The following is a 44032-nucleotide window of genomic DNA, read 5'->3' as shown; positions in this document are numbered from 1 at the left end:
GGCCACGTTGACCACGGTAAAACTACCCTGACTGCTGCAATCACCACTGTTCTGGCGAAAACTTACGGCGGTAGCGCTCGTGCATTCGATCAGATCGATAACGCACCAGAAGAAAAAGCACGTGGTATCACCATCTCTACTTCTCACGTAGAATACGATACCCCAACTCGCCACTACGCGCACGTTGACTGCCCAGGCCACGCCGATTACGTGAAAAACATGATCACCGGTGCTGCTCAGATGGACGGTGCGATCCTGGTTGTTGCTGCAACTGATGGCCCAATGCCACAGACTCGTGAGCACATCCTGCTGGGTCGTCAGGTAGGCGTTCCATACATCATCGTATTCCTGAACAAATGTGACATGGTTGATGATGAAGAGCTGCTGGAACTGGTAGAAATGGAAGTACGTGAGCTGCTGTCTCAGTACGATTTCCCAGGCGACGACACGCCAATCATCCGTGGTTCTGCTCTGAAAGCGCTGGAAGGCGAAGCAGAGTGGGAAGCGAAAATCATCGAACTGGCTGAAGCACTGGATAACTACATCCCAGAACCAGAGCGTGACATTGACAAGCCATTCCTGCTGCCAATCGAAGACGTATTCTCCATCTCCGGCCGTGGTACCGTAGTTACCGGTCGTGTAGAGCGTGGTATCGTTAAAGTGGGTGACGAAGTCGAAATCGTTGGTATCAAAGAAACCACTAAAACAACTTGTACTGGCGTTGAAATGTTCCGCAAACTGCTGGACGAAGGCCGTGCGGGTGAGAACGTGGGTGTTCTGCTGCGTGGTACTAAGCGTGATGACGTTGAGCGTGGTCAGGTTCTGGCGAAGCCAGGTTCTATCCACCCACACACTCAGTTCGAATCTGAAGTGTACATCCTGAGCAAAGATGAAGGTGGCCGTCATACTCCATTCTTCAAGGGTTACCGTCCACAGTTCTACTTCCGTACAACTGACGTAACCGGTACTATCGAACTGCCAGAAGGCGTAGAGATGGTAATGCCAGGTGACAACATCAACATGGTAGTTAACCTGATTGCTCCAATCGCAATGGACGAAGGTCTGCGTTTCGCAATCCGTGAAGGCGGCCGTACTGTAGGCGCTGGTGTTGTTGCTAAAGTGATCGCATAATTTTTTTAATGTGTTCATTTGGAAGGGCATCGACAGATGCCCTTTTTATACGTTGTCTTAGGACTAAGTTTTAGAACATTGTCTTAAGAAGAACCTATCTCATCAATAGTTGTTCATTAATAATTGTCTAATGGCAAGATAAATCGTCATTTGATTGCTATTCTTAACTATTGGTGAGATAGGCTCTGATACAACGGATGGGCTTAAAGATCATAATGATACGAAAGTCCTACTGAATTATGGCGCCGAGTCAGATACAATTACAATTATCTTTGGTTTCGGTCTGATTTGTTTTGCTCTTGCGAGGCAAGCTGGCTATCTATTTTCATCATAGTTACTTACATAGAGTTACAGGTTGGTTTATGAGTGCAAATAGCGATGCTCAAGAAAGCGGGCGTGGTCTTGATATAGCAAAATGGCTATTGGTAGCAGTGCTGCTGGTGGTTGCTATTGTGGGTAATTATTATTACCGAGAGTATAACCTGCCTCTGCGCGCGATAGCCGTCGTTGCTATTGTTGCCCTTGCAGGAGCAGCTGCATTGTGGACTGTGAAAGGTAAATCTGCGTTAGCATTTGCCCGTGAAGCCCGCATTGAAATGCGGAAAGTCATTTGGCCAACTCGCCAGGAAGCGCTGCATACAACTCTGATTGTTGCGGCTGTAACGGCTGTCATGTCCCTGATTTTGTGGGGATTGGATGGTATTCTGGTGCGTTTAGTTTCATTTATTACAGGCCTGAGGTTTTAAAAAATGTCTGAATCCCCAAAAAAGCGTTGGTATGTCATACAGGCATTTTCTGGGTTTGAAGGTCGTGTCGCTCAATCTCTGCGTGAGCATATCAAATTACAGGATATGGAAGATTCTTTCGGTGAAGTCATGGTGCCGACAGAAGAAGTTGTTGAGATCCGCAGTGGCCAACGCCGTAAAAGCGAACGTAAATTCTTCCCCGGTTATGTCTTGGTACAGATGGTAATGAACGATGCAACTTGGCATTTGGTTCGTAGTGTACCTCGCGTAATGGGTTTTATCGGCGGCACGTCTGACCGTCCGGCACCAATTAGCGATAAAGAAGTTGATGCGATTATGAATCGTCTTCAGCAAGTTGGTGATAAGCCACGGCCAAAAACGTTGTTCGAACCAGGCGAAATGGTTCGTGTCAGCGATGGCCCGTTTGCAGACTTCAATGGTGTAGTGGAAGAAGTCGATTACGAGAAGAGCCGCTTGAAAGTTTCGGTTTCTATCTTCGGTCGTGCTACACCAGTCGAGCTGGATTTCAGTCAGGTAGAGAAAGCCTGATTTGATGCTTAAATAAGCGGGCTCGCTTGCAAAGGGTGTGAAATTAGCATACAATTTCGCGCCTTTTGTTTTTTATCCAGGCATTATTTTTAGATGATGCTTTCTGGATAAACAAGGTAATGTTTTAAGTGGCCTGGTCTTTTGACGGGGCCTAAATCGTCAGGGGAGCCTCATTTTGAGGCGATAAGACCCACATAGAGGAAATATAGATGGCTAAGAAAGTACAAGCCTACGTTAAGCTGCAAGTTGCAGCGGGTATGGCTAACCCAAGCCCACCAGTTGGTCCAGCTCTGGGTCAACAGGGTGTTAACATCATGGAATTCTGTAAAGCGTTCAATGCTAAAACTGAAAGCATTGAAAAAGGCCTGCCAATTCCAGTTGTTATTACTGTTTACGCAGACCGTTCTTTCACTTTCGTTACCAAAACCCCACCGGCGGCTGTTCTGCTGAAAAAAGCAGCAGGCATCAAATCTGGTTCTGGTAAACCGAACAAAGAGAAAGTTGGTAAAGTAACCAGCGCTCAAATTCGTGAAATTGCTGAAACTAAAGCTGCGGACATGACTGGTGCTGACGTTGACGCGATGATGCGTTCAATCGAAGGTACTGCTCGTTCCATGGGCCTGGTAGTGGAGGGTTAATCAATGGCTAAACTGACCAAGCGCATGCGCACTATCCGTGAAAAAGTTGATGCAACTAAACAATACGAAATCAACGAAGCTGTTACTCTGCTGAAAGAACTGGCTACTGCTAAGTTCGTAGAAAGCGTTGACGTAGCTGTTAATCTTGGCATCGATGCTCGTAAATCTGACCAAAACGTTCGTGGCGCAACTGTACTGCCACACGGTACCGGTCGTTCAGTACGTGTTGCTGTATTTACCCAGGGTGCAAACGCTGAAGCGGCTAAAGCTGCTGGCGCTGAACTGGTAGGTATGGAAGATCTGGCTGAGATGATTAAGAAAGGCGAGATGGACTTCGACGTAGTTATCGCATCTCCAGATGCAATGCGCGTTGTTGGCCAACTGGGCCAAATCCTGGGCCCACGTGGTCTGATGCCAAACCCGAAAGTGGGTACTGTAACTCCTAACGTTGCTGAAGCTGTACAAAACGCTAAAGCAGGTCAGGTTCGTTACCGTAACGACAAGAACGGTATCATCCACACTACCATCGGTAAAGTTGACTTCGAAGCTGACAAACTGAGAGAAAACCTGGAAGCTCTGCTGGTTGCGCTGAAAAAAGCTAAGCCATCTTCTGCTAAAGGCGTTTACATCAAGAAAGTTAGCCTGTCCACTACCATGGGTGCAGGTGTTGCGATCGACCAGTCTGGTCTGAACGCTTCAGTTTAATTATTTAAGCTGAGAATAACGCTTTACCTTAGCGTCAGATTTGTCTAAAATCTGACGCTTAAAATTTGCCTGATAGGGTGTGTAACGACACACAGCTTTTGAAAAATAAGGTAATATCGGCAAATAACAAGTTTTCGGTTGGAGCTTGGCCCTAATCCAAGCCCCGTCCAAGACCGCAGGCGTAAGTACGTAGAAATAATTTACTTACTTAATATCCTGCGTAGACGGTGACAGAGCCAAATGAAATTTATTTTCTGGATTCTGCTCACCGTGTTTTAGCGCTCAGGCACATTTTGTGCCTTGAGTGAAGTGAGTTCCGGGTTTTCCCGGTTAATCCAGGAGCAAGAAGCTAATGGCACTAAATCTTCAAGACAAACAAGCGATTGTTGCTGAAGTCAGCGAAGTAGCCAAAGGCGCGCTGTCTGCGGTTGTTGCGGATTCTCGTGGCGTTACCGTAGATAAAATGACTGAACTGCGTAAAGCAGGTCGCGAAGCTGGCGTTTACATGCGTGTTGTTCGTAACACCCTGATGCGTCGCGCTGTTGAAGGTACTGAGTTCGAGTGCCTGAAAGAAGCGTTTGTTGGTCCAACCTTGATTGCTTTTTCTAACGAACATCCGGGCGCAGCAGCTCGTCTGTTCAAAGATTTCGCGAAAGCGAACCCAGCATTCGAGATTAAAGCAGCAGCCTTTGAAGGTGAGTTCATCCCAGGATCAAATATCGATCGTCTGGCAACACTCCCAACTTACGATGAAGCAATCGCACGCCTGATGGCAACCATGAAAGAAGCCTCTGCAGGCAAACTGGTTCGCACTCTGGCTGCACTACGCGATCAGAAAGAAGCTGCTTAATAGCCTATTTCCTTCGTTGCTTTTTAACGTATAAACTTTTTCTGAATTTTAGGAACACATTGTTATGTCTATCACTAAAGAACAAATTCTGGACGCAGTTGCAGAAATGTCTGTAATGGACGTTGTTGAACTGATCAGCATGATGGAAGAGAAATTCGGCGTTTCTGCTGCTGCAGCTGTTGCTGTAGTTGGTGGCGCTGCTGAAGCAGTTGAAGAAAAAACTGAATTCGACGTAATCCTGACTGGCGTTGGCGCAAACAAAGTTGCTGTAATCAAAGCAGTACGTGGCGCAACTGGCCTGGGTCTGAAAGAAGCTAAAGACCTGGTTGAAAGCGCACCAGCAGCACTGAAAGAAGCCATCAGCAAAGACGACGCTGAAGCTCTGAAAAAATCTCTGGAAGAAGCAGGTGCTTCTGTTGAGATCAAGTAAGATCAGTTTGAAGTTCGCAGCCTGATTTTTTAAGGCTGGCGGCTGGCGATTTTTTAATCGCCAGCCTTTTTGCGCTGTAGGGAGTTAGTAGCATTTCACACTGTTTGGCTACTAATTAACCCAAAATACTTCTTCCTATTGACGACTTAATATACTGCGTTCTCAGCTACGATCCACTCGGGTAGCTCGGTAGTAAGGTAACGCAATGAAATGATTTAAGAGTAATAGTAATGGGTATTACGGAAAATATTCTATTTTCTGTTCGAAAAAAATAGTGTTGCAGCGTGCTGTCCTTAAGGGCGGACAGAGTGGGTCACTTGTCAGCGAGCTGAGGAACCCTATGGTTTACTCCTATACCGAGAAAAAACGTATTCGTAAGGATTTTGGTAAACGTCCACAAGTTTTGGATGTGCCATACCTTCTTTCTATCCAACTTGACTCGTTCCAGAAGTTTATCGAGCAAGATCCTGAAGGCCAGAATGGACTGGAAGCGGCCTTCCGTTCTGTGTTCCCAATTCAGAGTTACAGCGGCAATTCTGAGCTGCAATATGTAAGCTACCGTCTTGGCGAACCTGTTTTTGATGTTAAAGAATGCCAGATCCGTGGTGTGACTTTCTCCGCACCGCTGCGCGTTAAACTGCGTCTGGTGATCTATGAGCGCGAAGCGCCAGAAGGCACAGTCAAAGACATCAAAGAACAAGAAGTCTACATGGGTGAAATTCCACTCATGACTGATAACGGTACTTTCGTTATCAACGGTACTGAGCGCGTTATCGTATCTCAGTTACACCGTAGCCCAGGCGTTTTCTTTGACAGCGATAAGGGTAAAACCCATTCATCCGGTAAGGTACTGTATAATGCACGTATCATCCCTTACCGTGGTTCATGGCTGGACTTCGAATTCGATCCAAAAGATAACCTGTTTGTGCGTATCGACCGCCGCCGTAAACTGCCGGCTTCGATTATTCTGCGCGCGATGGATTACTCTACTGAAGACATCCTGAATCTGTTCTTCAACAAAACTGTTTTCGAAATTCGCGACAACAAATTGCAGATGACGCTGGTTCCAGAACGTCTGCGTGGCGAGACCGCTTCATTTGATATTGAAGCGAACGGCAAGATCTATGTTGAAAAAGGCCGTCGTATTACTGCTCGTCATATCCGCCAGTTAGAAAAAGATCAGGTAGACCGCATTGAGGTGCCTGTCGAATATATCGCGGGTAAAGTTGTAGCAAAAGACTACATCGACCAGAACACAGGTGAAATCATCTGTGTGGCTAACATGGAACTCTCTTTGGATCTTCTGGCGCGTCTGAGTCAGTCTGGTCACAAATCTATCGAGACCCTGTTTACCAACGATCTGGATCACGGTGCATACATTTCCGAAACTCTGCGTGTTGACCCAACCAACGATCGCCTGAGCGCCCTGGTTGAAATCTATCGCATGATGCGTCCGGGTGAACCACCAACAAGAGAAGCCGCAGAAAATCTGTTTGAGAACCTGTTCTTCTCTGAAGATCGTTATGATCTGTCTGCGGTTGGTCGTATGAAGTTCAACCGTTCTTTGGATCGCGATCAGATTGAAGGTTCCGGTATCCTGAGCAAAGAAGACATCATTGACGTGATGAAGAAGCTCATTGATATCCGTAACGGTAAAGGTGAAGTCGATGATATCGACCACTTGGGCAACCGTCGTATCCGTTCTGTCGGTGAAATGGCTGAAAACCAGTTCCGCGTTGGCTTAGTTCGTGTAGAACGTGCTGTGAAAGAGCGTCTGTCTCTGGGCGATCTGGATACTTTAATGCCACAGGACATGATCAACGCCAAGCCAATTTCTGCGGCGGTGAAAGAGTTCTTTGGTTCCAGCCAGCTATCCCAGTTCATGGACCAGAACAACCCACTGTCGGAAATTACCCACAAACGCCGTATTTCTGCGTTGGGTCCAGGTGGTTTGACTCGTGAACGTGCAGGCTTTGAAGTTCGAGACGTACACCCAACTCACTACGGTCGTGTATGTCCAATCGAAACGCCTGAAGGTCCAAACATCGGTTTGATTAACTCATTGTCCGTTTATGCGCGTACCAATGAGTATGGTTTCCTTGAAACCCCTTACCGCTTGGTTCGTGATGGTGTAGTGACCGATGAAATTCACTACCTGTCTGCGATCGAAGAAGGTAACTACGTTATTGCACAGGCTAACACCGTATTAGATGAAGAAGGCCACTTCGTTGAAGAATTGGTAACTTGCCGTCATTACGATGAATCCAGCTTGTTCAACCGTGATCAGGTTCAATACATGGACGTTTCGACACAACAGATCGTGTCCGTCGGTGCATCCCTGATCCCATTCCTTGAACACGATGACGCCAACCGTGCATTGATGGGTGCGAACATGCAACGTCAGGCGGTTCCAACACTGCGCGCTGACAAGCCGCTGGTCGGAACAGGTATGGAGCGCGCGGTAGCAGTTGACTCTGGTGTAACCTCTGTTGCTAAACGCGGTGGTATGGTTCAGTACGTTGACGCATCTCGTATCGTTATCAAGGTTAACGAAGATGAAATGTACGCAGGTGAAGCGGGCATTGATATCTATAACCTGACCAAATATACCCGTTCTAACCAGAACACCTGTATCAATCAGATGCCATGTGTTTCTCTGGGCGAGCTGGTAGAGCGTGGTGACGTACTGGCTGATGGCCCATCCACCGACTTGGGTGAATTGGCGCTGGGTCAGAACATGCGCGTGGCGTTCATGCCATGGAATGGTTATAACTTCGAGGACTCCATCCTCGTATCTGAACGTGTTGTTCAGGAAGACCGTTTCACAACGATTCACATTCAAGAACTGGCTTGCGTGTCCCGTGACACCAAACTGGGGCCTGAAGAGATTACGGCTGACATCCCTAACGTGGGTGAAGCTGCGCTGTCTAAGCTGGACGAATCCGGTATCGTTTATATCGGTGCAGAAGTGAAAGGCGGTGACATTCTGGTTGGTAAAGTGACGCCGAAAGGTGAAACTCAGCTGACTCCAGAAGAAAAACTGCTGCGTGCGATCTTCGGTGAGAAAGCGTCTGATGTTAAAGACTCTTCTCTGCGCGTACCAAACGGCGTTTCCGGTACTGTTATCGACGTACAGGTCTTTACCCGTGATGGCGTAGAAAAAGACAAGCGTGCGTTAGAAATCGAAGAGATGCAGTTGCGTGAGGCGAAGAAAGACCTGACAGAAGAACTGCAAATTTTCGAAGCTGGCTTGTTTGCTCGTATTCACTCTGTACTGGTTGCAGGTGGTATTGAAGCAGAAAAACTCAGCAAACTGCCTCGTCAACGTTGGTTGGAACTGGGTCTGGCTGATGAAGAAAAACAAAATCAGCTGGAGCAGTTGGCAGAACAGTATGACGAACTGAAAGCAGAGTTCGAGAAAAAACTGGATGCTAAACGTCGTAAGATCACACAAGGTGACGATCTGGCACCGGGCGTACTGAAAATTGTCAAAGTGTATTTGGCGGTGAAACGTCAAATCCAGCCTGGTGACAAGATGGCAGGTCGTCACGGTAACAAGGGTGTTATCTCCAAGATCAACCCGATCGAAGACATGCCTTACGATGAAAATGGTACTCCTGTTGACATCGTACTGAACCCGCTGGGCGTACCATCACGTATGAACATCGGTCAGATTCTGGAAACTCACTTGGGTATGGCGGCGAAAGGCATTGGTGACAAGATCAATGCAATGCTGAAACAACAGCAAGAAGTTGCCAAGCTGCGTGAATTTATCCAGAAAGCTTATGATCTGGGTGACGATACTCGTCAGAAAGTTGACTTAAATACCTTCTCTGACGAAGAAGTGATGCGTCTGGCAGAAAACCTGAGAAAAGGTATGCCAATCGCAACACCAGTCTTTGACGGTGCTAAAGAAACCGAAATCAAAGAGCTGCTGAAATTGGGTGGCTTGCCGACTTCTGGTCAGATCACACTGTTCGACGGCCGTACTGGTGAACAATTCGAGCGTCAAGTAACCGTTGGTTACATGTACATGCTGAAATTGAACCACTTGGTTGATGACAAGATGCACGCCCGTTCCACCGGTTCTTATAGTCTGGTTACTCAGCAGCCGCTGGGTGGTAAGGCACAGTTCGGTGGTCAGCGCTTCGGTGAGATGGAAGTGTGGGCATTGGAAGCATACGGTGCTGCGTACACCCTGCAAGAAATGCTCACCGTTAAATCCGACGATGTTAATGGTCGTACCAAGATGTATAAAAACATCGTGGATGGTAACCACCAGATGGAACCAGGCATGCCGGAATCTTTCAACGTATTGCTGAAAGAGATCCGTTCGTTGGGTATCAACATCGAGCTGGAAGACGAATAAATTGTTTTCCCGCTGGTACTGTCCGGCCGTATGTAGAAACATACGGTCGGGCGGTTTACCAGCCAGTGGTTATACTGGTTATAGAGGGGAGTGGCATGGGCCACTCACCTAACAGGTCTAACTCCGACAGGAGCTATTTCGTGAAAGACTTATTGAAGTTTCTGAAAGCGCAAACCAAGACCGAAGAGTTTGATGCGATCAAAATTGCTCTGGCCTCTCCAGATATGATCCGTTCGTGGTCATTCGGGGAAGTAAAAAAGCCGGAAACTATTAACTACCGTACGTTCAAACCTGAACGTGACGGTCTTTTCTGTGCGCGTATTTTCGGACCAGTCAAAGATTACGAATGCTTGTGTGGTAAATACAAGCGTTTGAAACACCGTGGTGTGATTTGTGAGAAATGTGGCGTTGAAGTAACCCAGACTAAAGTTCGTCGTGATCGTATGGGTCACATCGAGCTGGCATCTCCAACCGCTCACATCTGGTTCCTGAAATCTCTGCCATCCCGTATCGGTTTGTTGCTGGATATGCCTCTGCGCGATATTGAACGCGTACTGTACTTCGAATCCTATGTGGTTGTTGAAGGCGGCATGACCAGCCTTGAGCGTAGCCAGATTCTGACTGAAGAACAGTATCTGGATGCCTTGGAAGAGTTCGGTGATGAATTCGACGCAAAAATGGGTGCAGAAGCTATCCAATCTTTGCTGAAAAGCATCGATCTGGAAAACGAATGTGAAACCTTGCGCGAAGAGCTGAACGAAACCAACTCTGAAACCAAGCGTAAGAAGCTGACCAAGCGTATTAAACTGCTGGAAGCGTTCATTCAGTCTGGCAACAAACCAGAGTGGATGGTTCTGACCGTTCTGCCAGTTCTGCCACCGGATCTGCGTCCACTGGTTCCACTGGATGGCGGTCGTTTCGCAACTTCAGACCTGAACGATCTGTATCGTCGCGTTATTAACCGTAACAACCGTCTGAAACGCCTGCTGGATCTGGCTGCGCCAGACATCATCGTACGTAACGAAAAACGTATGTTGCAGGAAGCGGTTGATGCCTTGCTGGACAACGGTCGTCGCGGTCGTGCGATTACGGGTTCCAATAAGCGTCCTCTGAAATCCTTGGCAGACATGATCAAGGGTAAACAGGGTCGTTTCCGTCAGAACCTGCTGGGTAAACGTGTTGACTACTCAGGCCGTTCCGTAATTACCGTAGGCCCATACCTGCGTTTGCATCAGTGTGGTCTTCCTAAGAAGATGGCACTGGAGCTGTTCAAGCCATTCATCTACGGCAAGCTGGAGCTGCGTGGCCTGGCGACGACTATCAAAGCCGCCAAGAAAATGGTTGAGCGTGAAGAAGCCGTCGTATGGGATATCCTGGATGAAGTGATCCGTGAGCACCCGGTTCTGCTGAACCGTGCACCGACCCTTCACCGTTTGGGTATTCAGGCATTTGAACCTGTTCTGATCGAAGGTAAAGCGATCCAGTTGCACCCACTCGTGTGTGCGGCTTATAACGCCGACTTCGATGGTGACCAGATGGCTGTTCACGTACCGTTGACACTGGAAGCCCAGTTGGAAGCGCGTGCGCTGATGATGTCTACCAACAACATCCTGTCTCCGGCGAGCGGTGAACCAATCATCGTTCCATCTCAGGACGTTGTATTGGGTCTGTACTATATGACTCGTGACTGTGTTAACGCGAAAGGCGAAGGCATGGTTCTGAGCGGCCCTAAAGAAGCAGAGCGTGTTTACCGCGCAGGTCTGGCTTCTTTGCACGCTCGCGTCAAAGTCCGTATCACTGAAGAAGTGAAAGATGGCGAAGGCAATATCACCGTTAATACAGGGCTGGTTGATACAACTGTCGGTCGTGCCATCCTGTGGATGATCGTACCGAGAGGTCTGCCATTCTCACTGATTAACCAGGCGCTGGGTAAAAAAGCAATCTCCAGAATGCTGAATACCTGTTACCGCGTACTGGGCCTGAAACCAACGGTTATTTTGGCTGACCAGACCATGTATACCGGTTTTGCTTACGCTGCTCGTTCAGGGGTATCCGTAGGTATCGACGACATGGTTATTCCTGAGAAGAAAGAAGGCATCATCGCGGAAGCAGAAGCGGAAGTGGCTGAAATTCAGGAACAGTTCCAATCAGGTCTGGTAACTGCTGGCGAACGCTATAACAAGGTTATCGATATCTGGGCTGCGGCGAACGAACGTGTTGCTAAGGCGATGATGGAAAACCTGTCTACTGAAACTGTTATTAACCGTAACGGTGAAGAAGAACAGCAAGTTTCTTTCAACAACATCTTTATGATGGCCGACTCTGGTGCGCGTGGTTCCGCTGCTCAGATCCGTCAGTTGGCGGGTATGCGTGGCTTGATGGCAACACCAGATGGCTCCATCATCGAAACCCCGATTACCGCGAACTTCCGTGAAGGTCTGAACGTACTCCAGTACTTCATCTCAACCCACGGTGCTCGTAAAGGTCTTGCGGATACCGCATTGAAAACCGCGAACTCCGGTTACCTGACTCGTCGTCTGGTTGACGTTGCCCAAGACTTGGTTGTGACTGAAGACGACTGTGGTACTCACAACGGTATCCTGATGACTCCGGTTATCGAAGGTGGCGACGTTAAAGAACCACTGCGTGAGCGCGTATTGGGTCGTGTGACTGCTGAAGACGTTCTGAAGCCAGGCACAGCGGACATTCTGGTTGCACGTAATACACTGCTGAATGAAAAATGGTGTGATCTGTTAGAAGAAAACTCCGTTGACAGCGTGAAAGTACGTTCCGTAGTAAGCTGTGAAACTGACTTTGGTGTTTGTGCGAACTGTTACGGTCGCGACCTTGCTCGTGGTCATCGCATCAACAAAGGTGAAGCAGTTGGTGTTATCGCGGCACAGTCAATCGGTGAGCCGGGTACACAGTTGACGATGCGTACGTTCCACATCGGTGGTGCGGCATCTCGTGCGGCAGCAGAATCCAGCATTCAGGTACGTAACAAAGGTCACTTGAAACTGACCAACGCGAAATTCGTGACTAACTCAGCGGGCAAACTGGTTATTACTTCCCGTAATACCGAATTGCGCCTGATCGACGATTTCGGTCGTACTAAAGAAAGCTATAAAGTCCCTTACGGCTCGGTATTGGCTAAAGGTGATGGTGAGACAGTAACCGGCGGCGAAACCGTTGCGAACTGGGATCCACATACCATGCCAGTTGTGAGTGAAGTATCCGGTATCATTCAGTTCTACGACATGGTTGATGGCCAGACCATTACCCGTCAGACGGACGAACTGACCGGCCTGTCTTCACTGGTGGTTCTGGATAGTGCAGAGCGTACCGGTAGCGGTAAAGACCTGCGTCCGTCACTGAAAATCGTTGATGCTCAGGGTAACGATGTTCTGATCTCAGGTACAGATATGCCTGCTCAGTACTTCCTGCCGGGTAAAGCGATTGTTCAGCTGGAAGATGGCATGTCCATCTCTGCGGGTGATACGTTAGCGCGTATTCCTCAAGAATCCGGCGGTACTAAAGATATCACCGGTGGTCTGCCACGTGTTGCGGACCTGTTCGAAGCTCGTCGTCCGAAAGAGCCAGCTATCCTGGCAGAAATCAGCGGTATTGTTTCCTTCGGTAAAGAAACTAAAGGCAAACGTCGTCTGGTTATCAGCCCACTGGATGGTGGCGATGCTTACGAAGAGATGATCCCTAAATGGCGTCAGCTCAACGTATTCGAAGGTGAAGTTGTTGAACGCGGTGACGTGATCTCCGATGGCCCAGAATCTCCACATGACATTCTGCGCCTGCGTGGTGTTCACGCGGTTGCTCGTTACATCACTAACGAAGTACAGGAAGTTTACCGTCTGCAAGGCGTTAAGATTAACGATAAACACATTGAAGTTATCGTTCGTCAGATGCTGCGTAAAGTTACCATCGCGAACTCAGGTAGTTCTGAATTCCTCGAAGGCGAACAGGTTGAATACGCGCGCGTTAAAGTTGCAAACCGTAAGTTGGAATTGGATGGTAAAGTACCGGCGACTTTCCACCGTGATCTGTTGGGTATCACCAAGGCATCACTGGCAACAGAATCCTTCATCTCTGCGGCGTCGTTCCAGGAAACAACCCGCGTACTGACTGAAGCAGCCGTTGCAGGTAAACGTGATGAACTGCGTGGCCTGAAAGAGAACGTTATCGTTGGTCGTCTGATCCCTGCTGGTACAGGTTATGCTTACCATCAGGATCGCATCCGCCGTCGTCAAGCAAACGAAGTGGTTGAAGCACCACAAGTTAGCGTTGACGAAGCCACTGCAAACCTTGCTGAATTGTTGAATGCAGGTTTCGGTAGCAGCAGCAATAACGACTAATATCGTGATGCGTAGCATACATAGGTATGGCTAATCGTGAAATGCCCTCTCTTGGTAGAGGGCATTTTTTATTGGATGGAAAATTAAAATGAGACGAATCGTTCATGTTATTGCAATAATTTTCTTGCCACTTGTATTATGTTTTTCCTATCCTGCTTTAGCGCAGCACCATGACTTGCCTGACTATCACTACATGGAGGCGACCAGAGACAGTGAAATTTATGCCTGGATCGGTGAACACGTTATCAAGGCTGGTGTATTAAAGAAAAGGCAAAGCCTGAAGGTGTTTGAAGAAGAAGGAGAAGATAAAGATTATTATGCGTTTCATTTTGGTAATGGCACTGGCTATATTGCCAAAGAACATTTAAAGAAAATAAAAAAATCGGCGTTTCCCGCAGATCCCTTCAATATTCTTCATAAAAAAGTTACCCAAAATTTGGTTGTTTTTAAAGAAGCCAAAATCTATAGCACACCTGAAATTGATAGCGAGCCAGTTGGTGTTTTGATGGCGAACCTCCGTTACCCGATTGTAAGTAAGTTACAAGATCCTTCACGTCATACTTGGTATGAAATTAATGTGGGTGATCGATTAGGCTACATTAGTGATCAGGATGCTGAATTGGATAATGGGATTCCCTTATTAACCTATCATCATATTTTGCAGGATAAAGAGAATAAACGTTTTCTCCATACCTCAACAACGACATCTCTGACTGCCTTTCGTGAGCAGATGGCTTATTTGAAGCAAGCAGGTTACACCACAATTTCATTATATGAATTGGAAGGTTATATAAATGGCACCATTAATTTGCCAGCAAAAGTGGTTGGTTTGACTTTTGATGATGGCTTGAAGTCTGTGTATCGTTATGCTTACCCAATTTTGAAAGAAAACAAGCAGAAAGCGACATTCTTTATTATTTCATCTCGTATTAAACGTTACCCGCAGAAATGGGATCCTAATAGTCTGCAATTTACCAGCCTCTCTGAATTATATACCATGCAGGATGTGTTTGATTTTCAATCCCATACCCACTTTTTGCATCGCTTGGGGAAAAATAAGCAACCTATATTATTCAGCCGGTCATATCATACTATTTTGTATGATTTTGAACGCTCCAGACGAGCACTATCACAATTTAACCCCCATGTGCTTTATCTTTCATATCCTTTTGGTGGATACAATCCAAAAGCAATGAAAGCGGCTGAACAAGCCGGGTTTCATTTGGCTGTTACCACGATACAAGGCAAAGTAAAGCTGGGTGATAACCCATTTTCCCTGAAACGTTTATATATCTTAAGAACAGATCCGATTGAAAAAATGGCAAAAATGATTGCTAATAATCCGGAATCAATGCCTTTGCAACCGATTGATAATCGTATGTAAGATGTAAAATTATTTATTCGATGAAAAATTAAGAGTTATTTCATAAATGTTTTTTACAAGGGATGATGCTGGTGGATATATTGGTCGATATATTAGCAAAAATACTGGAAATATTTTATAAAACCATAAAATATACTATTAAATTTATTGCGCGGCTATTTAATGTTGCAATGAAGGATATTGTTATTTCATTGCTATCTATAGGTATTTTATTCTTTTTGTTATTTTCAGTAATAATACCCAAGATTATGTTCATTATCTTATTATTAGTGCTGATTGTTTGTTTCGTTTATAAGTTTCGCGGGAAAATTAAAAATTATCTTGATAAAGAAGGGCGTTAAAAAGGATTTTTATTAAATATCATATAGTAACGAGTGATAACAAAAGTCTGTTAAGAAATAATGGCAGGGTTATAGTGATATTTAGTTCTCAAACTCAATAAGCTATAACCCTTTGATGAATTAAAGTTATCCTTTACTTTTTATCAACTTAATAAAAGTTTCTCGTGCGGTTGGAGAACCCAGGCGTTCTGCTTCATCCAACAGTTTCAACGCCTTATCAATATCGCCATGACTAATAGCTCTCTTGATAGCATCATTGAAATACTGTTCTGTATCGCTCAGTACAGGTTTAGCTGCGGGTGCCGTAGATTGTGGTACAGCTGCAGGGGTTGTTCTTACCGGTGAAGAGGATACCTCTTGTGTAGAGCCTACGGTAACGGGTTTTGGTGCTGGTGTAGAAAATACCTGACCAATCAGAATATTGCCGGCATCACGTTCTGACTTCACTTTTAGCATTAAAGTTCCTGTTTCCGTATGGTGAGCGATCGGATCTGGAATATCCGGCACTGCGTTACCTACTCCTTGTGCATAGGCTTTAGCAGGATCGACCATTTGTGTAGAGGACTTTAAATCAGCAAGAGTTGTATAAATCAGTAAATGAATTCGCTGTTGCCCCAATGCAGGTGTCAGTTTTAATACACCTTGAAGCCTGTCAACGGACATAATGCCCGGTTGTTGATAGTGAAAATAGTGGCTTGGATAAAAGGCAGCAGGGTTCAATTGTTCATCAAGTACCAGAACATTTGGCGAATATACCTGATTATCCTTTATCAGACTGTTTAACGTGATCTCCAATGAACCTTGATTAGCAGGCAAAGCAAATGCCGCTATCGCCCCGCGGATATCCTCATTATTAAGTTGTTGTGACGCGCCACTGAGAATAACGGTTTGTGTATCATAAGTATTAACGGGTTGCCATTGTAACTTGTGTAAGGCTGACAGAGACAACTTTGGTGCAATACTTGGTGCAATAGTAGCGCTGGATGTTTCTATCCCTGAACTGGTTTTATTAGTGATTACAGCATTCGATGCAGCATAACTTCCGGCAGGAATCATGCTGTAGAATAACGTACTGAGACAAAGCACGAGTAATTTCGTTTTCATCACCACCAAGCCTCAAACTGAGCACCAAACGTAAATTCATCGCTGTTACCACGGCTGAATCGGTGCGCTGGTGTATCACGATAAGCTACGCCGTTATTATAACCCCACTTCTCATCCCATTTGGTGTAGGTAGCGAATAAACGAATGGCAGGGCGTGACCAGATACTATCACCGGCTTGCCACTGTTGGGCCAGTGTAATTTTGTACTGATTATTGCTCTTGCTGGTTCGTTGGGATTTTACGTTGTCATAGCCAACTTCCATCAAGGTACTCATTACTGGTGTCCATTTGTACATTGGGCGGACACCTACCGTGTACCATGTATCGCCATTGTTATTGTCGAGATCAATATCTTGATACATGGCGACGTACATCAGATCCCAGTTTTTTGCAACACTGATGGCACCATGATTCAGAACGCGCAGCATATGCCCGTCATTGTTGACACTAGCGCCTTCAGCACGTCCATTCCTGCTGGAAGTCAGAGCGTCAGTTGCATACTGTAAGACAAATTTATTGAAGCCCCCGAGCACACTTTGGGTATGTTCAGCAGTCAGCATCACACCGTCTTTGGATGCCTTGTGATCAAGCTTATATCCTTTGCGTGCATTAGCGCGCCCATAATTAATGCCAAGTTCCAATGTGCCGCCATCATTGACGGGTAATTTAGCGAGTCTTATATCGAAAACATCATTTGAGGTTGAGATTTTTTTATTGTCACCCGCAACCCAGCCATTTGGACCACCGGATTCTGTATTGCGGGTTACAGCGAAGGAAAGGTTGCCGAAACCAAGATCAATATTCTCCAACCCTGCGCCGGGGCCAGAAATATCCCAGTAATAGAAGTCGATCATATGAACATCATGGCGTTGGTAAAAACGTTTACCTGCCCACAATGTTGAACCGGGCAACCAGTCAATGATATTGGTTGCCTTTACGTTTGCTTCACGGAAAGCAGGATTGGTTGCTTCCCAGTCTTTTTCTTGAGATACGGAGTAAGCTAAGTTGGTATCAAAGTAGAAACTTTTGTCACCTTCTTTCCATAATTCCTGACCTAGCTTAAGTTCCGCATAGGTTTCACATTCATTGCCGAGACGGTACTTACTCTGAGCGCCTGTGACTGGGGCACATTTTTGATCGCCACCGCTACCTGTCCAGCCAATTCCTGAACGGGCATAGCCGTGGAAATCTACCGCAGCAGCCTGCATGGATAACAAACCAGTGAGCATGGCCAATGAGAGAGGCAATATACGCATAATGATTCTCCTGTTATTTTTGATAACCGCGGATCTAGATCCCGGGTTCCTTATGTAAACGTTGGCATGCAGTTCCATCTTCGCGGAAAAGATGGCAACGGTGGGGAGCTAACCCGATAGTGAAGTCCGCTCCTTCTTGCACGAGAACAATATCAGGCTGGCGGTAGACTAAGTTTTGGTGAATGGCAGGTATGCGGATGTGAATTTGGGTTTCATTGCCCAGTTGTTCCACTATCTGTACTGTCCCCTCTAACGTAACATCAGCAACATCATTAGGCAAAAGGTGTTCGGGGCGAATTCCCAAAGAGACATTACTACCTACAGTGAGCCCTTTACTTTCAACGGGCAACCAAACAAGTTGACCATTAGGCAGGATAATTTGTACCTGATCGACGGCAATAGCTGAGATTTTGACAGGTAGGAAATTCATTTTTGGTGAACCAATAAAACCTGCAACAAAGCGATTGGCAGGATAGTGATAAATTTCAAGAGGTTTGCCGACCTGGGCAATGTTTCCACCATCCAGCACCACAATTTTATCCGCCAGAGTCATGGCTTCAGTTTGATCATGGGTTACATAAATCATCGTACGTTGCAGGCGCTTGTGCAGACGTGAGATCTCTATTCTCATCTGTACACGTAAGGCCGCATCCAGATTAGAAAGAGGCTCATCCAGCAGAAAAATATTTGGCTCTGCGACAAGTGTTCTCCCAATAGCGACCCGTTGGCGTTGTCCACCGGATAGCGCCTTAGGGCGACGATCGAGCAAATGAGCAAGCTGGAGGGTTTCTGCAACTTGTTGCACCCGTTTTTGAATATCACTTTTGTTGATTCCTGCCAGCTTCATGCCGAATGACATGTTGTCAGCAACAGAGAGATGGGGATATAGCGCATAAGATTGAAAAACCATGCCGACACTACGCTTAGCGGGCGGAACATCATTCATCCGTTTTCCCGCCATCAGCAAATCGCCGGATGTGATGTCTTCCAAGCCCGCAATCATCCTCAGTAACGTCGATTTTCCACACCCTGATGGGCCGACAAATACGACAAACTCTCCTTCCTGAATATCAAGATTGAGATCTCTGGAGATGACTGTTTCACCATATGATTTAGATACATTGCGGAATGTGACGCTAGACATTTGTTCCCTCCCTCGGATTGGCAAGATTGTGTACAAAATAACAGGTGTAAGAATCCTCCATTCCCGAGTTTTTTATGGGGGAGGAATCAGGATGATGAGATTAATGCGGTTAGGGCATGAAGGAGTCAATTGTCAGATAAGATGTGATTCAAATCGCAAAAAATAATGCCATCTTAGTATTAACGTTATGATTTTAATTATTTTTGTAACCCAGCTCACACTCATTCTGATTGAGGCGTAGAGCAGAGGAGGATGAGTCTTTTTTATATTAATTGCACACTGAGAACTATTTTTTAGCCATGTAGCAAAGAAATGAGTAAAGAAGAAACTCATCTTGAACTGACAAATGATAAAAGGGCGGAATGATGATCAAAACAAATTTTAAAATGGGTACCCGCACCCTTATGCTGTCTGTTTTAACGACATGGGTATTGTCTGCCCCAGCTTTTGCAAAGTTTGAGGAAGGCAAGCTGGTGATTTGGATCAATGGTGATAAAGGCTACAATGGACTGGCCCAGGTCGGTGAAAAATTCGCAAAGGAAACGGGAATTCCTGTCGTTGTTGAACATCCTGACAAACTGGAAGAGAAATATACCCAAATAGCGGCTACAGGAGGCGGGCCGGATATTATTTTCTGGGCACATGATCGTTTTGGCGGTTATGCTCAATCAGGTTTAGTCGCTGAAATCACACCTGACAGTGCTTTCATCAATAAGCTATTCCCTTTTACTTGGGATGCTGTCCGTTATGATGGGAAACTGATGGGATATCCTGTCGCAGTTGAAGCGCTTTCTCTTATCTACAATAAAGATTTAATCAAATCTCCGCCTAAAACATGGGAAGAAATTCCTGCATTGGATAATGAGCTGAAAAAGCAAAATAAAAGCGCAATTATGTTCAATTTGCAGGAGCCTTATTTCACTTGGCCGCTGATTGCCGCAGATGGCGGTTACGCTTTCAAGGCAGAAAACGGGACTTATAACGTTAAAGATAGCGGAGTGAATAACGCAGGCTCTAAAGCAGGAATGCAGTTTTTGATCGATTTAGTCAAAAACAAACATCTCAGTGCTGATATCGATTACTCGATTGCTGAAGCCAACTTTAATAAAGGCAAAACAGCAATGACGATCAACGGCCCGTGGGCATGGACAAATGTAGATAAAAACAAGATTAATTACGGCGTTACGTTATTGCCAACTTTCAAAGGAAAACCATCTAAACCTTTTGTGGGTATTTTAACGGCAGGAATTAATGCGGCCAGCCCCAATAAAGAATTGGCGAAGGAATTTTTGGAGAACTATCTGCTTACGAACGAAGGCTTGGCAATGATAGATAAAGATAAGCCGTTGGGCGCCGTGGCTTTGAAATCTTATCAGGAGATCCTTGCGAAAGATCCACGTATTGCTGCCACGATGGAAAATGCTCAGAAAGGCGAAATTATGCCTAATATCTCTCAAATGAGTAGCTTCTGGTACGCCATGCGCAGCGCAGTTCTTAACAGTATTAATGGTCGTCAGACAATAGATGCTGCGCTTAATGATGCTGAATCAAGAATGACAAAATAAACAAATAACAGGCTCCTGATTTGAAAGGAGCCTGAGTACCCATTAGATAGACCCTTAATTACGGGAATTGAATTACGGGAACTTTACCTCGAGTAATTGTAACAGGAAGTGCAAGATGTCAGCGACATTAGAAAAAACAGTATGGTGGCAGCATCCTGCCTTGAAATGGTTTGCTGTAGGTTTGTGCCTACTTTTTACCGGTTATCTGGTTGTATTGATGTATGCGCAGGGAGAATACCTGTTTGCTATGTTGACATTGATATTACTGGGAAGCGGTATTTATGTTTTTGCCAATCGCAAAGCGTATGTTTGGCGCTATACCTACCCAGGAATTGCTGGAATAGGGTTGTTTATACTGTTTCCGCTTATTTGCACAATTGCCATTGCTTTCACAAACTATAGCAGTACCAACCAATTGACTTTTGAACGTGCCCAGACTGTCTTAATGAGTCGTCAATATCAGGCGGGGCAATCCTTTAATTTCAAACTCTATCCTGCATCTGATAAGTGGGTTTTGGCGCTGAGCGTTCCAGATAGCACTCAACCACTGGTATCAATGCCTTTTTCTTTTTCTGAGACGGAAGACATTACCTTGCCTCTACGTGAACAAGAAAAAAGTGTTGAAGGTGATGCCGCAACATTACGCACGATTACCCAGCATCGTCAAGCCTTAGGCCGATTGGTCGCGGTTCTTCCCGATGGCGGTCAGTTACGGATGAGTTCATTGCGCCAATTTTCCGCTATACATCCTCTCTATTCCCTTGAAGAAGATAGCGTCACATTGACCAATAAACAAACCGGCGTGCAATACCGGCCGAATATGGAGACAGGGTTTTATCAATCCGTTAATGCTGAAAGTGGTTGGGGACAGGAAACATTAAGCCCAGGGTTCACGGTTTCGATTGGCTGGAAAAACTTCCTGCGGGTGATACAGGATGAAGGTATTCAAAAACCTTTTTTGTCTATTTTTGTCTGGACGGTGATCTTCTCGCTGCTGACGGTAGTATTAACGGTTGCATTAGGAATGATCCTCGCTTGTATTGTGCAGTGGGAAGCCCTTAAAGGACGGGCTATTTATCGTGTACTCCTTATCTTGCCTTATGCCGTTCCTTCTTTTATCTCCATTTTGATTTTTAAGGGATTGTTTAACCAGAGTTTCGGTGAAATTAATCTAGTGCTTAACGGCCTGTTTGGTCTTAAACCAGATTGGTTTACAGATCCAACCCTGGCCCGAACGATGTTAATTATCGTAAATACCTGGTTGGGTTATCCCTATATGATGATTCTTTGCATGGGGCTGCTTAAGGCTATTCCTGATGACCTCTATGAAGCATCAGCAATTGATGGTGCAGGGGCATGGCGGAATTTCACCAAAATAACCTTCCCGTTGTTGATTAAGCCACTGACACCGCTAATGATTGCCAGCTTTGCTTTTAACTTTAATAACTTTGTCCTGATTCAATTGTTAACCAATGGCAGACCTGACCATATTGGTACAACGACTCCGGCGGGTTATACCGATCTTTTGGTGAGTTATACCTACCGCATTGCGTTTGAAGGCGGCGGCGGACAGGATTTTGGTCTGGCAGCAGCGATTGCGACGTTAATCTTCCTGTTAGTGGGGGTATTAGCCATCATCAATCTGAAAACCACCCGCATTAAATTTGATTGAGGAGAGCAAGAATATGGCGATGGTACAATCCAAATCGCAACGTTGGCGGGTATGGGCAACGCATGTGTTTATGCTGGCTTTTATTGCATTGATTTTATTTCCTCTGTTGATGGTGATTGCTATTTCTTTGCGTCCGGGGAATTTTGCTACTGGTAGCCTGATTCCAGACACCATTTCTTGGGAACACTGGAAACTGGCATTTGGTTATAGTGTGGAATCTCCTGATGGGAGAGTGGTACCGCCGCCATTTCCGGTTATGCAGTGGCTTTGGAATTCAGTAAAAGTTGCATCCATTACTGCGATCGGAATTGTTGCTCTGTCAACAACCTGTGCTTATGCGTTTGCCCGCATGCGTTTTCGTGGCAAAAGTACTTTACTGAAAAGTATGCTGATTTTTCAGATGTTCCCTGCTGTACTCTCATTAGTCGCGTTATATGCTTTGTTTGATCGGATAGGGGAATATATCCCTTTCCTTGGACTCAATACCCACGGTGGCGTGATTTTTGCCTATATGGGAGGGATTGCTCTGCATGTATGGACGATCAAAGGCTATTTTGAAACGATAGATCGTTCGCTTGAAGAGTCTGCCATGCTGGATGGGGCGACAACGTGGCAAGTTTTCCGTTTGATACTGCTACCGCTTTCTGTACCGATATTGGCTGTTGTGTTTATCCTGTCTTTTATTGGTGTGATTACCGAAGTGCCAGTTGCATCCCTGCTATTACGGGATGTAGATAATTACACGTTGGCAGTGGGCATGCAGCAATACCTTCACCCACAAAACTATCTTTGGGGAGACTTTGCCGCTGCGGCTGTGCTGTCAGCTATTCCTATTACGGTGGTCTTCTTGGTTGCTCAACGTTGGTTGGTCGGTGGGTTGACATCGGGAGGCGTGAAAGGCTGAAATAAACCGGCAACGATAAGATAACGATCGTTGCCGGTTTAGCCGGTTATGAGGCTTGTTTTCTGGCTTCTCTTACTGTTTGCAATAATTGTCTGATATGCGCATCCGTAAACATAGCTTCCAATGTGACATTGAGCTTGCGTCGCCAGTTGGGATATTCCTCAGTTGTACCGGGAATATTGACGGGGTTTTCCATATCTAGCCAGTCTTCAGGTTGTAATCCTAATAAGGCGCAATTGCTATGAGCGATATAGTGATGTACAGCGTAATTGATAGAAGCAGACATGGGGTGTTCGGTTTGCATCTGTAATGCAGTTTGCTGTGATAATGGCTGTTTATCCGTTATAGGTTCCGTTATAGGCAATGTTTCTGATAATTCTGATAAATAGCCGTGTTGATTTAAACTTGCCAATAATGCCTGCCTGCAACGTTTACGTTCAGTATATAACTCAGCAAGAAGTGCTTTATCAGGGTATAAACCAATGCCTTCTCCTAAAGTGAGATCTCCGTTTTGCCAAAATCCACGTAAGGTAGGTAAATCATGAGTGGTAATGGTTGCCATTGCTTGCACAGGATATTCATCAGGAGAGCGATATTCACCTTGTTCGTTGCGTTCAAAGTAAAACACTTTATATGAATAAACGCCCCGATCGCGTAACTTATCTACAATCTCTTCCGGGACAATACCCAAATCTTCACCAATCACCAGACAATGGTTACGCTGGCTTTCCAGTGCCAGTATCGCCAGAAGGTCATCGACCGGATAATGGACATAAACGCCTTTATCGGCAGTTTCTCCTTGGGGGATCCACCAGAGTCTGAGTAAAGACATCACATGATCGATACGCAAGGCACCGCAATGGCGCATATTGCTACGTAGTAACTCAATGAACGGTTGATAGGACTGGGCTTTTAATACATGGGGATTCATTGGCGGAAGCCCCCAATTTTGCCCCAGTGGTCCCAGAATGTCAGGTGGTGCTCCTACCGATGCCTGAGTGCAATAAATGTTGCGGTTACACCATGTTTCAGAGCCTCCTTGTGCTACCCCCACAGCGAGATCACGGTAAATACCAATCGGCATGTGATGCGATTGGCTGGTTGTGAAGCACTCAGCAAGTTGAATATCAGCTATCCATTGTAACCAAAGGAAAAATTCGATTTCTTGAGGGTGTGAATGACAAAATTCTTTCACCGCCTCACTGTCGAATTCACGATATTTTTCCGGCCATACCGGCCAGCCCCAGTAAGTCTGATTTTCCCCATATAGTTTATGGTGAAGCGCATCATAAACTGCTTGAGAGTAAAGATTTTTGCCGCCTTTGGTTACAAACTGTTGGAAAGCAATTTTCTGGGGATCATCGCCGGTTCGGCTTTTAAATTGTGGATAAGCGAGACGTAGGGCGGCCATTTTTAGTGCCATGACAGCCGTATAATCAACCCACTCTGCCTGTTGGGTTTGCTGGAGTTTGAGCTGTGTTTCCGGTGCGTGCCACCATGCTTGTGCTTTGGCACTATCCTTAAAATCTTCCACCTGATGCACAGCAATATAGATGATATTAAGCCAGTGACGGGAGGATGGGCTGTAAGGGCTGGCATTTTCAGGCATGGCAGGATAGATGGCATGAAGGGGATTCAGGCCGACAAAAGCACCTCCACGCAATGCCAGTTCTTGCAACATGTATTTCAGATCGCCAAAATCACCGATTCCCCAGTTATTTTCTGAGCGAAGGGTATAAAGCTGAACGCAAGCGCCCCAAAGTTTTTCTCCATGCATCAGCGCCTTTGGTTCATAACAACGTTCAGGAGCAACAATAAGTTGCATAGTTTGTTGTTGAGAACTGACTTCTTGTTCCACTTTTGGTATCAGTGTCAGAGTGTGATATCCCAAAGGGAGGTCGCTTGGCAAAGTGAGTTGATGCTGACAGTGACCATGAAATACTTCCCCTTGTTCAGTGGTTATCTGCCATTGGTAACTGTTTAGCTCTTTTAGCGGCAGAGTTATCTCCTGACCTTGAATAATCACTTTAACCTTAGGCGAAGAAGAATCTTGTAAGTAAGAAACCGGCCTATCGACCGGTTTATTTTTACTCATGGCTTCTAATATCCGATGCCGGGTTTCAGCCGGGATCGCCTGTGGTTTTCCATAGGCATTAATATATTCGCTGGTAATGCCGGCTTCAGTTGCTAAATCATCTAGCCATTTGTTTTCCATGCTCAATCCCTATTTGGTTTGCCAGATGCGCTGTTGGTAATCCCGAATAGTGCGGTCAGAACTAAATTTACTCATTCGAGCAGTGTTGAGCACAGCACTGCGTGTCCAACGTTGAGAGTCACGATACAGGGAATCAATTTGCTTATGGGCATGGCAATAGGAGGCAAAATCAGCCAGCGCTAAATAAGGGTCACCAGCATCAATCAGGCTATGTAACATGAGATCAAATGCGTGCGTATCTCCGTGGCTGAATTCGCCATTAGCAAGGGAATCCAATATGCCTTTCAGATGATGATCTTGTTGAAGAATATCGTGTGGATTGTAGCCACTATTCAGCAGGGCTTTTGCCTCTTCCACAGTTTTACCGAAGATAAAGATATTGTCGTCTCCGACCTGTTCGGCGATTTCGACATTGGCACCATCCAGTGTTCCGATGGTGAGCGCGCCGTTTAAGGCCAGTTTCATGTTGCCTGTTCCAGAGGCTTCTTTGCCCGCAGTGGAGATTTGCTCTGATACATCAGCAGCGGGGATCATCAGCTCCGCTACGGAAACGTTGTAGTCAGGGATGAAAGCAATCTTGATGCGATCGCGGACGATCGGATCATGATTGATCTTTTCTGCCGCATGATTAATGGCTGAAATGATATTTTTCGCCAGATAGTAACCGGGAGCGGCTTTGGCACCGAACAAGAAAACACGGGGATGGATATCCAAAGCCGGATTTTCCTGAATTTGTCGATAAAGTGACAAGATATGGAGCAGGTTCAAATGCTGACGCTTGTATTCATGCAGGCGTTTTATCTGCACATCGAAAATGGCATGAGGATCAAGTTTGAGTCCCATGACCTTATTCACATAGTTGGACAAGCGAATTTTATTTTCCTGTTTGATGGTGCGGTAAGCTGCGCAAAATGTGGCGTCATCAGCATAAGGTTCGAGTTGTTTAAGTGTATCAAGATCATTAACCCATTCTTGGTTTAATGTCTGGCTGATTAATGCAGAAAGCGCTGGGTTGCACTGTTTTAACCAACGACGAGGAGTTACCCCATTGGTGACGTTGTGGAATTTTGTTGGCCACAATTGATAATATTCAGGGAATAAATCAGACACGATCAAAGATGAATGCAGTGCTGCAACGCCATTGACGGCAAAACAGGCGACAACGCAGAGATTAGCCATTCTTACCTGATTGTCATGGATGACCGCCAGTTTTTCCCAGACTTGTTGGTTACCAGGCCAGGTTTGCTCCACGGTTTCTTTAAAGCGTCGGTTGATTTCTTGAATGATGCGATGGTGACGTGGCAGGAGTTCAATAACCAGTTTTTCATCCCAACGTTCCAGGCCTTCTGGCAGAAGTGTATGGTTAGTATAGGCGAAAGTTTGCCCCGTAATTTTCCATGCCATTTCCCAATCTAACTGGTATTCATCCAGCAGAAGACGCATCATTTCAGGAATAGCGATAGTTGGATGAGTATCGTTAAGCTGGATAACTTCGTAGCGTGCCAGTTCTTCTATTTTACGCCCTGCTTGTTGGTGACGGCGCAGGATGTCTGCCACGGCACAGGCACATTGGAAGTATTGTTGCATCAGGCGCAGGCGCTTGCCGGCCTGATGATTATCGTTCGGATAGAGCACCTTGGTTAAGCTGGCGGCTTCAATGCCTTGCTGTTCAGCAAGCAGAAATTGCCCATCATTGAAAAGTGATAGATCAAAGGGGCTATCATATGTTGCCTGCCATAAGCGCAGTGGTTGAGTCATGCCATTGCCATACCCAATTACCGGTAAATCCCACGCTTCGCCAATCAGGGTAAATTCAGGGCTCCACGTTTCATGACCATCGGCAGTTGTCACGATTTCGCCACCAAAACTAACATTAACTTTTAGCTGGGCGTTATGGTGGAACCACGGGTAAGACTCTCGTTCCCAATTATCGGGTGCTTCGATCTGTTGCCCGTGTTCAAAGGATTGGCGGAACAGGCCGTATTGGTAATTCAGGCCATATCCTGTGGCGGGTTGATTGATTGTTGCCATGGAATCAAGAAAACAAGCTGCCAACCGCCCCAGTCCGCCGTTACCCAATGCAGGATCGGTTTCTTCTTCCAGCAAATCAGTTAAAACGATGCCTTCTTCTGCCAGATAAGCCTGCACATCGTCATACCACCCCAGATTCAATAAGTTATTAGCCGTCAGACGGCCTATCAGGAACTCCATCGAAATATAGTTCACATGACGTTGCTTACTTTGGGATGGATTGTCATGAGAGGGATTACTATGATTTTTCTGGGAAGAAAGAGGAAGTAATTCAGAAAGTGCGGCACTCACGGCGAGCCACCACTGATGTGGGGTCATCTCTTGTGAGGAGGTAAGACCAAAGCGTTGCCATTGGCGTGTGAGAGCCGCTTGGAATGTGGCTTTATTTAGCTTGGTTTTTTCACCTGATTCGAATTGTTGCATGGCGTCGTCATCCTGTCACTGAATAAGGAAAATGTAGAGATTATTTAGCGGAATATGCTGAATGCTCATGGCATGGGAAACATCATCCCGTGAAAATATTCGCGGGGAGGAGTGCAAGGGCGTAGCCATTTCTTTCGAATCTTTTCGCAATTTCATAGAGAAATAGAAAGATTGTAGTGAAAGAATGTGACAAGGTGCAATTTAACACAATGAAATCAAACAACTTGTTTGCAAAAGATGGGCGTTTCTCTAAATTTGGTTGGCATTGATGTATGTTAAGGGCGTAAGTCAGCCAATCGCATCAAACGGAATTCTGGTATCAGTTTTATTCATTGCCTGTGTGGGGGAGAAAATTAATGCTTATCCCATCGAAACTCAGTCGTCCACTTCGCCTGAATAATATGGTTATGCGGGAGCGTCTGTTAGAAAAGCTCAAAGAGGCACAAGATTATCGCTTGGTGTTGATAACCAGTCCGGCAGGGTATGGTAAAACCACCCTTATGTCACAATGGGCTGCCGGACGGGATAATCTGGGCTGGTATTCTCTCGATGACAGCGACAATCAGCCAGAGCGTTTTGCCAGCTACTTGATAGCTGCAATTCAGCAGGCAACGCAAAGTCACTGTGCGAAAAGTGAGGTGCTGGCTCAGAAGCATCAGTATGCCAATTTATCCGCACTGTTTGCTCAACTTTTTATTGAACTCAGTGAATGGCAGCAGCCAATTTTTCTGGTGATTGATGATTACCATCTTATCGAAAATGACCTTATTCACGAAGCGATGCGCTTTTTTCTCCGCCACCAGCCAGAGCATTTAACGCTGATAATTCTATCGCGCCATTTGCCTTCATTGGGCGTGGCAAATTTACGTGTGCGTGAACAGCTATTGGAGATTGATAGTCAGCAATTAGCTTTCGATTATCAGGAAACTCAGCAATTTTTTGCCAAACGGCTGGCGAATCCACTGGATGCCGATAATTGCAAACAGTTGTGCAATGACGTTGCAGGATGGGCGACGGCCTTGCAGCTTATTGCGCTTTCTGCCCGTCAATCGGGCAACACGGCTGAAATGTCAGCGAAGCGCCTTTCGGGGATTAATGCCAGCCATCTTGCGGATTATCTTGTGGATGAGGTGTTAAATCGTGTAGATCAAGCGACGCGGGATTTTTTGCTGCGTAGTTCTATCTTGCGTTCCATGAATGATGGTTTGATTGTTTGTCTGACGGGAGAAGAAAACGGCCAGCAGCGCCTTGAAGATATTGAGCGTCAGGGGCTGTTTATTCAGCGAATGGATGATTCCGGCGAATGGTTCTGTTTTCATCCTTTGTTTGCATCATTTTTGCGCCAGCGCTGCCAATGGGAAATGGCGGCGAAATTGCCTGAATTACACAGAGCGGCAGTGAAAGGATGGTTGATGCAGGGATATCCGGGAGAAGCTATTCACCATGCCCTTGCCGCTGGGGATAGCGTGTTGTTGCGGGATATTTTACTGCAACATGCCTGGGATCTGTTTAACCACAGCAAACTGTCTTTGCTGGAAGAGTGCATGAATGCACTGCCATATGAACAATTATTGGAAAGCCCGCGTTTGGTACTGTTGCAAGCGTGGCTGGCACAAAGTCAGCACCGCCACTATGAGGTGAATGCCTTATTGAATCAGACGGAGCAATCGCTTAAGCAGAAACAAATAGTTATTGAACCAGAGTTGCTGGCGGAGTTTGATGCTTTGCGCGCTCAAGTGGCAATTAACGATGGGCGGCCAGCCGATGCGGATGCCTTGGCTGAAAAGGCGCTGGCGACCCTGCTGCCGGATAATCAATATGGTCGTATTGTGGCTATGTCGGTGAAAGGTGAAGTATTACATTGCAATGGGCAACTGGTTAGTGCGCTGGCTCTGATGAAGCAGACGGAGCAACTTGCCCGCCTTTGCCATGTTTACCACTATGCTTTATGGGCGTTGCTGCAACAAAGTGAGATTTTACTGGCTCAGGGTTATTTACAGGCTGCTTATGATATCCAAACCCATGCTTTTGATTTAATTCGTGAGCAGCATTTGGAACAATTGCCGATGCATGAGTTTCTACTGAGAATTCGCTCACAGCTTTTGTGGTGTTGGGCACGCATTGATGAATCGGAAGAAGCGGCCCGCCAAGGATTGGACGTGTTGTCTAATTTCCAGCCACAGCAGCAATTACAATGTCTGACTCAATTGGCGAAATGTTCTTTGATTCGTGGAGATATTGATAATGCCCGCCGTTATCTATCCCGTTGTGAGAATTTGCTGAGTAATGGTCAGTATCACCGTGATTGGCGGACGAACACTGACAAACTGCGCGTTATTATCTGGCAGAGTGTGGAAGACAGCAATTCGATGACTCAATGGCTGGTGCAGGCAGAACGGCCTGAAAGTTTCTGTAATCACTTCAATCAAAATCAATGGCGCAATATTGCCCGCGCACAAATCCAGCTGGGGCAGTATGCGGAAGCCGAATCTATCTTAAAGACACTGAATAAATACGCGAGAGAGTTGGCGCTGGTCAGCGACCTGAACAGAAATCTTCTGCTGTGCAATCTGCTTTACTGGCAGCTTGGACGAAAAGCTGAGGCTCAGGATGTTTTGATGGAAGCTTTGCGTTTGGCTAATCGCACGGGATTCATCAGCCACTTTGTCATTGAAGGGGAACTGATGGCTTTGCAATTACGCCAGCTGATCCAGCTTAATATTTTGCCGGAAATGGAACAACATCGGGCACAGCGTATCCTGCGGGAAATCAACCGCCAGCACCGACATAAATTTGCCCACTTTGATGAAGCGTTTGTCGAACAATTGATTCATCATCCTGATGTGCCAGAACTGATTCGTAATAGCCCGCTTACCCAGCGTGAATGGCAGGTATTGGGGCTGATTTATTCTGGCTACAGCAACGACCAGATAGCTGCCGAATTGGATGTCGCTACGACAACTATTAAAACCCATATACGTAATTTATATCAGAAAATGGGCATTACTCATCGGCAGGAAGCTATTCATCAGGCTCAGAATTTGATGCAAATGATGGGGTTGGGGGTTTAATGGCTATTTCCAGAAGTGATTTGCTTTTGGTTTAATATAATAAAAAAATATTAATGGAAAAATATATGATATTTCAAATATTAAATAATTTTTAAAATTACATAATATTTTTTATGACGTTTTCGTGATCGAAATAAAATTTAAATGTGCTTAAGCTGTTCTCATCACAGTAGGTGTTTTCTTATTGTTTAATATAACTAATTGGTGGTGAGTCATTATGGAAAATAAAAACGATCTTGAAGAGATGCTTTCTCGTTTTGTGGGTCATGGCCCTTATTTGGTCATTGATGGTGAAAAATATATTGATGCGGCATCAGGTACGTTTAATTTGCCGCTTGGCTACACAAATCAGAGGATTGCAGAAAAACTCAAGCAGCAGATTGATAGATGTACGCATTTAAGTTCGGCTTATACACGTGAAATGTCACAGTATATTTTGACTAAATTACAGAAATATACCCCAGAGGGAATAGATCGTATCTGGTTGCGAGATGTTTCCGGCTCTGGTGCGGTTGAATGTGCCATTCGGATAGCACAAAAAGCCACAAGGCGTTCAGGCATTATTTCGTTCTTTCTTGCTCACCACGGTCAATCTTTAGCAACAGCTCATATTTCGGGTAACGCATTCAGAATTAAAGACTTTCATATTAATATCGATGGTTCGATAAAAATTCCTGCTCCTGCCAGTGTTCTGGCTGAATCACAATCACAGTTGGAAGAAGATAAATTTGTTGATTTAGAGCAATTCATTCAATTAGGCTCTAGCGACAATATTGCATGTCTGATTATTGAACCGATTCAGGGGAACGGCGGAAACACGGTTTTCCCTGTGGCGTTCTACCGCAAGATCAGGGAGATTTGCCACCGATATGGCATCATCATTATTGCAGATGAAGTACAAACCGGATTTGGTCGTACAGGAACTTTCTTTGCATCGGCAGGCTATGCCAAGGAATTGGAGCCGGATATTATCGTTTTCGCCAAAGGTGCTGGCGGTATTGGTATTCCGACTGGTGGTGTACTGATGCGTCATTCACTGGATGTGTTGGAATCATTTGAACATTCCAGCACTTCTGGTGCCAACCCTCTCTCTTTAGTTGCCCTCAACGAAATCATCGACATTATTGAAGATGACAAAATCCTGGAAAATGTACAACAAAATGAAGCCTATCTGCGTGATGGTTTGTTGAAGTTACAGCATAAATATCCTGAAATCACAGGCGTCAGAGGGGTAGGTTATATGTATGGCTTTGATACACCAAACCCGGAATTTGCTGCACAGGCCATCGCAACTGCCAGCCGCCACCACTTAATTCTGCGTGGCTCCCGCTATGGTAAAGGAAAGGCAATCAAAGTGCGTCCACCGTTGATTTGTACACAAGAACATTTGAATGAAATCCTGCATAAGATAGACCTGACTTTTTCAGAGTTAAGCTCTGCCACACATGAATATAGGGAGATTGCATAATGTTAGCGCTTAAATACCATCAGGCATGGAACGTCGGGCTTCAACAAGTTGAACCCTTGTCCTGTATTGAACCGGATGATGTTGTTGTTGATATCGCCGTGTGTGGCATTTGTGGTACGGATGTAGGGATCATTACGGGTTCTTATCCTGTTGCCGTATCGGGGACGACGTTGGGTCATGAAACCGCTGGTGTGGTGGCTGAAATCGGTAGCGGTGTGACTCAGTTTCAGGTGGGAGATCGTGTTGTCGTTAACCCGACCTACTTTTGTGGACATTGCCGGATGTGCCAGATAGGAAATCCCAACCATTGTGAGAGAAAGTTTGGGACAGAAGCCGGTGTTTCCTATGATGGCGCGTTTGCCGGTCAATATCTGGCAAAAGAAAACTTGCTGATTAAGTTGGACGATCACGTCAGTATGGAAGAGGCTTCGTTGACTGAGCCACTAAGTTGCACATTAACCGGCGTGGATAAACTGGGGATCACCCATACGAATATTCGTGCGGTAGTGGCAGGCGCTGGCCCAATGGGGATGTTGTACATTTGGGCACTGTATGAGCGGGGCGTGAAGGCATTTATGGTTGAGAAAAATGAGAGCCGGATGCAATTCGCCAAAGATAATTTGCCGCCAGAATGTCAGTTATACTCCGATTTTGATACGGCACTGATGCAAGAATATGGTGATCAATCGACGTTGATTGATTTGTGCGTGGATACAACAGGGCAATTGACCGAATATGTTTTCGATCATCTGGCACCCGGAGGAAAACTGCTGAATGTTGCCCTGAAGGATAAACATGCCAGTCTGGATATCATGAAAATTGCGGATAAAAGCCTTTCTGTCATTGGCTCCATTGATTCCCTGAACAATAGCTTTGAGCGTGCCTATGCCATGATCCGTGATGGCGTCATTCCTGTAGGGCGTTTGATTAGTCAGACCTTTGCTTTCAAAGATTACCAACAGGCTTTTCTCATTGTCGGCTGTGATCTTACGGCGAAAGCCCAAGTTCCTCTCAATACCCCAAATTGCAAAGTGTTGATTAGGATATCTGATCTAAAATAATTAACTGTTTTGAGGCACTGCTTCCGATGAATAAATGGAATGTCATTTTTGATATCGATGGCGTTATTGTCGATAGTGAACAACTGCATTTTGATGTATTGCGTGATGTAGTCGGTGATGTATTGGGTGAACAGGCACCAGAGCACGTGAAGGATATTCAGCCGCAGCAATTGATTGGATTAAGCCTGGCGGAAACACTGGATGCGATTGGCCTTCCGGCATCAATGCAGCAAGGTATTACTGAAAGGATTATTTCGCGTTATCAAGAAAAATTGTCTAAACATTATCTGCGTCCGGGGATTACTAGCTTGATTGCGGCCTTGCAACAAAATGGCACTCATTTTGGATTTGTTTCCACTGCTCCGCGTGATGTATGTTTGGCGAATTTAAGATTGTTGGATCTGGATGAATCACCGGCCCTGATCTCTGGTGATGATGTGGAAAGAACCAAACCTTTCCCTGATCCTTATCTGGCAATGTTGAAACTGAAAGCGATGGATGTTCAGCAAACTCTGGTGATTGAAGATACTGATTTGGGAATAGAAGCGGCAAAACAGGCGGGTATTCCATGTATCTATGCCTGGCCTCACGCTTTGTCGTTGACAGAACAGTATAAGCAGGCGACCCGTGTCATTGAAGGGTTAGCGGATATTCCCCAGTTTTCTGGAATAAATGTGAAGTTAATGTAATGCCTTGATGAGCAATATTTAATGCCCTCCACTAAAGTCAGTAGAGGGCATATTTTAATAACATATTTTAAAGCGTTATTTGAAAATATTGTTTAGAAGTCTTGTTTTTTAGGAATCTTGTCTGGAGGAATTGAATTGTCTGAAGAATATACAATCTCTTCAATAAAGCAGCCTGTTATGGCAACGCGAATTTCATTTTTTATTGCGGGATTCAGTATTGCGAGTTGGGCACCCCTGATCCCATTGGTGAAGGAACGCTTGGGGTTAGATGATGGCTCAATTGGGTTGCTGATACTGTTGTTTGGTATTGGCTCTTTTATCATGATGCCGATAGCAGGAATGTTGGCGACTCGTTTTGGTTGCCGAAAAGTTTTTACCTTTTTTGCTTTGCTGGCTATTTTGGTATTGCCGGCGTTAAGTGTGCTTTCGACGCCACTGACGTTGGCTTGTGCTCTGTTTTTATTTGGTGCAGGAATTGGGGCGAGCGATGTCGTCATCAATATTCATGCGGTCAATGTTGAAAAAAGAGTACACCAGCCGATTATGTCAGGCTTTCATGCGTTGTTCAGCTTAGGTGGAATTGCGGGAGCAGGCTCTGTCAGCTTATTGCTGTTTATGGGTATTCCTCCGTTTCAGGTCACAATTGCTGTGGCTTTATTCGTGATTTTACTGTTATTGCCTGCGTGGAATGGGTTACTGGATAACACTGAAACGGAAGATACGCCATTTTTTGCCTTACCGCGTGGCATTGTCATACTGATTGGTTCTCTCTGTTTTGTTGTCTATCTGATGGAAGGCTCGATGTTGGATTGGAGCGGGATCTTGTTAAGCAGTGTGCATAACATGAGCAGCCATCAAGCCGGGTTCGGTTATACCCTTTTTGCGATTACCATGACATGTGGCCGGTTTCTGGGTGATAAGATCATTGCGGCGTTCGGGTATCGGCGTGTATTTTTGGGCAGTGCCATTTTGGCGACTTCGGGTTTTGTTCTGATTTATCTGGCAACGGGTACTGTTCAGCTAGCAATTGCTTTCCTGATGATTGGTGCTGGGTTATCTAATTTGGCCCCGATGTTTTTCACTGCTTCAGGGCAACAGAAAGTCATGCCTGATGCGCTGGCTGTTTCTGCTGTTTCGACGATGGGATATTCGGGCATTTTGCTTGGCCCGGCAATTATCGGAGGTTTAGCGCACCAAGTTACGTTACATGGTGCTTTTGCCTGTATTGCTTTGCTTTCTCTTTCATTGTTGGCGGGGTATGGCTTGATTAATCCCACCAAAAAATAACAGGGTAAATATTGATGAATTTGCAGCAATGTCATTGGTTAAATGAACCGGCTTCCTGGCAGTGTCAGGAAGATGAGCTTTATGTCACGACGGATAATAAAACCGATTTCTGGCGTGATACGTGGTATGGCTTTCAACGTCATAGCGGTCATGTATTTGGCGGTTATGTTGATGATTTTCAGCTTGATGCTGGTTTTACTTTTCAGCTTTGCATAGAAGGGCAGTTTGAGAAGTTATACGATCAGGCGGGCATTATGTTGCTGGTGGATGAACAACATTGGCTAAAAGCTGGCATTGAGCATTCAGACGGGCAGGCAACGATTGGCAGTGTACTGACGAATGGTGAGTCTGACTGGGCGATGGGGGTTTTTCAGGGTAATCCCGATAAATTTTGGCTACGACTGACTTATAGTAACGGTGCTATCCGGTTGCAATATTCCACTGATGGTGTGACATGGCCATTACTGAGATTATCTCCTTTTACGCTGAATAGTCAGCGTATCTTTGTTGGAGCTATGTGTTGTTCACCAGAACGTGAAGGGTTACAGGTGAAATTCTCTGATTTCAAATTGATGTCGTCGCTGAGAAAACACCTGCATGATTTAAGTTAATTGCTTAATTAAATATCCAGACGAAGGTTAGCTTCAATTTCTTCTATTAATGAAAGCGGTACTTCATTCTCTTTGGCCAATTCAGGCCAAAGAGAAACACTTTCCTTAACTTCTTCGACCAATTCGTTAATGTATTTCTTTGTAAAACGTTTGGATATGTTTTTACCCCTTATTGAGGGTGCTGCAATTGCAGCACCCTCAAGTCATAGGCTATATCAAGTAGCGATGGCACTAATTAACTGTTATCCCAAATAAAATAACTATCGCCCCAGATAATTGTCCCAATCTTTCCAAACGGGTTGTAAACCTGATTTAACTAAGGCTTCGGCAACCTGAAAAACAGGGCGATTGTCGTGAGGAGCGAATTGCTCCAACTCGTGATGACCGTCAGCATAACCGCCGGGCTGGGTTTTGGAGCCGGCACTGATGTTATTGATAGCGAGTGGTACAACGTGATCGCGGAAGTAGGGTGATTCACGGGTTGAAAGAGAAAGTTCGACATCCGGTGCCAGCAGGCGGAACGCGCAAATGAGTTGTACTAACTCCGCTTCATTCATCAAAGAGGCTGGCTCAATGCCGCCAGCGCAGGGGCGTAGCCGTGGGAAGGAGATGGAATAGCGGCTTTTCCAAAACTGTTTTTGCAGGAAAAAGAGGTGTTCCGCCACCATATAACAGTCGGTTCGCCAATTGTGGGACAGCCCAATCAGGGCACCCAGCCCGATTTTGTCGATACCTGCCCGCCCAAGGCGTTCCGGGGTTTCCAATCGCCAGTGGAAATCCTGCTTTTTGCCTTTCAAATGGTGCAATTGGTAGCTGGGTTGGTGATAGGTTTCTTGATAGACCATCACGCCATCCAGTCCCAATGTTTTCAACTCAGCGTATTCTTCTTGTGCCAGTGGCTGGACTTCCATTGAAACTGAACTGAAATGGCGGCGGATCAGAGGAAGGTAGCGGCGAAAATAATCCATGCCAACTTTATTCTGATGTTCTCCCGTTACCAGCAAGATATGCTCAAACCCCAGCTTTTTCAGTGCAAGGCATTCCTCTTCGATTTCCTGTTCATTGAGTGTCTTGCGCTTAATGTGATTACTCATAGAGAAACCACAATAGGTGCAGTCGTTGGCGCACAGATTGGAAAGATAAAGTGGGATGAAAAATCCCACGGTATTGCCAAAACGCTGTCGGGTCAGTTGCTGTGCGCGTTGAGCGAGTGATTCAAGATAAGGCAGAGCCGCAGGGGAGAGCAAAGCCATAAAATCATCCAGCGTTAAGTGATCACTGGTTAGTGCATGTTCAATATCCCGCGATGTTTTGCTGTTGATGCGCAGGGTGATGTCGTCCCAATCCAATTGTTGCCAGTGTTGACGAAACGTATTGTGGCGAAATGTACTGTGACGAAATGTACTGTTGGTCATAACGCCCCCAGAAACTCGGTGAGGGGGCTGGAAGCCTCTGCATGGGATTTTTGGCTTGCTACGCCTGCCTGATGTGAAAGCTCGCCTGCTTCAATGGCGGTTTTAAACGCCTGTGCCATTTTGACAGGGTTGCGGGCAACAGCGATGGCGGTATTGACCAGCACGGCATCTGCACCCATTTCGATGGCTGCCAGCGCATGGCTGGGTGCGCCGATCCCTGCATCCACAACGACAGGCACATTGGCTTGTTCGATGATGATTTGCAGAAAGTCACGCGTCAGTAATCCTTTATTTGAGCCAATGGGAGCCCCTAATGGCATGACAGCCGCGCAGCCGACTTCTTCCAACCGCCGACACAGAACAGGATCAGCGCCGCAATAAGGCAGGACGACAAATCCTTCTTTCACTAACTGTTCTGCGCCTTTCAGTGTCTCAATCGGGTCAGGTAGCAGGTATTTTACGTCGGGGTGGATCTCCAGTTTAACCCAGTGAGTTCCCAGCGCTTCCCGTGCAAGACGAGCAGCAAATATGGCTTCTTCCGCCGTTTTGGCTCCAGAAGTATTGGGGAGTAGTTTAACGCCCAACTGTTGCAAGGGCGCGAGAATACCATCGTCATTCCCATGGAGATCAATACGCTTCATCGCCATTGTGACTAATTGGCTGCCTGAGGCCCGAATTGCTTCGATCATTAATCCGGCATTGGCAAATTTGCCTGTTCCGGTAAACAGACGGGAGTCGAAGGTGGTATCAGCAATCTTTAACATAATTAGCCTCCAGCAATATTAGCCACCAGCAATGGCCTGAAACAGCAAGATATTGTCCCCGTCATTCACCTGATGGGTATGCCACTCTGAGCGTGGAATGATGGTTTGATTGATAGCCAATGCGGTGCCGGATTGAGTGCGCTGGATATGTTCCAGCAACTGTTGCACCGTCATGGGGGTACTGAGTGTCATCACCTGATCGTTAACGATAATGTTCATACGACTTCTTTCCTGCCCGTTGTTTATCGATATTGGCGTTTTCGATAACTGAGCTGCAAACTGGACACTGTGGTGAGCGAGTCAGTTGTAACGTGCTCCAACTTTGCTGTTTGCCATCAAACAGCCGGAGTTTTCCACTCAAAGGAGAGGGGAGGCCAGCCAGCATTTTTATCGCTTCCAATGATTGCAATGTCCCAATGACACCAACGATTGGGCCTAATATCCCCGCTGTTCTGCAATTGCGTTGGGGTTCTTCTTGATCAGGATAGAGACAGGCATAGCATCCATGTTGATAAGGAAATTCGAAAACCATCAGTTGGCCACTGAAACCGATAGCACTGCCACTGATGAGCGGTTTGTTTTCAGCAACACAGGCGGCATTGATGGCATGGCGGGTTGCCATGTTATCACTGCAATCCAGTACCAAATCGACCCGGCTGACAATATTCGCCAAAGACTCACGATCTTGCCGTTCTGAGAGGTCAGTGATATTGATCTGCGGGTTCAAATCAGCCAGTTGTTTTGCTGCTGATTGGGCTTTGTTGGCAGGAATATCTGCGGTGCGGTAGATAATTTGGCGTTGCAGGTTCGAGATATGCAACCTGTCATCATCGGCAAGATAAAGATCCCCTACTCCCGCTGCGGCGAGATAGAGCGCTGCGGGTGAACCTAAGCCACCCAGACCGACAATCAGCACCTTGCTGTTCTTTAATTTTTCCTGACCTTCAGGGCCAATATCTTCCAGAAGTAATTGGCGACTGTAACGCATAAATTCTTGATCGTTTAGCATAAATCCCTCCGCTCTTGTCCTTCAACTAAATGAAGTAACTTCGCTGTGGTTTGCTGCCAATCTTTCGATTTCGTGATGGCACTGACTAATGCAACGCCCCCAACACCTGTTGCAACGACATCCGGTACACGTTCCAGCGAGATACCACCAATGGCAACGGTAGGATATTCCGGTGTGATCTCAACCTGATGTTCTAGTGCTGCAAGACCTTGAGGTGACGACGGCATCTCTTTCGTGGTGGTGGGGAAAATATGCCCTAATGCGATATAGGAGGGGCGCAGGGATTTTGCCCGCGCCAGCTCTTGTTGGTCGTGGGTGGAAATCCCCAAACGCAGGCCCGCTTGCCGGATGGCGTTAAGATCGGCGATATCCAGATCTTCTTGCCCTAAATGAACGCCATAGGCTTGATGTTTGATTGCCAGCCGCCAGTAATCGTTAATGAACAGCCGGGCATTGTATTGACGGCCGAGTGCAATGGCGGACTGAATATCCTGCTCTACCTGTTCTTCGGGCTTATCTTTGATGCGCAGTTGCAAAGTCCTGACGCCAGCGCCCAATAATCGTTCAATCCACATCAGAGAGTCCACAACGGGATACAGCCCCAACCGATGTGCGGTTGGAGCAAATGATGGTGTGTCATGCAGTGTTTCACGCTGATTTTTCATTGGCGGTAGCCTCAGCACTGTGATACAGCTCGCTGCCACGGGTGCGGAACTCTTCAGACATCTGTTCCATTCCGGCTTCCTGTTCCAGTTTTGCCGCGTAATCACGTACGTCTTGTGTGATTTTCATTGAGCAGAATTTTGGCCCGCACATGGAGCAGAAATGGGCGACCTTGCCGGACTCCTGCGGTAAGGTTTCATCGTGATAAGCACGGGCGGTATCAGGGTCAAGCGCGAGGTTGAATTGATCTTCCCAACGGAATTCAAAACGTGCTTTCGACATAGCGTTATCACGGATCTGAGCACCCGGATGGCCTTTGGCAAGATCAGCCGCATGGGCTGCGATTTTGTAAGTAATCAGCCCTTGTTTGACATCTTCTTTATTGGGTAATCCGAGATGCTCTTTTGGCGTGACATAACACAGCATTGCACAACCAAACCAACCAATCATGGCAGCGCCAATGCCGGAGGTGAAATGGTCATAACCGGGGGCGATATCTGTCGTCAATGGCCCTAATGTGTAGAATGGGGCTTCGTGGCAATGCTCCAGTTCTTCCGTCATATTGCGGCGGATTAATTGCATCGGGATATGTCCCGGCCCTTCTATCATGACCTGAACATCGTACTCCCATGCGATTTTGGTCAGTTCACCCAAGATATGCAGTTCAGAAAATTGAGCTTCATCATTGGCGTCCTGAATGGAACCGGGGCGCAATCCGTCACCCAAAGAGAGGGAAACATCATAGGCGGCACAGATTTTACAAATTTCACGGAAATGCGTGTAGAGGAAATTTTCCTGATGATGGGAGAGGCACCATTTCGCCATAATCGAGCCACCACGGGAAACAATGCCTGTCAGACGCTTGGCGGTCATTGGCACGTAACGCAATAATACCCCTGCGTGAATGGTGAAGTAATCTACACCTTGTTCGGCTTGTTCCAGCAACGTATCGCGGAACATTTCCCATGTCAGGTTTTCCGCTATGCCATTGACTTTTTCCAGTGCCTGATAAATCGGTACCGTACCAATGGGAACCGGACTATTGCGTAGTATCCATTCACGGGTTTCATGGATGTAGCGTCCGGTAGAGAGATCCATCACCGTATCTGCACCCCAGCGGGTAGACCAAATCAGTTTTTCCACCTCTTCTTCAATGGATGAGGTGACAGAAGAGTTACCGATATTCGCATTAACCTTCACCAAAAAATTGCGGCCGATAATCATGGGTTCGGATTCGGGATGGTTAATATTGGCGGGGATAATCGCACGACCGGCAGCAACTTCCTGACGGACAAATTCTGGCGTGATGTTTTCCGGTAAGTTGGCACCGAAACTTTGCCCTGCATGTTGTTGGAGCAGGACTTCACTGCGAATACGCTCGCGTCCCATATTTTCGCGCAGTGCGATAAATTCCATTTCTGGCGTGATGATGCCCTGGCGTGCATAGTGCAATTGGGTAACGCGCTTGCCTGGTCTGGCTTTCAGTGGATGTGGGCGATGGTGAAAACGCAGGTGATCCAGCCCGGCATCGGCGAGACGTTGTTGCGTAAAATCAGAACTGAGAACGGACACAGGCTCTGTATCATCACGTTCGGCGATCCACGGCTGGCGGAGCTTGTGTAATCCCGTCTGCACATCCAGCACGGAAGTGGGGTCGCCATAAGGGCCGGAAGTGTCATAAACGGGTACGGGGTCGTTTTCCTCAAATTGAGGTTGCTCTTTTGTGCCGCCTGCCAGTGTGGGGGATAACTGAATTTCGCGCATCGGAACCTGAATATCCCGACGGGAACCTTCAAGATAAATGCGCTTTGAATTGGGAAAAGCAACGCCTTGAATGGAACTGATAAATGCCTGAGCTGCGTCTCGTTGCGCTTTACGCGGCCTTGCAGGGTGGGTTTTGGAGGAAATATCCGTAGCTGGAATAACGGAACCGGAAACAACGGCATTGGAAACAACGGTATTGTTGGACTTAGACATAGCAAATTCCTGACTGTGTTATCGCCTATCTCATTGCTGAACAGGCTTAAGTTGAGAAAATTGCTTGTCTGGAGCTCGCAGGGAGTAATGGTTGATGCTGATTGGTATTTGTACACGCTATTTGTATAGATGTACGCTGATACTAACAGCGGAGTGATTACTCTTGTTCCCTTCGCGGGTATTAGCCCGATCAGGTTCTGCGGATCCCGAATTAACGGTCTCAGCCTGTGTTTACTATGTATGACCCAAAGTAAACGCTAGGCACTCCGACAAGAAAAAAACACCCCAGAGTATAAAGGTGATTGTGAAAACTACAACCTAAAACTTGTACTTATTTACTTTTATTTGAATGGCTGGAATTTATATATTCAATGCAAACATATCATTCATTATTACGCTCTTTTTTATTAAACAAAAAAGACAGGAAATAAAAAACTCATTTCTCAAAACAGTTTTTTTGTGATCGAGTTCATGAAATGAAAATGATCATGATTTTGTCAAATCTGTTACCTTTTTTTTATTTTTACCTCATAATGTTACGAAAAAAACACCTTTTATGGATAAATATTAATCAGTTGCATAAGCTAATAATGTGCGAAATTTCAGAATATTATTCTTCAACGGCAATCATTTTAACTTTTTGCGCTGTTATTGCCGGATGCCATTTTTTATTTCACTTGATTTCGTTTGGTTTTCACTGATCTCTTACCTATCATTTTCCCTCATTATTATTTTCCATGAATTAAACGATATATTCCGACCCAACGCCTACTCAAATTATCGCAATATAGCGTATTAACGCCCTTAATTAACAATTTTGTCAGAGACAACGTGAGTTAGAATTAGGTTCAAATCTTGAGCCTGAATGTTATGGCCTGCGTTGCTATCAGGCAGGATAGCCTATTCCATAACGTTTCGGCATGACCTCAGGGAGACAGACTATGTCAGAGAAAAAGCACATCACAAAGCTGCAAGAAGGAAAAGCCCTGTTAGAACAGGGACAGGAGGAGATAACAAAACAGGCCAAGGATCTATTGTCGGGTGCAGGAGGTAACGCCAGCGACATCCTCAGCTCTGTGACAGTGCCCGATGGAGCAGGCAAAGCCGCCGATATGCTCAACTCTGTAACCGGAATAGCCGGTAAGGTCGGATTGCCCGGCGGTGCTGGCAAAGCTGCCGATATGCTCGGTTCTGTGTCTGGAATAGCCAGCAAGGTCGGGTCGCTCAGCGGCACAGGTAAAGCACTCGGTGGCCTCAGTGCCGACAATCTGATCAGCGGTGGTGGTTTTGCCGGCGGTGTGGGCAAGACATTAGGTGGTCTCAGTGCCTACAACCTGATCAGCAGTGGCGGCTTTATTGGCGGTGCAGGTAAATCACTCGGCGGCCTCGGTGCCGGCAGCCTGATCAGCGGTGGTGGCTTTACTGGTGATGCGGGCAAAGCCCTCGGTGGGCCGGGATTGGCAACCAAAGCCGCCGCAGGTCAGCTGGGGGCGGTGAAGGCACTGCAACAACTGGGCCAAAAACTGGGGCTGGGCGGCGGCGGCGCTGATCCCAGCGGCCTGCTGTTTACCCTGACGGCAGGCGGGTTGCCGGCACAGACCTTTGTCGTCACCGACTTCAGCCTGAGCGAACACTTCTCGCGCCCCTTTGCGCTGGAAGTGGGGCTGGCGAGCGCCGACTCCGCCATTGACTTCCCGCTGGTGCTTGACCGCACGGCGACGCTGACCATTCTGCAAAGCGGTGTCGAACAGCGCAGTGTCACCGGCATCGTCACCCGCTTTGAGCAGGGCAACACCGGCCTGCACCAGACCACCTACCGGATGAGTATCCGCCCCGACCTGTGGCGTACTACCCTGCGGCAGAACTCGCGTATCTTCCAGCAGCTCAATATCGCCGCCATCATCACCAAAATCCTCAAGGAGCACAGCATCCGCGACGTGGTGTTCAACCTGCGTCACCCGCACCCGGAGCGCGAATTCTGCGTGCAGTATCAGGAAAGCGACTTCGATTTCCTGCAACGGCTGACGGCAGAAGAGGGGATTTTCTACTTCTTCGAATGCAGTAACGGGCGCAACACGCTGGTGTTCGCTGACGACTGCGGTTCAGTGCCACCGGGCATCCGCCTGCCCTACCAGCCGGGTGAGGCCAGCACGCTGGGCGAACCGGCGGTCAGCAGCCTGACCAGCAGCGCAC

At 46.4% G+C, this 44032-nt stretch carries 31 protein-coding genes and 1 riboswitch; of the genes, 20 read left to right on the top strand and 11 right to left on the bottom strand.

Going from position 1 to position 44032, the window contains the following annotated elements:
* The 10 genes from tuf to AB204_RS06300 all read left to right on the top strand — a co-directional run.
* Positions 1-1131 (top strand): elongation factor Tu (gene tuf / locus AB204_RS06345; RefSeq protein WP_047962540.1); only part of this gene is annotated, 1131 nt, incomplete at its 5' end.
* 362 nt (positions 1132-1493) lie between these two features.
* A complete protein-coding gene (gene secE, locus AB204_RS06340) occupies positions 1494-1877 on the top strand; it encodes a preprotein translocase subunit SecE (protein ID WP_047962539.1) in 384 nt (127 codons plus the stop codon).
* Between the two features lie 3 nt (positions 1878-1880).
* Positions 1881-2426 (top strand): transcription termination/antitermination protein NusG, encoded by a 546-nt coding sequence (nusG, locus tag AB204_RS06335; protein ID WP_047962538.1) that lies wholly within the window; start codon positions 1881-1883, stop codon positions 2424-2426.
* 209 nt (positions 2427-2635) lie between these two features.
* Entirely contained in the window at positions 2636-3064 is a 429-nt protein-coding gene (gene rplK, locus AB204_RS06330; RefSeq protein WP_038260747.1) for a 50S ribosomal protein L11, read from the top strand.
* A 3-nt stretch (positions 3065-3067) separates the two neighbouring features.
* Entirely contained in the window at positions 3068-3769 is a 702-nt protein-coding gene (rplA, locus tag AB204_RS06325; RefSeq protein ID WP_047962537.1) for a 50S ribosomal protein L1, read from the top strand.
* A 352-nt stretch (positions 3770-4121) separates the two neighbouring features.
* Positions 4122-4619: a 50S ribosomal protein L10 gene (gene rplJ / locus AB204_RS06320; protein WP_047962536.1), complete on the top strand. Its 498-nt coding sequence runs from the start codon at positions 4122-4124 to the stop codon at positions 4617-4619.
* A gap of 64 nt (positions 4620-4683) precedes the next feature.
* Positions 4684-5049, top strand: coding sequence for a 50S ribosomal protein L7/L12 (gene rplL, locus AB204_RS06315; protein ID WP_045959641.1), 366 nt, complete (start codon positions 4684-4686; stop codon positions 5047-5049).
* 340 nt (positions 5050-5389) lie between these two features.
* A complete protein-coding gene (rpoB, locus tag AB204_RS06310) occupies positions 5390-9418 on the top strand; it encodes a DNA-directed RNA polymerase subunit beta (RefSeq protein ID WP_047962535.1) in 4029 nt (1342 codons plus the stop codon).
* Positions 9419-9558: 140 nt separating this feature from the next.
* Positions 9559-13785, top strand: coding sequence for a DNA-directed RNA polymerase subunit beta' (gene rpoC, locus AB204_RS06305; protein WP_047962534.1), 4227 nt, complete (start codon positions 9559-9561; stop codon positions 13783-13785).
* An 88-nt stretch (positions 13786-13873) separates the two neighbouring features.
* Entirely contained in the window at positions 13874-15169 is a 1296-nt protein-coding gene (locus tag AB204_RS06300) for a polysaccharide deacetylase family protein (RefSeq protein ID WP_047962533.1), read from the top strand.
* 467 nt (positions 15170-15636) lie between these two features.
* On the opposite strand, the gene malM is transcribed toward AB204_RS06300, so the two are convergent.
* The 3 genes from malM to malK are packed head-to-tail and all read right to left on the bottom strand — an operon-like array spanning position 15637 to position 19014.
* Positions 15637-16614 (bottom strand): maltose operon protein MalM, encoded by a 978-nt coding sequence (malM, locus tag AB204_RS06290; RefSeq protein WP_047962531.1) that lies wholly within the window; start codon positions 16612-16614, stop codon positions 15637-15639.
* Positions 16614-17870 (bottom strand): maltoporin, encoded by a 1257-nt coding sequence (locus tag AB204_RS06285; protein WP_047962530.1) that lies wholly within the window; start codon positions 17868-17870, stop codon positions 16614-16616. Before AB204_RS06285 ends, malM begins: the two co-directional genes overlap by 1 nt.
* A gap of 34 nt (positions 17871-17904) precedes the next feature.
* Positions 17905-19014, bottom strand: a complete 1110-nt coding sequence (gene malK / locus AB204_RS06280) for a maltose/maltodextrin ABC transporter ATP-binding protein MalK (protein WP_047962529.1) — start codon at positions 19012-19014, stop codon at positions 17905-17907.
* Between the two features lie 365 nt (positions 19015-19379).
* Here malK and malE point away from each other — a divergent pair, with 365 nt between their 5' ends.
* The 3 genes from malE (at position 19380) to malG (ending at position 23155) form a co-directional block, all read left to right on the top strand.
* Positions 19380-20579, top strand: coding sequence for a maltose/maltodextrin ABC transporter substrate-binding protein MalE (gene malE / locus AB204_RS06275; protein ID WP_047962528.1), 1200 nt, complete (start codon positions 19380-19382; stop codon positions 20577-20579).
* A 115-nt stretch (positions 20580-20694) separates the two neighbouring features.
* The gene (gene malF, locus AB204_RS06270) at positions 20695-22251 is read left to right on the top strand and encodes a maltose ABC transporter permease MalF (protein WP_047962527.1); all 1557 of its coding nucleotides are present in this window, start codon (positions 20695-20697) and stop codon (positions 22249-22251) included.
* Between the two features lie 13 nt (positions 22252-22264).
* Entirely contained in the window at positions 22265-23155 is an 891-nt protein-coding gene (gene malG / locus AB204_RS06265; RefSeq protein ID WP_047962526.1) for a maltose ABC transporter permease MalG, read from the top strand.
* A 46-nt stretch (positions 23156-23201) separates the two neighbouring features.
* On the opposite strand, the gene malQ is transcribed toward malG, so the two are convergent.
* The gene (malQ, locus tag AB204_RS06260; RefSeq protein WP_047962525.1) at positions 23202-25370 is read right to left on the bottom strand and encodes a 4-alpha-glucanotransferase; all 2169 of its coding nucleotides are present in this window, start codon (positions 25368-25370) and stop codon (positions 23202-23204) included.
* A 9-nt stretch (positions 25371-25379) separates the two neighbouring features.
* Positions 25380-27824, bottom strand: a complete 2445-nt coding sequence (gene malP / locus AB204_RS06255; protein WP_047962524.1) for a maltodextrin phosphorylase — start codon at positions 27822-27824, stop codon at positions 25380-25382.
* 356 nt (positions 27825-28180) lie between these two features.
* Here malP and malT point away from each other — a divergent pair, with 356 nt between their 5' ends.
* From malT to AB204_RS06225, 6 genes are all read left to right on the top strand, one after another.
* On the top strand, positions 28181-30895 hold the full coding sequence (malT, locus tag AB204_RS06250) for an HTH-type transcriptional regulator MalT (protein ID WP_047962523.1): 2715 nt from the start codon (positions 28181-28183) through the stop codon (positions 30893-30895).
* A 217-nt stretch (positions 30896-31112) separates the two neighbouring features.
* The gene (locus tag AB204_RS06245) at positions 31113-32363 is read left to right on the top strand and encodes a class-III pyridoxal-phosphate-dependent aminotransferase (RefSeq protein ID WP_047962522.1); all 1251 of its coding nucleotides are present in this window, start codon (positions 31113-31115) and stop codon (positions 32361-32363) included.
* Positions 32363-33424 (top strand): zinc-dependent alcohol dehydrogenase, encoded by a 1062-nt coding sequence (locus AB204_RS06240; protein ID WP_047962521.1) that lies wholly within the window; start codon positions 32363-32365, stop codon positions 33422-33424. Before AB204_RS06245 ends, AB204_RS06240 begins: the two co-directional genes overlap by 1 nt.
* 26 nt (positions 33425-33450) lie before the next feature.
* Positions 33451-34113, top strand: a complete 663-nt coding sequence (locus AB204_RS06235; RefSeq protein WP_047962520.1) for an HAD family hydrolase — start codon at positions 33451-33453, stop codon at positions 34111-34113.
* A gap of 177 nt (positions 34114-34290) precedes the next feature.
* Positions 34291-35400, top strand: coding sequence for an MFS transporter (locus AB204_RS06230; RefSeq protein WP_200898207.1), 1110 nt, complete (start codon positions 34291-34293; stop codon positions 35398-35400).
* A gap of 14 nt (positions 35401-35414) precedes the next feature.
* Positions 35415-36011 (top strand): DUF1349 domain-containing protein, encoded by a 597-nt coding sequence (locus tag AB204_RS06225; RefSeq protein WP_047962518.1) that lies wholly within the window; start codon positions 35415-35417, stop codon positions 36009-36011.
* 260 nt (positions 36012-36271) lie between these two features.
* Here AB204_RS06225 and thiH read toward each other — a convergent pair whose 3' ends face one another.
* From thiH to thiC, 6 genes are read right to left on the bottom strand one after another with little or no spacing between them, the layout of a single operon-like run.
* Positions 36272-37426, bottom strand: coding sequence for a 2-iminoacetate synthase ThiH (thiH, locus tag AB204_RS06220; RefSeq protein ID WP_047962517.1), 1155 nt, complete (start codon positions 37424-37426; stop codon positions 36272-36274).
* Positions 37423-38190, bottom strand: a complete 768-nt coding sequence (locus tag AB204_RS06215) for a thiazole synthase (RefSeq protein WP_047962516.1) — start codon at positions 38188-38190, stop codon at positions 37423-37425. Before AB204_RS06215 ends, thiH begins: the two co-directional genes overlap by 4 nt.
* 18 nt (positions 38191-38208) lie before the next feature.
* Entirely contained in the window at positions 38209-38409 is a 201-nt protein-coding gene (gene thiS / locus AB204_RS06210; protein WP_047962515.1) for a sulfur carrier protein ThiS, read from the bottom strand.
* Complete coding sequence (locus AB204_RS06205; RefSeq protein ID WP_047962514.1) at positions 38393-39199, bottom strand: HesA/MoeB/ThiF family protein; 807 nt, start codon at positions 39197-39199, stop codon at positions 38393-38395. Before AB204_RS06205 ends, thiS begins: the two co-directional genes overlap by 17 nt.
* The gene (gene thiE, locus AB204_RS06200) at positions 39193-39864 is read right to left on the bottom strand and encodes a thiamine phosphate synthase (RefSeq protein WP_047962513.1); all 672 of its coding nucleotides are present in this window, start codon (positions 39862-39864) and stop codon (positions 39193-39195) included. The genes AB204_RS06205 and thiE overlap by 7 nt, the downstream gene beginning before the upstream one ends.
* Positions 39848-41839: a phosphomethylpyrimidine synthase ThiC gene (gene thiC / locus AB204_RS06195; RefSeq protein ID WP_047962512.1), complete on the bottom strand. Its 1992-nt coding sequence runs from the start codon at positions 41837-41839 to the stop codon at positions 39848-39850. Before thiC ends, thiE begins: the two co-directional genes overlap by 17 nt.
* Before the next feature lie 150 nt (positions 41840-41989).
* A riboswitch (TPP riboswitch) is annotated at positions 41990-42118 on the bottom strand.
* Positions 42119-42780: 662 nt separating this feature from the next.
* Here thiC and tssI point away from each other — a divergent pair.
* The coding region (gene tssI, locus AB204_RS06190; protein ID WP_235428037.1) for a type VI secretion system tip protein TssI/VgrG at positions 42781-44032 on the top strand (1252 nt) is incomplete at its 3' end.

Source organism: Xenorhabdus khoisanae (genome assembly GCF_001037465.1).
Classification (GTDB): domain Bacteria; phylum Pseudomonadota; class Gammaproteobacteria; order Enterobacterales; family Enterobacteriaceae; genus Xenorhabdus; species Xenorhabdus khoisanae.
Note: the sequence above shows the minus strand (reverse complement) of the source record. Positions and strands in the feature narration are given on the sequence as shown.

What these genes read in the sequence shown, in the direction of transcription:
- thiC (WP_047962512.1), bottom strand. Translation starts at nt 41,839, where the DNA reads ATGTCTAAGTCCAACAATACCGTTGTTTCCAATGCCGTTGTTTCCGGT.
- rplJ (WP_047962536.1), top strand. Translation starts at nt 4,122, where the DNA reads ATGGCACTAAATCTTCAAGACAAACAAGCGATTGTTGCTGAAGTCAGC.
- nusG (WP_047962538.1), top strand. Translation starts at nt 1,881, where the DNA reads ATGTCTGAATCCCCAAAAAAGCGTTGGTATGTCATACAGGCATTTTCT.
- thiE (WP_047962513.1), bottom strand. Translation starts at nt 39,864, where the DNA reads ATGAAAAATCAGCGTGAAACACTGCATGACACACCATCATTTGCTCCA.
- malG (WP_047962526.1), top strand. Translation starts at nt 22,265, where the DNA reads ATGGCGATGGTACAATCCAAATCGCAACGTTGGCGGGTATGGGCAACG.
- AB204_RS06230 (WP_200898207.1), top strand. Translation starts at nt 34,291, where the DNA reads ATGGCAACGCGAATTTCATTTTTTATTGCGGGATTCAGTATTGCGAGT.
- AB204_RS06285 (WP_047962530.1), bottom strand. Translation starts at nt 17,870, where the DNA reads ATGCGTATATTGCCTCTCTCATTGGCCATGCTCACTGGTTTGTTATCC.
- malF (WP_047962527.1), top strand. Translation starts at nt 20,695, where the DNA reads ATGTCAGCGACATTAGAAAAAACAGTATGGTGGCAGCATCCTGCCTTG.
- rplA (WP_047962537.1), top strand. Translation starts at nt 3,068, where the DNA reads ATGGCTAAACTGACCAAGCGCATGCGCACTATCCGTGAAAAAGTTGAT.
- AB204_RS06235 (WP_047962520.1), top strand. Translation starts at nt 33,451, where the DNA reads ATGAATAAATGGAATGTCATTTTTGATATCGATGGCGTTATTGTCGAT.
- secE (WP_047962539.1), top strand. Translation starts at nt 1,494, where the DNA reads ATGAGTGCAAATAGCGATGCTCAAGAAAGCGGGCGTGGTCTTGATATA.
- malP (WP_047962524.1), bottom strand. Translation starts at nt 27,824, where the DNA reads ATGCAACAATTCGAATCAGGTGAAAAAACCAAGCTAAATAAAGCCACA.
- thiH (WP_047962517.1), bottom strand. Translation starts at nt 37,426, where the DNA reads ATGACCAACAGTACATTTCGTCACAGTACATTTCGCCACAATACGTTT.
- rpoB (WP_047962535.1), top strand. Translation starts at nt 5,390, where the DNA reads ATGGTTTACTCCTATACCGAGAAAAAACGTATTCGTAAGGATTTTGGT.
- thiS (WP_047962515.1), bottom strand. Translation starts at nt 38,409, where the DNA reads ATGAACATTATCGTTAACGATCAGGTGATGACACTCAGTACCCCCATG.
- malT (WP_047962523.1), top strand. Translation starts at nt 28,181, where the DNA reads ATGCTTATCCCATCGAAACTCAGTCGTCCACTTCGCCTGAATAATATG.
- malE (WP_047962528.1), top strand. Translation starts at nt 19,380, where the DNA reads ATGATCAAAACAAATTTTAAAATGGGTACCCGCACCCTTATGCTGTCT.
- AB204_RS06205 (WP_047962514.1), bottom strand. Translation starts at nt 39,199, where the DNA reads ATGCTAAACGATCAAGAATTTATGCGTTACAGTCGCCAATTACTTCTG.
- AB204_RS06215 (WP_047962516.1), bottom strand. Translation starts at nt 38,190, where the DNA reads ATGTTAAAGATTGCTGATACCACCTTCGACTCCCGTCTGTTTACCGGA.
- malM (WP_047962531.1), bottom strand. Translation starts at nt 16,614, where the DNA reads ATGAAAACGAAATTACTCGTGCTTTGTCTCAGTACGTTATTCTACAGC.
- AB204_RS06240 (WP_047962521.1), top strand. Translation starts at nt 32,363, where the DNA reads ATGTTAGCGCTTAAATACCATCAGGCATGGAACGTCGGGCTTCAACAA.
- AB204_RS06300 (WP_047962533.1), top strand. Translation starts at nt 13,874, where the DNA reads ATGAGACGAATCGTTCATGTTATTGCAATAATTTTCTTGCCACTTGTA.
- rplL (WP_045959641.1), top strand. Translation starts at nt 4,684, where the DNA reads ATGTCTATCACTAAAGAACAAATTCTGGACGCAGTTGCAGAAATGTCT.
- AB204_RS06225 (WP_047962518.1), top strand. Translation starts at nt 35,415, where the DNA reads ATGAATTTGCAGCAATGTCATTGGTTAAATGAACCGGCTTCCTGGCAG.
- malK (WP_047962529.1), bottom strand. Translation starts at nt 19,014, where the DNA reads ATGTCTAGCGTCACATTCCGCAATGTATCTAAATCATATGGTGAAACA.
- malQ (WP_047962525.1), bottom strand. Translation starts at nt 25,370, where the DNA reads ATGGAAAACAAATGGCTAGATGATTTAGCAACTGAAGCCGGCATTACC.
- AB204_RS06245 (WP_047962522.1), top strand. Translation starts at nt 31,113, where the DNA reads ATGGAAAATAAAAACGATCTTGAAGAGATGCTTTCTCGTTTTGTGGGT.
- rplK (WP_038260747.1), top strand. Translation starts at nt 2,636, where the DNA reads ATGGCTAAGAAAGTACAAGCCTACGTTAAGCTGCAAGTTGCAGCGGGT.